General features: G+C 50.6%; 55 protein-coding genes (2 of these 55 cut by a window edge). 31 read left to right on the top strand and 24 right to left on the bottom strand.

Annotation, left to right across the window (positions count from 1 at the left end):
• Window positions 1-494, top strand: partial view of a glycoside hydrolase family protein gene (locus BUB30_RS09850; RefSeq protein ID WP_221408686.1) — the 3' portion only. The gene continues 2092 nt to the left of window position 1, outside the view; the window shows 494 of its 2586 coding nt (coding positions 2093-2586); its start codon lies beyond the left edge, outside the window; it ends in the stop codon at window positions 492-494.
• A gap of 54 nt (window positions 495-548) precedes the next feature.
• Window positions 549-2210: a sodium:solute symporter family protein gene (locus BUB30_RS09845; protein WP_073133198.1), complete on the top strand. Its 1662-nt coding sequence runs from the start codon at window positions 549-551 to the stop codon at window positions 2208-2210.
• A gap of 92 nt (window positions 2211-2302) precedes the next feature.
• Here the strand turns inward: BUB30_RS09845 and BUB30_RS09840 are convergent, their stop codons facing one another.
• Window positions 2303-2902, bottom strand: a complete 600-nt coding sequence (locus BUB30_RS09840; protein WP_073135026.1) for an FMN-dependent NADH-azoreductase — start codon at window positions 2900-2902, stop codon at window positions 2303-2305.
• A gap of 245 nt (window positions 2903-3147) precedes the next feature.
• On the opposite strand from BUB30_RS09840, the gene BUB30_RS09835 reads away from it, so the two are divergent.
• Window positions 3148-3549 (top strand): winged helix-turn-helix transcriptional regulator, encoded by a 402-nt coding sequence (locus BUB30_RS09835; protein ID WP_073133196.1) that lies wholly within the window; start codon window positions 3148-3150, stop codon window positions 3547-3549.
• Between the two features lie 48 nt (window positions 3550-3597).
• On the opposite strand, the gene BUB30_RS09830 is transcribed toward BUB30_RS09835, so the two are convergent.
• Entirely contained in the window at window positions 3598-4206 is a 609-nt protein-coding gene (locus BUB30_RS09830) for a Crp/Fnr family transcriptional regulator (protein WP_073133194.1), read from the bottom strand.
• A gap of 129 nt (window positions 4207-4335) precedes the next feature.
• Here BUB30_RS09830 and BUB30_RS09825 point away from each other — a divergent pair, with 129 nt between their 5' ends.
• Complete coding sequence (locus BUB30_RS09825) at window positions 4336-5076, top strand: SDR family oxidoreductase (RefSeq protein ID WP_245804057.1); 741 nt, start codon at window positions 4336-4338, stop codon at window positions 5074-5076.
• A 208-nt stretch (window positions 5077-5284) separates the two neighbouring features.
• Here BUB30_RS09825 and BUB30_RS09820 read toward each other — a convergent pair whose 3' ends face one another.
• Window positions 5285-7168: a tetratricopeptide repeat-containing sensor histidine kinase gene (locus BUB30_RS09820; protein WP_178377067.1), complete on the bottom strand. Its 1884-nt coding sequence runs from the start codon at window positions 7166-7168 to the stop codon at window positions 5285-5287.
• Between the two features lie 291 nt (window positions 7169-7459).
• On the opposite strand from BUB30_RS09820, the gene BUB30_RS09815 reads away from it, so the two are divergent.
• From BUB30_RS09815 to BUB30_RS09795, 5 genes are all read left to right on the top strand, one after another.
• Window positions 7460-9052 carry a hypothetical protein gene (locus BUB30_RS09815; RefSeq protein WP_143164842.1) on the top strand — a complete coding sequence of 531 codons (1593 nt, stop codon included), beginning with the start codon at window positions 7460-7462 and terminating at the stop codon, window positions 9050-9052.
• A gap of 124 nt (window positions 9053-9176) precedes the next feature.
• Window positions 9177-9980 carry a helix-turn-helix domain-containing protein gene (locus BUB30_RS09810; protein WP_073135025.1) on the top strand — a complete coding sequence of 268 codons (804 nt, stop codon included), beginning with the start codon at window positions 9177-9179 and terminating at the stop codon, window positions 9978-9980.
• Window positions 9981-10048: 68 nt separating this feature from the next.
• Window positions 10049-10918, top strand: a complete 870-nt coding sequence (locus BUB30_RS09805) for an SDR family oxidoreductase (protein WP_073133187.1) — start codon at window positions 10049-10051, stop codon at window positions 10916-10918.
• Between the two features lie 126 nt (window positions 10919-11044).
• Complete coding sequence (locus BUB30_RS09800) at window positions 11045-11590, top strand: hypothetical protein (protein WP_073133185.1); 546 nt, start codon at window positions 11045-11047, stop codon at window positions 11588-11590.
• Window positions 11591-11709: 119 nt separating this feature from the next.
• A complete protein-coding gene (locus BUB30_RS09795) occupies window positions 11710-13908 on the top strand; it encodes a TonB-dependent receptor family protein (RefSeq protein ID WP_073133183.1) in 2199 nt (732 codons plus the stop codon).
• A gap of 619 nt (window positions 13909-14527) precedes the next feature.
• On the opposite strand, the gene BUB30_RS09790 is transcribed toward BUB30_RS09795, so the two are convergent.
• Window positions 14528-15091: a hypothetical protein gene (locus BUB30_RS09790; RefSeq protein ID WP_073133181.1), complete on the bottom strand. Its 564-nt coding sequence runs from the start codon at window positions 15089-15091 to the stop codon at window positions 14528-14530.
• Between the two features lie 116 nt (window positions 15092-15207).
• Window positions 15208-17382, bottom strand: a complete 2175-nt coding sequence (locus tag BUB30_RS09785) for a carbohydrate binding family 9 domain-containing protein (protein ID WP_073133179.1) — start codon at window positions 17380-17382, stop codon at window positions 15208-15210.
• Window positions 17383-17546: 164 nt separating this feature from the next.
• On the opposite strand from BUB30_RS09785, the gene BUB30_RS09780 reads away from it, so the two are divergent.
• The 3 genes from BUB30_RS09780 to BUB30_RS09770 all read left to right on the top strand — a co-directional run bounded on the left by BUB30_RS09780 (window position 17547) and on the right by BUB30_RS09770 (window position 19879).
• Complete coding sequence (locus tag BUB30_RS09780; protein ID WP_073133177.1) at window positions 17547-18119, top strand: Crp/Fnr family transcriptional regulator; 573 nt, start codon at window positions 17547-17549, stop codon at window positions 18117-18119.
• A 71-nt stretch (window positions 18120-18190) separates the two neighbouring features.
• Entirely contained in the window at window positions 18191-18931 is a 741-nt protein-coding gene (locus BUB30_RS09775; RefSeq protein WP_073133175.1) for an SDR family oxidoreductase, read from the top strand.
• Window positions 18932-19120: 189 nt separating this feature from the next.
• A complete protein-coding gene (locus BUB30_RS09770) occupies window positions 19121-19879 on the top strand; it encodes a metallophosphoesterase (protein WP_073133173.1) in 759 nt (252 codons plus the stop codon).
• Between the two features lie 55 nt (window positions 19880-19934).
• Here the strand turns inward: BUB30_RS09770 and BUB30_RS09765 are convergent, their stop codons facing one another.
• Window positions 19935-20882: an MBL fold metallo-hydrolase gene (locus BUB30_RS09765; RefSeq protein ID WP_221408685.1), complete on the bottom strand. Its 948-nt coding sequence runs from the start codon at window positions 20880-20882 to the stop codon at window positions 19935-19937.
• A gap of 130 nt (window positions 20883-21012) precedes the next feature.
• On the opposite strand from BUB30_RS09765, the gene BUB30_RS09760 reads away from it, so the two are divergent.
• Both BUB30_RS09760 and BUB30_RS09755 read left to right on the top strand, forming a co-directional pair.
• Window positions 21013-22158: a hypothetical protein gene (locus BUB30_RS09760; RefSeq protein ID WP_143164841.1), complete on the top strand. Its 1146-nt coding sequence runs from the start codon at window positions 21013-21015 to the stop codon at window positions 22156-22158.
• Window positions 22155-22715, top strand: coding sequence for a hypothetical protein (locus tag BUB30_RS09755; protein ID WP_073133169.1), 561 nt, complete (start codon window positions 22155-22157; stop codon window positions 22713-22715). The genes BUB30_RS09760 and BUB30_RS09755 overlap by 4 nt, the downstream gene beginning before the upstream one ends.
• A 13-nt stretch (window positions 22716-22728) precedes the next feature.
• Here the strand turns inward: BUB30_RS09755 and BUB30_RS35435 are convergent, their stop codons facing one another.
• Window positions 22729-23946: a hypothetical protein gene (locus tag BUB30_RS35435; protein ID WP_221408684.1), complete on the bottom strand. Its 1218-nt coding sequence runs from the start codon at window positions 23944-23946 to the stop codon at window positions 22729-22731.
• Window positions 23947-24171: 225 nt separating this feature from the next.
• Between BUB30_RS35435 and BUB30_RS09745 the strand changes: the two genes are divergently transcribed.
• Together BUB30_RS09745 and BUB30_RS09740 are read left to right on the top strand one after the other, a co-directional pair.
• Complete coding sequence (locus BUB30_RS09745) at window positions 24172-24504, top strand: PadR family transcriptional regulator (protein ID WP_073133167.1); 333 nt, start codon at window positions 24172-24174, stop codon at window positions 24502-24504.
• Window positions 24505-24515: 11 nt separating this feature from the next.
• On the top strand, window positions 24516-27191 hold the full coding sequence (locus tag BUB30_RS09740) for an ABC transporter permease (RefSeq protein ID WP_073133165.1): 2676 nt from the start codon (window positions 24516-24518) through the stop codon (window positions 27189-27191).
• A gap of 296 nt (window positions 27192-27487) precedes the next feature.
• On the opposite strand, the gene BUB30_RS09735 is transcribed toward BUB30_RS09740, so the two are convergent.
• The 3 genes from BUB30_RS09735 to BUB30_RS09725 form a co-directional block, all read right to left on the bottom strand.
• The gene (locus tag BUB30_RS09735; RefSeq protein WP_073133164.1) at window positions 27488-28060 is read right to left on the bottom strand and encodes a dihydrofolate reductase family protein; all 573 of its coding nucleotides are present in this window, start codon (window positions 28058-28060) and stop codon (window positions 27488-27490) included.
• Window positions 28061-28200: 140 nt separating this feature from the next.
• Window positions 28201-28713 carry a hypothetical protein gene (locus tag BUB30_RS09730; protein ID WP_084137995.1) on the bottom strand — a complete coding sequence of 171 codons (513 nt, stop codon included), beginning with the start codon at window positions 28711-28713 and terminating at the stop codon, window positions 28201-28203.
• Window positions 28714-28768: 55 nt separating this feature from the next.
• Window positions 28769-29275, bottom strand: coding sequence for an OsmC family protein (locus BUB30_RS09725; RefSeq protein WP_073135019.1), 507 nt, complete (start codon window positions 29273-29275; stop codon window positions 28769-28771).
• Window positions 29276-29501: 226 nt separating this feature from the next.
• On the opposite strand from BUB30_RS09725, the gene BUB30_RS09720 reads away from it, so the two are divergent.
• The 3 genes from BUB30_RS09720 (at window position 29502) to BUB30_RS09710 (ending at window position 32952) form a co-directional block, all read left to right on the top strand.
• The gene (locus BUB30_RS09720) at window positions 29502-29837 is read left to right on the top strand and encodes a PadR family transcriptional regulator (RefSeq protein WP_073135017.1); all 336 of its coding nucleotides are present in this window, start codon (window positions 29502-29504) and stop codon (window positions 29835-29837) included.
• Window positions 29834-32527, top strand: coding sequence for an ABC transporter permease (locus BUB30_RS09715; RefSeq protein ID WP_245804056.1), 2694 nt, complete (start codon window positions 29834-29836; stop codon window positions 32525-32527). Before BUB30_RS09720 ends, BUB30_RS09715 begins: the two co-directional genes overlap by 4 nt.
• Before the next feature lie 128 nt (window positions 32528-32655).
• A complete protein-coding gene (locus BUB30_RS09710; RefSeq protein ID WP_073133162.1) occupies window positions 32656-32952 on the top strand; it encodes a YciI family protein in 297 nt (98 codons plus the stop codon).
• A 443-nt stretch (window positions 32953-33395) separates the two neighbouring features.
• On the opposite strand, the gene BUB30_RS09705 is transcribed toward BUB30_RS09710, so the two are convergent.
• Entirely contained in the window at window positions 33396-33878 is a 483-nt protein-coding gene (locus tag BUB30_RS09705) for a hypothetical protein (protein WP_073133160.1), read from the bottom strand.
• Window positions 33879-34141: 263 nt separating this feature from the next.
• On the opposite strand from BUB30_RS09705, the gene BUB30_RS09695 reads away from it, so the two are divergent.
• The gene (locus BUB30_RS09695) at window positions 34142-34960 is read left to right on the top strand and encodes an SDR family NAD(P)-dependent oxidoreductase (protein ID WP_073133156.1); all 819 of its coding nucleotides are present in this window, start codon (window positions 34142-34144) and stop codon (window positions 34958-34960) included.
• Window positions 34961-35041: 81 nt separating this feature from the next.
• Window positions 35042-35953: a helix-turn-helix domain-containing protein gene (locus BUB30_RS09690; protein ID WP_073133154.1), complete on the top strand. Its 912-nt coding sequence runs from the start codon at window positions 35042-35044 to the stop codon at window positions 35951-35953.
• A gap of 2 nt (window positions 35954-35955) precedes the next feature.
• On the opposite strand, the gene BUB30_RS09685 is transcribed toward BUB30_RS09690, so the two are convergent.
• Window positions 35956-36378 carry a VOC family protein gene (locus BUB30_RS09685; protein WP_073133152.1) on the bottom strand — a complete coding sequence of 141 codons (423 nt, stop codon included), beginning with the start codon at window positions 36376-36378 and terminating at the stop codon, window positions 35956-35958.
• A gap of 179 nt (window positions 36379-36557) precedes the next feature.
• Window positions 36558-36968 carry a DoxX family protein gene (locus BUB30_RS09680; protein ID WP_073133150.1) on the bottom strand — a complete coding sequence of 137 codons (411 nt, stop codon included), beginning with the start codon at window positions 36966-36968 and terminating at the stop codon, window positions 36558-36560.
• A 308-nt stretch (window positions 36969-37276) separates the two neighbouring features.
• On the opposite strand from BUB30_RS09680, the gene BUB30_RS09675 reads away from it, so the two are divergent.
• Window positions 37277-38377, top strand: coding sequence for a family 20 glycosylhydrolase (locus tag BUB30_RS09675; protein WP_073133148.1), 1101 nt, complete (start codon window positions 37277-37279; stop codon window positions 38375-38377).
• Between the two features lie 168 nt (window positions 38378-38545).
• Entirely contained in the window at window positions 38546-39172 is a 627-nt protein-coding gene (gene pnuC / locus BUB30_RS09670; RefSeq protein ID WP_073133146.1) for a nicotinamide riboside transporter PnuC, read from the top strand.
• A gap of 44 nt (window positions 39173-39216) precedes the next feature.
• On the opposite strand, the gene BUB30_RS09665 is transcribed toward pnuC, so the two are convergent.
• The gene (locus BUB30_RS09665; RefSeq protein WP_073133144.1) at window positions 39217-39903 is read right to left on the bottom strand and encodes a DUF2461 domain-containing protein; all 687 of its coding nucleotides are present in this window, start codon (window positions 39901-39903) and stop codon (window positions 39217-39219) included.
• A gap of 58 nt (window positions 39904-39961) precedes the next feature.
• Window positions 39962-41425, bottom strand: coding sequence for a sulfatase family protein (locus BUB30_RS09660; protein WP_073133143.1), 1464 nt, complete (start codon window positions 41423-41425; stop codon window positions 39962-39964).
• Window positions 41426-41600: 175 nt separating this feature from the next.
• Here BUB30_RS09660 and BUB30_RS09655 point away from each other — a divergent pair, with 175 nt between their 5' ends.
• Window positions 41601-42257 carry a GIN domain-containing protein gene (locus BUB30_RS09655; protein ID WP_073133141.1) on the top strand — a complete coding sequence of 219 codons (657 nt, stop codon included), beginning with the start codon at window positions 41601-41603 and terminating at the stop codon, window positions 42255-42257.
• 11 nt (window positions 42258-42268) lie between these two features.
• On the opposite strand, the gene BUB30_RS09650 is transcribed toward BUB30_RS09655, so the two are convergent.
• Window positions 42269-43177 (bottom strand): sphingomyelin phosphodiesterase, encoded by a 909-nt coding sequence (locus tag BUB30_RS09650; RefSeq protein WP_073133139.1) that lies wholly within the window; start codon window positions 43175-43177, stop codon window positions 42269-42271.
• A 138-nt stretch (window positions 43178-43315) separates the two neighbouring features.
• Between BUB30_RS09650 and BUB30_RS09645 the strand changes: the two genes are divergently transcribed.
• Window positions 43316-43882 (top strand): hypothetical protein, encoded by a 567-nt coding sequence (locus tag BUB30_RS09645; protein ID WP_073133138.1) that lies wholly within the window; start codon window positions 43316-43318, stop codon window positions 43880-43882.
• Between the two features lie 78 nt (window positions 43883-43960).
• On the opposite strand, the gene BUB30_RS09640 is transcribed toward BUB30_RS09645, so the two are convergent.
• Window positions 43961-44596, bottom strand: a complete 636-nt coding sequence (locus BUB30_RS09640; protein WP_143164840.1) for a hypothetical protein — start codon at window positions 44594-44596, stop codon at window positions 43961-43963.
• A 398-nt stretch (window positions 44597-44994) separates the two neighbouring features.
• Here BUB30_RS09640 and BUB30_RS34835 point away from each other — a divergent pair, with 398 nt between their 5' ends.
• The 3 genes from BUB30_RS34835 to BUB30_RS09625 all read left to right on the top strand — a co-directional run bounded on the left by BUB30_RS34835 (window position 44995) and on the right by BUB30_RS09625 (window position 46701).
• Window positions 44995-45936, top strand: a complete 942-nt coding sequence (locus BUB30_RS34835) for a hypothetical protein (protein WP_073133134.1) — start codon at window positions 44995-44997, stop codon at window positions 45934-45936.
• Complete coding sequence (locus BUB30_RS09630) at window positions 45822-46115, top strand: helix-turn-helix domain-containing protein (RefSeq protein WP_084137994.1); 294 nt, start codon at window positions 45822-45824, stop codon at window positions 46113-46115. Before BUB30_RS34835 ends, BUB30_RS09630 begins: the two co-directional genes overlap by 115 nt.
• 130 nt (window positions 46116-46245) lie before the next feature.
• Entirely contained in the window at window positions 46246-46701 is a 456-nt protein-coding gene (locus BUB30_RS09625; protein ID WP_178377066.1) for a GyrI-like domain-containing protein, read from the top strand.
• Between the two features lie 69 nt (window positions 46702-46770).
• On the opposite strand, the gene BUB30_RS09620 is transcribed toward BUB30_RS09625, so the two are convergent.
• The 4 genes from BUB30_RS09620 to BUB30_RS09605 form a co-directional block, all read right to left on the bottom strand.
• Window positions 46771-47577 carry a hypothetical protein gene (locus BUB30_RS09620; protein ID WP_143164838.1) on the bottom strand — a complete coding sequence of 269 codons (807 nt, stop codon included), beginning with the start codon at window positions 47575-47577 and terminating at the stop codon, window positions 46771-46773.
• 2 nt (window positions 47578-47579) lie between these two features.
• Entirely contained in the window at window positions 47580-48920 is a 1341-nt protein-coding gene (locus tag BUB30_RS09615; protein WP_073133128.1) for a vanadium-dependent haloperoxidase, read from the bottom strand.
• A 118-nt stretch (window positions 48921-49038) separates the two neighbouring features.
• Complete coding sequence (locus BUB30_RS09610) at window positions 49039-49575, bottom strand: hypothetical protein (RefSeq protein WP_143164837.1); 537 nt, start codon at window positions 49573-49575, stop codon at window positions 49039-49041.
• 218 nt (window positions 49576-49793) lie between these two features.
• Window positions 49794-50507, bottom strand: a complete 714-nt coding sequence (locus BUB30_RS09605) for a hypothetical protein (protein WP_073133125.1) — start codon at window positions 50505-50507, stop codon at window positions 49794-49796.
• Between the two features lie 152 nt (window positions 50508-50659).
• Between BUB30_RS09605 and BUB30_RS09600 the strand changes: the two genes are divergently transcribed.
• Complete coding sequence (locus BUB30_RS09600; protein ID WP_073133123.1) at window positions 50660-51142, top strand: YdeI/OmpD-associated family protein; 483 nt, start codon at window positions 50660-50662, stop codon at window positions 51140-51142.
• Window positions 51143-51174: 32 nt separating this feature from the next.
• On the opposite strand, the gene BUB30_RS09595 is transcribed toward BUB30_RS09600, so the two are convergent.
• The 3 genes from BUB30_RS09595 to BUB30_RS09585 all read right to left on the bottom strand — a co-directional run bounded on the left by BUB30_RS09595 (window position 51175) and on the right by BUB30_RS09585 (window position 56142).
• Window positions 51175-52122 (bottom strand): DMT family transporter, encoded by a 948-nt coding sequence (locus BUB30_RS09595; RefSeq protein ID WP_073133121.1) that lies wholly within the window; start codon window positions 52120-52122, stop codon window positions 51175-51177.
• A gap of 445 nt (window positions 52123-52567) precedes the next feature.
• Window positions 52568-55321, bottom strand: a complete 2754-nt coding sequence (locus tag BUB30_RS09590; protein WP_073133119.1) for an IPT/TIG domain-containing protein — start codon at window positions 55319-55321, stop codon at window positions 52568-52570.
• Window positions 55322-55854: 533 nt separating this feature from the next.
• Window positions 55855-56142 carry an ArsR/SmtB family transcription factor gene (locus BUB30_RS09585; RefSeq protein ID WP_073133118.1) on the bottom strand — a complete coding sequence of 96 codons (288 nt, stop codon included), beginning with the start codon at window positions 56140-56142 and terminating at the stop codon, window positions 55855-55857.
• Window positions 56143-56338: 196 nt separating this feature from the next.
• On the opposite strand from BUB30_RS09585, the gene BUB30_RS09580 reads away from it, so the two are divergent.
• Window positions 56339-56911: a hypothetical protein gene (locus BUB30_RS09580; RefSeq protein ID WP_073133116.1), complete on the top strand. Its 573-nt coding sequence runs from the start codon at window positions 56339-56341 to the stop codon at window positions 56909-56911.
• A gap of 278 nt (window positions 56912-57189) precedes the next feature.
• Window positions 57190-57367, top strand: the start of a protein-coding gene (locus BUB30_RS09575; RefSeq protein WP_073133114.1) for an ABC transporter permease. 2237 nt of this gene lie beyond the right edge of the window; the window shows 178 of its 2415 coding nt (coding positions 1-178); its start codon is at window positions 57190-57192; its stop codon lies beyond the right edge, outside the window.

The following is a 57367-nucleotide window of genomic DNA, read 5'->3' as shown; positions in this document are numbered from 1 at the left end:
TGGCGTCGTATTACTGGCGCGCGATGAACAAAGGTTCGGGACCGTATCCGCATCACGCCTGGTGGCAGATCGGCTGGATCACCGACTACCTCATGGCCGAAGCGCAGCTGCGCTCCAACGACAACGTGATCTTTCCCCGCGGCTTTGTGACGCCAAAAGTCGGCCCGCACCAGAGCTACGGTTTTGCTCCCGGCAAGATCTATAACGACCCGGTCAACCTCATCCTGCGCGAAGGCCTTTTCCAACTGGACGATCCCAACCTGGAATGCATCATGGCCCAATCGGTTTCGAAGCAACGCGTGTATGCCGTGATCCTCAACGACCGCAACGAGCCCCACCAGCAAACGCTGCGCATTGATCTGTCCAGGATCAAGCCCGGCGCGCGCGCCAAGGCCATCACGGAGCTGACCGAAAACAAAACGTTGAGCCCCGGCGTTGCCGTCGACATCACGGTGCCGCGCTATGGTATAAAAGTATATGCCGTAGACCTTTGAGCCAACGCCCATCCTAACTTAGTTTTACATCCCATAACAACGACGCCCCGCGCCATGGAACAACTCGATTTTGTCGTCATGATAGTGTTTGCCCTGCTGATCTTTGCCATCGGGTTGACGTTCACCCGCATGGGGAGCAAGAGCGGGCAAGCCTTCTTTGAGGCGGGCGGTGAGACGCCGTGGTGGATCAACGGCCTCTCGTTGTTCATCAGTTATTTTTCGGCCGGCACCTTCGTGGTGTGGGGTTCCATTGCTTATAAACATGGTGCCGTGGCCAACGTCATTCAGCTTACCATGGCGGTCAGCGGTTTCCTGGTGGCCATCTTTATCGCGGCCAAATGGAAACGCACCGGCACGCGCACGTCGGCGGAATATATCGGCAAACGATTCGGCACCCGGGCGCAACAATTCTACACGTACCTCATCCTCATCCTGAGCCTGGTCAATACCAGCGCCGTGCTCTATCCCGTGGGAAAGATGGTCTATGTGGCCACGCCCTTCTCGCTCAATGCCTGCATCATCGGGATTGGGTTGGTCATTGTGCTCTACACCGCTGCGGGCGGGCTATGGGCCGTGCTGGTGACGGACGTCGTGCAGTTTGTGATCCTGATGGCCGCCGTGCTGATCGTGATCCCCGCGGCCTTCGGTGAGATCGGCGGCGTGAGCAATCTCTTTGCCAAGGCCCCGGAACATTTCTTCGAACCCTTCACCAGCGACTATACGGCGGGCTTCATGCTGGCTTTCATCGGCTATCAAACCGTTTACATCGGCGGCAACTGGTCGTATGTTCAACGCTACACCAGCGTATCCGACGAGCGGAATGCAAAGAAAGTGGCTTACTTGTTTGCGGGCTTATACCTCGTCAGTCCCCTGATCTGGATGTTGCCTCCGATGATCTACCGGGTGATCCACCCAGACCTGCAGGGACTCGACCCCGAAGGCGCCTACATGATGTTGTGCCAGCGCGTGCTGCCAGCGGGACTGATCGGCTTGGTGTTGTCGGGGATGATCTCGGCCACGTCCAGCAAGGCGAACACGACGATCAACCTGGCGGCTACCGTTTTTGCGCAGGATGTCTATCGCAGTGTCTTCCGTCCCCTGGCGTCAGAGAAAGAACAGATCCTGGTGGCGCGACTCTTTACGCTGTTGTTTGGGGTGGGCACGATCGGCGTGGCCATGCTGGTGCCGCTGGCGGGTGGCATCGTTGAAGTGGTGTTGAGCATTGCAGCCATCGCGGGCGGCGCACTTTTTGCGCCGATCATCTGGTCGTTGTATTCGAAACGGCAGACTGCATTCTCCGTCATCACCACTACCATCGTCGCCTTGCTGATCAATCTTTTCTTTAAAGTGATCGCCCCATCGCTCATCGGCCTGAAATTCAATCGAACGATCGAGACCTTGTTGGGTGTAGGCCTGCCCTTGCTGATGCTGGCGTGCTTTGAATGGTACTATGCTTCAAAGGCCATGGTATCGGAAAGGGCGCTGATCCTGGAGCGTGAACAATCGAATGTCGCGAAGCCATCGGGAGCCCATCATGCCGAGGCGCGTCGCCAGAATGTGTTCGGGGTCACGGTCATTGTGATTGCCTCGGCCGTTGTCGGGCTTGGCATTTTCGCGTTGGGATGGGCGGCTTCGCGAAACGGCATCGTGATGTCGGTAGGCGGCGGGATTTTTGTTTTGTCTTCGATTGGTTTGCTCACCATACCCCGGAAGTAAGCTCAGGCATTCCTGTCCTCAATAAGAAAACACTCGCCCTCGTTGAAATTATTTCAGCAAGGGCGAGTGAATTTTAACGACAAGAAAACACCTCAAACCAACACGCTTTCCAGTCCTTTTTGTACAGCCGTCTCCATCACACCCGGAATACCCGCGCCTTCAATGCGATGGGTGGTGATGTCGGTGAGGCCGATAAAGCCGAGAATGAATTTGAGATAGGGTTCTGCATAATCCATGGATTTCATCGGCCCGTCTGTATAAACACCATTGGATGCAATGGCGAGATAGACCTTCTTTCCTTTCAAGAGCCCCTCCGGTTTTCCGGTGTGGTAGCTGAACGTTTTGCCGGGACGGACGATATGATCGATCCAGCCTTTCAGTGCTGCGGGAATGGCAAAGTTGTAAAGCGGAACACTGACGACGATGATATCCGCGTCAAAAAGATCATTCACCGCGGTGTTGGAATCGCGAAGGGCTTGTTTGTGCTCCGGGGTATGATTGTCTTCCGGAAGCCGGTATGCCGTCACGTGTATGGACTGTAGCGGTTCGTAGTGCTTCTCCACGACGTCGTTGACCGTTACCGTGCTCAGCGGGTATTGCTTTTTTATTTTTTCAATAATGGTATTTCCCAAGTGCGTGCTGTTCGATTCGGCGCCGCGGGGACTGGAGATGATGTGCAATATTTTTTTCATGGTGTATCCATAGATTTTTGTTTCGAAATGCAGGTGAAACAACCATCCCGGATATATCTTGGGCGGAAGGGTCAGTTCATAGTGCTGCTCTTTCGAAGGGTGTACAATCGATTTTCTTTCGACGTCATGACAGTCGGTTTTTTTTAGCGCTTTGTTGATGCAAAACTAGTTACCTTTGCTATTGGTTTGTTACTAGTATACAAAAGGATAGTAGTAACCTTTTGGTAAGCATAAAGAAAGAGCCTATGCCCGAAATAAAAAATTCAAAGCGTCTCTCCCGACCGGATTGTGTCACCAGTTTGAATGCGGTCGGAGATGCATTTTATGTCATTGGAGGGAAGTGGAAGCTGCGTATTATCATTGCGCTGTCGGAGGGACCGAAGCGATTCAACGAGCTACAACGCACGGTAGAGGGAATTTCTGCGCGGGTATTGTCAAGCGAGTTAAAGGATTTGGAAATGAATGGCTTTGTTACCCGGAACGTTCATGCCGAAACATTCCCGGTGGTCGTTGAATATGAGGCTACTGGTTATGCAGACTCGCTGCGGGATGTGCTGAAGGCGCTGACCGCTTGGGGAACGATGCACCGGAAGAGAATAAAAAGGCAGGCGGAGATGGAGCAGCAAAAAACATCGAAGCACGCCTAGTATAACATCTCATCAAGGCAGATCAATTAGCAAATTGTTGGTGAGCGGTCAGGAGTCCGCCAGTTTTTTCTTCTTGACCCGGTTGTTCCGGATCTTGGAAAGGAACTCGGTCGTCATGCCCAGGTAGGAAGCCAGGGCGTATTGCGGTAAGCGCTGTACGACGGAAGGGTACATCTCCAAAAACTCGCGATAACGTTCCTCTGCACTGTAGGTAAGGGAAGAGATGACCCGGCGTTGCTGAAACGCCGCAGCCTTCTCGGCCATCATCCGGAAAAGTGTCTCGAATTTGTGATCTGATTTTTTTAAGGCCTGTTCGCGGTGGTAGTCAATTTGCAGGATCGTGCTGTCCTCCAACGCTTCTACAAACATGGTCGCCGGCTGCTGGTTGACATAGCTGTTGTAGTCGGTGATCCACCAGTCCTCGATAGCGAATTGAATGGTGTGATCGAGGCCTTTGTGATCGATCACATACGCGCGCAGCGCACCTGCTGCGACGAAGTTCCGGTGTTGGGCAATAAACCCGGGTTGAATGATTGCCTGTTTTTTCCGGAGCTTACGAAGTTTGAATTCAGCGTTCAGGGTGTCGCTCTCGGCAGGGGTGAGTGCCAATCGCTTTTCGAAGTTGGCCCGCAGGAAATCGAATGGTTGGGATGTCATTTTTTATGAACCAAGAAAAAGTTGAACTAGTTCAACGCCTTTTTATGAACTGGTTCATTTTTTAACCCTATGCTGATCCGCCAGCTTTGCAGGGTAATTTAAATCAAAGCAAAACGTATGTCACAAAAAATGAAAAACAAGGTTGCCGTCATCACGGGCGGCAGTGCCGGTATTGGATTGGCCACGGCCAAATTATTTGCAGCAGAAGGTGCCCAGGTCGTGATCACGGGACGCGACTTGGCCAACCTCAACAAAGCCGTTGACGAAATCGGAAGGGGCGTTATCGGTGTTCAAAGTGATTCTGCTAACCTGGCCGACCTGGATCGGTTGTATAAGACGGTGCACGAAAAATATGGCAAGATCGATGTGCTGATCGCCAACGCCGCCGTATATGTGTTGGCGCCCCTGACGGATTTTACGGAGGCGATGTTCGACAAGCAAAGCGATGTCAACTTCAAAGGCACGTTCTTTACGGTGCAAAAAGCGTTGCCCCATTTAAATGCGGGCGCCTCCGTGGTGTTGCTTTCTTCGGTGGTCAACGAGAAGGGCATTCCTAACCACGCTTCTTACGCCGCGACGAAAGCTGCCATTCGTTCCCTGGCCAGAAGCTTTGCCGTTGAGTTGATCGGGCGCGGCATTCGGGTCAATGCGCTCACACCAGGCCCCATCGACACCAGGGTGTTTGATACGGTGACTTCCTCCAAAGAAGAAGCCGAGGCCATGAAAAAAGCCATGGGCGAGTTTACGCCGCTAAAAAGAGTAGGCAAAGCCGAAGAGATCGCGGCCGCCGCCCTCTACCTGGCATCCGACGAAGCTGCCTACATGATCGGCGCCGAGTTGTTGTTGGATGGGGGACTGCGTTCGCTTTGAGTTTTGCACGGGTGTATATATGACTTTGCTCTTCAGGGATGAACCTGGAGAGCATTGTTTTTAAAGGGAGTCTGAACAGATGGGTAAGAAAAAGCATTTGTCATCTTGCCGGTCAATGAACTACCAACGAATTCTTCCGACCTCCGTCATTGCGGCCCCCGGCAATAATCATGTAATGGTCGTCGGTGAGAAAGATCTTTATGGCCATCTAAACATTAAATTCGATATAAACCGAAGTTCCCTTATCAGGGGCGGAGTGAATGTCCAGTTTACCCTTTAGAAAATCTACACGATGTTGAATGCTTGTCCAACCCATGCCTTTTGATCGCTCCAAGATTCGGGCATCGAATCCCTTGCCATCATCTTCAACGGTTACAGAAAGGATTCCTTCGGTTTCAGTGACTTGAATAATCGCCGTTTTAGCGCCAGCATGCTTTAATGTATTCGTAATCAATTCCTGGACGATCCGATAGATGGTGATGGCTACGGTTTGAGCGGGATTTCCATTTGCAAGGCCAATGGACTGATAGCTGACGTGTAGCGCACCACTTTGATTAATGTCATGGCAGTAATCTTTTAGTGCGGTATCCAACCCAAACTTCACCAATGCCTCGGGCATCATGTTATGGGCCACCCTTCGCATTTCCAGGATAGAACTGTCGAGCATATCCATACTGCGCTCAAAGGCCTGATGGTTTTCAGGCGTCATGATCAGATTTCCCTTCATGGCACTAAAGGCGTATTTTATTCCGGACAGCATTCCCCCTAATCCATCGTGCAGATCTTTCGCGAGGCGGGTACGCTCTTGTTCTTCGCCTTTTAACACAGCTTCGATGGCGGATAACTGCTTTTCAGTTTCCAGTTCTGTGATGCGTTGTTGCTGGAGCTTCTGTTTTTGTTTGTAGGACCGGTAGGAAAGTGAGGAGATGATCAACAACGTGATGGCACCACCAATTAAAATATAATTAAGGGTATTTTTTTGACGGATCGTTAAGGATTGAATATTCGCTTCCGCCTTTAATCCATTGATCTCTTGTTCTTTTTTCTCGACATTATACCGCACTTCCAGTCCCGCAATCTTCTCTTTGCTTTCCTCCGAAAACAGACTGTCGTTCAGTGCCAGTGTTTTTTGCAGGTAGAGGTTGGCATTTTTATAGTCTCCATTTTGTTCATGCCATTTCACCAGGTTGACATAAGCATTGCGTCTGGCCGCTTTTAAATCATGGCCATTTGACAATAAAAGAAGTGTGTCTAAATACGATTTTGCCTCTTTCATTCTGTTCATCCTGATCAGGCAATCGGACAACGCCTCGAGTATATTGGTTTTCTGATAGACATCTTCATTCAGCGTTGCATACCCCAACGCTTTTTTATAATGCGCTACAGCTTTGTGGTAATCTTTGTTGTTTTCATCCAGGTATGCGCCGGTATAATAGAATTGTTGCAGATAACTTGTGTTTTCCAGCTTCATAATAATAGGTTCTGCTCTCTTTAGCACCGGAGCAGCCTGTGTAAACGCTTTTTGGTTTATTAGTCTCATGGAATAGTTTAACAGCCTTGCGGCCAGCGACCGGTCATTCTGACTTTTTTCAGCAATAGCAATGGCCTTCTTATCGTATTCAATAGCTTTTGATGCGTCATGAATTTTCTCGTAGATCTCTGCAAGGTTGGAATAGACCGTCGCTAAAAAGGGATGATCCATGGGTTCAAAAATCCGCGCGGATAGGGTAAAGTTGTCAATTGCTTTTTCGTAGTCCCCCAACTTAAAATAATCGCCTGCAATGTTATTGTATAAATGACCTGTACTCTGCCTGGCTTTTAGTGATGTGTCATTTTTCAGAGCGGAAAAAGCGGAATCTGCATACAAAAAGGCTTTTTCATAATCCCCCCGGTCACTAAAATAGATTTGACCGATCATAAATCCTTTTTGAAGTCCTCTCTTGTAATTCGTTTTTTTACTGATCGAGATAACCTCGTTCATGTACGGTAAAAAATCGGACGTATTGTTGTTCAGTGCTTCTACTACGTACTCCAAAATTGCCTTTACCCTGAAACTGTCCCGCTGTTGGCGCTTGTCAATTTCGGTTTTCAAACTGTCTAATACATGCTGTTGTGCAGATCCTTCGGATAGAATGAAGACACAAAATGTTATGATTGCTATAAAACGAGAATTCATTCGATCCCTGGTTATAGAGATAAACTTATACAAATAAACTTGTAACCTTCAGGGTTCTTCTCCTCTTTTTCCATGATTTCGTCATTTTTCAAAAAACTCCTGTTTTTACAGGATGGTGGGCGAAATGTGATAACGTGATCTTTGTTTCACCAGCGAGGAGGCAAGTCTGCACTCAAGACCTGGCACTGGTCACTTAACCCCAAAAAAATGAAAACTTCGCTACGCTATGTGATAATGGCATTGCTACTATTGCCTATGGCATTATCCATTATTATTTCCTGTCGAAATGATGAGCCGGTGCCATCATCAGAAAAATCCATTACCTCTTTTTCCTTCCTCGCTGCAGACAATCCGATTCTTTCATCGGATGTACAAGGCGTCATCTCGGGGAAAGAGATCCATTGCGTATTCCCTGCTGGCGTTTCCGTAACGGCCTTGAAGCCAAGCATTGTGCACACCGGCAATACGATCAGTCCTGCATCGGGCATCGCGACGGATTTTACCAACGTGGTAAACTACTCGGTAACGGCAAAAGATCACAGCAGCCAAACGTATGCGATTTCTGTGACCGTTACTCCACCGGTGTTGTCATCCAACAAAACCATTACAGCCTTTTCGTTTCTTACAACGGATAATCCAGTGCTTTCCGCCGATGTACAGGGAATCATCAGTGGACAAAATATACTCTTCACGCTTCCTGCCGGCGTTTCCGTTACAGCATTAAAGCCCACCATTGTGCACACCGGTAGTGCCGTAGATCCTGCTGCAGGGACGGCTCACGATTTCAGCACACCGGCCACCTACACCGTGACGGCAGAAGACGGCAGCACGCAGGCATATGCCATATCCGTGTCCGTATCGGAATCGGGTCCTTCTGTTTATGTTGTCGGGGGACAGATGTTCTTCGGCACAGGCTACGCCAGGGTTTGGAAGAACGGAACGGGAACAAATCTTACCAACGGTGATTACAATGCTTATGCGACATCCGTTTTTGTTTCGGGCAACACGCTTTATGCCGCGGGTAGTCAAAGGATAGGGAACAGTTATGCCATGTATTGGAAAAGGGAGAATGACGTAGAACTATCTACTCCAAAGCTCAATGAAACCAACGATGATGCTTATGCCAATTCTATTTATGTCTCGGATAATAATGACGTTTATGTTGCGGGGCAGGAAAATCACGGTGCCGGTATCGGCTATATTGCAAAAGTCTGGAAAAATGGAGCGGCAACCTCGCTCACCACGGCGTCGGGCGCTGCCCACTCGGTTTTTGTTTCGGGCAATGATGTATACGTGGCCGGATGGGAGGAGGTCGCTACCGGTTGGGTTGCGAAAGTTTGGAAAAATGGTGTGGCTACTAACCTTAGTCCCCTGGATCAAAGAGCGTATGGTCATGCCGTATTTGTTTCGGGGAATGATGTGTATGTAGCCGGTCAATATTATAATGGATCAACCTTCCTTCTTGCCCTTTGGAAAAATGGGAACCTTGAGATCATAGACCCCAATACGCCAGGCACCGACGTCTCGTCGATATTTGTTGCGGACGGTGACGTATACTTAGTGGGAAATGAAATTAGAAATGGCCAATACAATGCCAAGGTATGGAAAAATGGAGTGGGTACTTTCCTCTCCAGCGTGGCCAGGTCTGACGCCAGATCGGTGTATGTGCACAATGGCGATGTATACATAGCGGGCTGGGAGTTCGACAATGACGGCAAACAGGTGGCCATACTTTGGAAGAATGGCGTAGCCACCACGCTCGCCAGCGACGCATTTGCCTATGGAGTGATTGTAAAATAACGGGATGCAACTATAAGAGACGATGTCCTCCAGGGATTGACCTTGGAGGGCATAGTTTTTAAAAACCGTCTAAACAAATGAGACGATGGGCACAGAAAAAAGCATTTTGCTATCTTGCCGACCCATGAACTACCAACGAATTCTACCCATCCCAGCCTTGCAGCAGTACGTCCGGTATTTTGGCGTTTTGGAAAGCGATGATGCCGGTGCGGGCAAGTCGTTTGGGATCGTTGCCGACGGTTGTCCCGGGCTCATCTTTCAAGAAAACCCCGATGCCTTTCTAGATCATTCGGGAAATGTATTGCCTCAACTGTTTTTACACGGCCTCACCACAAAGCATTCCGGCAAGACCACCAAGGGATCGTTTCGAAATATTGGCGTTTATTTTCAGTCGCATGCCATCAAAGCAATTTTCGGAACGGATGCATGCGAGCTCACGAACCGGTATGTCGACCTCCAGACCTTGTTGAACAACGATCTTGCCAGTCAACTCCTGGAAGCAACTTCCACGGGAAAGAAAATCCAGATCCTGTCTTTGTTCTTGTGCGATCGGATCGATCAGAATAAGCACCGCGAAGATCAGCGGACGGCATGGACTTTGGAGCGGATCATCAAACAAGGTGCTGAAACATCTTTGCCCAAAATACAGGCCGAGCTTGATTTGTCGGAGCGTTCGTTGGAAAGAATATTCAAAACAGATATCGGCATCTCGCCAAAATTATTTACCCGGATCACCCGTTTTCAGTCATCCCTCAATCACTTGCGTAGCCAAAAGTTTGATTCGCTTACGGATGTTGCGCTGAGCAATTTGTTCTATGATCAATCGCATTACATCCGGGAGTTTAAAGAATTTGCCGGTGTCACGCCAAAACAGTTTTTGCGACAAGCCCATGAACAAGCCGTGAACTTCCCAGAGTGGCGCGCCTAGCCGGTGTCGGTTTTATACTATTTGCTTTTTTTCCGCGCTGATAGTTTTGAGGAAAAACAATCAGCAAAATGGAAAACAAAAACAACATCACCGTATTCGGCGCTACGGGCAGGATCGGCAAAGAACTTCTGAAATTATTGTCACAAGCCCAAATTTCCGTGACCGCGGTTACCCGCGATAAGAACAAGGCCGTAATCTTCCCGGGCGTTGTGTGGGTGGAAGCTGACATGAGCGATAAGGCCAGTCTCGCCGCTGCCCTGCGTGGAAGTCGTGCCGTGTTCTTGGTGTCGAGCGTTGGAAAGGATTTTGTGACGCAACAAAACAACGTGATCGAAGCGGCGCAAAAACTCGGGGTTGGGCACTTGGTAAAGCTCTCATCGGGCGTTGCCGATAAGGAGTCGCCGTTGTATATCCCGAGGGTTCATGGTGAAGTGGAGGCGTTTCTCCAAACGTCCGGCCTGCCCTATACGATTCTTCGTGCCAATGGCATGATGCAAAATTGGTTGGGTGAATTGGCGGAGTCCGTAAAACTGGAGCGCAAATTTTATGAATCGACTGGCGACGGCAAGCGGGCTTATGTTGACATCCGGGATATTGCCGAGGTCGCTTTTAAAGTGTTGACCGCACCCCAGGCGCACAACAACAAAACCCACTTGCTCACCAGCGACGAAGCGGTGAACTACGATCAAGTGGCCCGGGCGCTGAGCGACGTCGTTGGCGAAGCCGTCACTTACGTTCCCATATCGCTGGACGAAGCCGGTCGCGAAATGAAAGAAAGCGGGATGCCGGGCTGGGCCGTTGAAACTTTTCTTGCCTATGATCAGGCCCAACGCAACGGACAGGCTGAGTTTGTCAGTCGCGCCGTGCAAGATATATTGGCGAAGCCGGCGAGAACAATCGAAGATTTTGTGCTGGACTATGCGGACCGGTTCAGGTGAGCAGGCGTATGAACATGCCCTCCGGAAAGGAGACCGGAGGGTATCGTTTCTTTGCCGGGTTGTCTATGGTCTTGGGCAAATCGCCAAATTTTGCGTAGTATTATGACCTCGTAGCTCAAACCACCCATGAAGCGGCTTTTTAGTTTCTTCTTCCTGCTCCTCATCCTTCTCAATACCATCGGGTATTATGAAGTGTTGTTGTTCATGGAAAAGCAAAACTACGACGAGGCCGTTCAAAAGATCAATGGTAACGAAAACGAAATAAGCGGTAACCTGCTCCTCAAAATTCCCCTGGCCTCGCGCTTTAATGAAGATGATAGCGAATATCGGAAAGCCCAGGGCGAGATCACCGTGGAAGGCCAGTTGTACCACTTCGTGAAACAGAAATTGTATCAGGACACGCTCTATATCATGTGTCTCCGCGATGCCAAAACCTCGGAGGTGAGGGAAGCCCTTTCGGACCTTTCCAAAACCATGGCCGACCAAAACCATAAATCCGGCAACACCCAAAAAGGCGTCGACGTTTCCTTTGCAAAATTTTATACGCTCAGCACGACCGTGAACGAGCGCACGGAAACCGGGTGGACCCGCTTGCTGCGGCACATCCCGGTGACGGATCTCTATCACTTTAGCACGTTAGCTTCTATTTTTCATCCTCCCTGTCTCGGATAATTCCATTCTCCATCAACAAAGTATTTTCGAATCTTAACAGGAGATACGCTTAACGATCTATTGTTTTCAGAAAGGATTCATTCTGAAGGCAACCATTATTTATTATCCAGGAAATTCATATGAACAAGAGTATACGATTACTTATACTTTTTCTATGGCCATGCCTTTGTATCAGGGCAAGTGCGCAGACGATAGAGAAAGACACGATCAAATCAACCCTGCTCGGGCCCGTGACGGTAGAGGGCTACCCGGACCGCCAGCATGCATTGCCCGATGTGGCGGGTATGAACATCTTTGCCGGAAAAAAAACCGATGTGATCAACCTGAGAAATGGCGACGCCAACCTGCCGCAGAATGTAGGACGCACCATTTTTGCCCGCATGCCCGGTGTGAACCTCTGGGATATGGACGGCGCCGGAACGCAAATGAACATCGGAACGCGCGGCACCGATGCGCACCGGTCCATCGAAATGAACATGCGTCAAAATGGATACAACACCAACTCGGACATGTTTGGATACCCGGAAAATCATTACACCGCACCCATGCAGGGTGTGAAGCAGGTTCAACTCGTCAGGGGTTCGGCGGCGCTTCAGTTCGGGAGTCAGTTTGGGGGGATGATGAACTATGTGATGAAAGAGGGAGATACATCAAAAGTGTTTTCGCTGGAGAGCGAACAGACCGTGGGATCTTTCAACTTCTTCAATTCCTTCAATGCCATCGGGGGAACAAAGGGCAAAGTGAACTACTATGCCTACTACGACAATCGCCACGGCGACGGTTGGCGACCGAACTCGGCGTTCAACTACCAGGCGATGTATGCCAGCATACGATACCGGTTTTCGGAGAAAGGAAGCATCGCCTTCCAGTTCTCGCGGATGGACTACCGGCAACAGATCGCCGGTGGGCAGACCGATGCGATGTTTGAGGCCGACGCCCGGCAATCGAACCGGGCGCGAAATTATTTCCGTCCCAAGATCAATGTCCCCGCTATACTTTTCAACTATGCGCTGTCCCCGTCCACGCGTCTGCAGATCACATCGCATGTGGTTTGGGGTGAGCGGAGCAGTGTGCAGTTTATCAATACCGCGAACGTTGCAGACACCTTCAACACGGCGATCGGTTCGTATAATCCCCGACAAGTCGACCGTGATTATTACAGCGGCTTTGCAACCGAAGCCAGGTTGTTGCATCGCTACGAAATGGGGAAGATCAAAGGCGTGTTGGCGGGAGGCATGCGTTATTTTAATGGCCACACCAAGCGGAGACAAAAAGGCAAGGGCACGACCGGAAGCGATTTTGATCTGAGCCTGATCGGTCCCTATGGAATTGATTTGAAATTCAGTACCCTGAACTATGCAGCCTTTGTGGAGAACGTATTTTACCTGGGGAAGAATTTTTCCATCACCCCTGGTTTCCGCTATGAAGTGATAAAGTCTGATCTGGCGGGCGTGATCAACAACGCCACGTTCCCCGTAGCGTATAAAGGCAATCGCACCTTCCCGCTGTTTGGTACAGGGCTGCAATACCAGGTGTCGACGGGAACACAATTGTATGGCAATATCTCTCAGGCATACCGCCCGTTCTTGTATGCCAACATCACACCGGCAGACCAGATCGGCCAGATCGATCCCAACCTGAAAGACAGCCAGGGCTACGACGTAGATGCCGGCTATCGCGGCCACCTGGCCGACTTCATCAACTTCGACGTCAATGCCTTCTATCTTTTCTACGGCGACAAGATCGGCAAGGTGACGGCGCATGCCAGCGACAACTCCACCTACCTGCTCACGACCAATGTTGGAAATTCGGTGGCCAAGGGATTTGAAATGTATGTGAGTCTTTCGCTCCGGGGTCCCGCCAAACAAAATGCGCGCGTTTCGGATCTGCGCTTGTTCAGTTCGCTAGCCTATACGCATGCCCGCTACACCAGCGGCTCGGTCAACAACGGAGCCTCAGACATATCGCTGGCCGGCAAGCGCGTAGAAAATGTGCCGGACTGGATTGAACGGGGAGGTCTTGAATTTTTGTATAAACGATTCTCAACCACAGTTCAAGCGAGCTACGTCAGCAACCAATTCAATGATGCGAACAACACGGCGTTTTCGGCTACCGGTCTGGTAGGTGAGATTCCTGCCTACACGCTCTACGACTGGTCTTTCAACTGGTCGTTCCTGAAACAGTTTCATGTCGCGGGTGGAGTAAACAACATTGCTGACACGCGTTATTTCAGCCGAAGGATCAACATGTATCCCGGCCCTGGAATTTTGCCGGGGGATGGAAGGAGCTTTTATCTCTCGCTGGGATTTAAGATCTGATCTAAAGACTGAGGTTAATGAAATCAATTCCAGGAAGAGGCTTGAGGACGCCCGTACGGGTCAGGGCTAAAGCCCTATGGAGTTTCCGCTTTTAACCCCAGCCTAAAGGCTGGGGTTACTACAGCGCACAGATGAGTCGGGTGATAATAGGCTGTGACACTGTTATGGCCTGACTCAACGGTATTCCATAAAAATTAACCCCAGCCTTTAGGCCTAGTCTGTGCACAACTTCCAATCCCGGAGGGATTGCCTACCATAGACCCGGGTGCTCCGATGTAAATCGGAGTACCCGGGGTTGTGAGGTAATTAAGAAAAGCGTGCCATAGGAAAGATATAGACCGTGCTTTGAGCGATCTGGCACGCAATGGGTACGTTGTATCCAGGCGCATCGGAGCGATGCGCCATGAAGGTTCATCACTTGATTAAAGCGCGCACTTGGCGCACTTTTTTGTATTCTTTAAACCCCGGGTACTCCGATTACATCGGAGCACCCGGGTCTATGGTAGGTAATCCCTTCGGGATTGAAGATCAATTTCAAGAAAATGTGTACTACAGACAGGCCTTTAGGCTGAGGTTAAAGTGCTAACTCAACACGGCCTTTAGCCCTGACAGTTCGGCGTTACTCACGCTCCTTCCTGCCATTGGTTTTTATGATCTTCTTCTCCCATTCCCATCCCGCATCCGTCTTCGCGAAGTAGGTCTCGCGCGTTTGTTTTGTTTTCATTTCCTGATCCAACATCACAACGAAAGGTGTCAGGTTTTCCATTGTGGTGGTGTATTCCACCAGCGCCCGGGTGCCTTCCGCGTTGATGGTGATCTTGTCGATCGCCAGGAGGCGTTCGTCTGCCAGCTTCACTTTTTGCACGTTGATCGACTTGGCGGTGTCGGACGTCGGCAGAAAATAGGGTGTCGATTTTTCTGTGAAGCGCACCAGCGGTTGGCCGATGTCGGCCGAGGTGTGGTCGACTTGGGCGGTGACATAGCCGTCTTTTTCCAGGCCGTTGGTCTGCACTTTTTGAACGGTGACGTCGTCGCCACAAAAGACATTGTAGTCGACTATTTTGGGATAGGCTTTCGCTTCCTGGAGAAGCTGCTCGACTTTTTCAGGATCCAGCGTGTTGGAATGGCATCCGGTGAGCAGGAGGGCGCCGATAAGAGAGAAAGCGGTAAAGATCTTTTTCATACGCATGATTTTGGAGTTCCCCGGACCAGCGGCCGGGTGACTCCAAAATTACAATTTCATTTTCAATTGAGGCAGGCTACACGCACAAAAGGTTGGCCTGGGTTGGGCGCGCGACCCTAGAATTGTTTGAGGAAACTCACCTTGGCAATCTGCGCGACCTCGCGGACGGACGGATCGGTAGTGCTCGCCCTGCTGTTATAGACCAGGTACACATACGACAAGGGCTTGTATTCCCACGACAGTCTCACGTTGTATGCATTCGTATGGGTTTGTGTATTCTTTTGGAAGAGCCCCACCAGCTGCAGCCGTGGATTGAGCGCCAGCCGGAGTTGCGTAGTATACAGCCTCACGTGCTGGGTCGTAAATTGATCGCCGACTTCCTGAAAGTAATTGTCGTTATAGCGCAGCCGCAGGGTGATGTTGGGGAGGGGCGAAAGGTTGAGCTGAATATCCGTCAGGTCCAATCGTCCATTGAAGTAGCTGCCGCTTTCGTACAGGAGTATATAGGAGACTTTTCGTGAGGCATTGCTTCCCATGGAGAGGGCATACCGGGTGTAGGTGAATTGCCCGGCGGGAATATAGACGCCCAACGGTTGGAAGGGGTCGGAGAGGTGTTGGTAGGACGGCGTTACACTAAACCCAATATATCCTCCCGTCTGCAAGGTCAACCATACCGGGGTTATTTTCACAGACCGTTCAATCAGTTCACGGCGAGTGATCGAATGGTAGAACTCGGATGCCACACCCGGCTCGAACGAGCGGATGAGTTTCCGGTACGGCAGCTTTTGTCCCCGGTAATACCAAAAGAAACCTGGCGCCGTGGTGACAACGTCTTGCCTGGATACAAACCCGGCTTCAGGGTTGAAGTCCTTTGTGACAACGGATTCGCTCAGCCAAAATTTGAACCGGTTTGTCGTATAGAAGTAACGTCCATAGGCAGCAAGCCCGTTGGGTTTCTCTGTAGTGCCCGAGTGCATGGCCATGACGCTCAAGGAATGGGCTTGTTTAAATCTGAAAAAACCATCGAGCGCCGTCACCGCATTGACGTGCCCGGGCGATGACTTTGTCGTCACCAGCACGCCGAGCCGGTTCTGCTTGCCGATGTTTTCCGTATAGCGAACGGTGGCAAAATGGCTTACGGGTAGGGTGTCGTATGCGTGCTGCCGCACCACCATGGCGCCGATACTTCGCTTCGAAGAGCGGTATACGGTGCGCGCCCCGGCGTCGATCGGGATCGGATTTCCAAGAGCATCCAATCCAATGCGCCGGCTGAAGAAAGGTTGTATGATCATGTTGCCACCCGACAGATCATCGTTTGGTGAAATTCCCGGTCCGAACAGCGAAGCATTCTCGAGAAAGAATTGTCGTTTCTCCGGGAAGAATACCGAGAAGCGGGTGATGTTGTTCACTTGCAGGTCGGCGTCGGCTTGTGCAAAGTCAGTGTTGAAGGTGAAGTCCGCCACCGTGTTGGGGTTGATAGCCCACTTTGCTTCGCCACCTATTTTATAGTTGAGCGTGCTCGAACCGTCTTTGTCATGGCGTGAGAAGAGCACATAGGGATTGACTTGCAGATTGGTGCCTGGCGGGGGCGGCTGGATCCCTTTCAGGATACCGGCATACTCCATCCGGCTGAACCCATAGGATCTTGGATACTTCGACCACACCGAGATCTCGTTGCTTTCGCGTCGCAGCCGGAGAAAATTGATGCCCATTTCGTGAACGTCTTTTTTTGCATAACGCAACGTCTTCCACGGAATAGCGAACTCCGCCACCCAGCCCGAATCGCTTCGCGAGGTGCGCACCTGCCAAAGTCCATTCCAGTCACTGTCGAAATAGGTGTCGTCAAACGAGAGATAATCCTTTTGTGCGCCGTAGGGATTTGTGACGAATGACATGCCATTCCGGTGATCACAAAATCCGTCGAAGACAATGGCAAACGTATCGTGCGCCCGCCAGTTGAAGTCGCGCATGAGGTCCGGGGCCTTTAGCGATTTGGCGCCGAGTGTGTCGCGGCAAAAAGCAGCGACGTAGATGTAGCGGTCATCATAAAGGATCCTGACTTCGGTGGAGTCGTTGGCCTTGTGTTCCTGGTAGGGCTCTACCTGGGTGAACGAGGAGGCGGGTTTGGCTTTCGTCCAGGAGGTTTCCTGCAATTTTCCGTCGAGGCGGATGTTGTCGGTTGTGGGAATGGCCCATACTTGTGGCTTCACCGAATCCGGTTTGAATGTTTCCTGTCCGTATACATCGAAAATTAAAACAGTGTAAAAAAGAAAGACGGCTTTGCGTTTCATGGTTTGGGTTGACTAATGATGAAGCAAAGAGCGTCATAATACGACAGGACCTCAACCCGAAACTTGCGCTGTTTTATCCGGCTTTTGAAACGAATTATCTTTGATCTTTCGCAATCCCTTGTGGATAACTATATATTTGACGGTCAATCTCAAGACCTGGACGGATGGAAAACAAGCTGATTTCCTTTTTGCAACTCTTTATAAGTATTCCCGAAAGCGATCAAAAGATCATCGCCGACGCCTTTCAGCTCAAAACCTTTGCAGAGGGAGATTACTTATTTCAATCCGGTCATGTTTGCCGGGAAAGGTTTTTTATTTGCAGTGGCATTCTGAAGATCGTGGTCATCAACGATAATGGTGTGAAGGTGACGCATTACTTTTTGAAGCAGAACCAGTTTTGCACCATCCTGGAAAGCTTTATTAAGGAGACCATCGCCGACGAAAACATCGTGGCCGCGTGTCCCACGGAAGTATTGAGCATTACCAAGACAGGCCTGCTCGCGCTCTACAAAAAGCTTCCTTATCTCGAGAAACTGATCGATCAGATCACGCAACAGGCGTTGCTGGACAAGATCAAAATCAGGAACACCTATCTTGGTTATGACTCTTCTACCCGCTACAAATTGTTTTTGATCCAGCAATCCGACATCGCGCTAAAAGTTGCCCTAAGCGATGTTGCCTCCTACCTGGGCATCACCCAACAGTCCCTAAGCCGGATCCGCAAAAATCTGAAATAGACTTTCTCTTTTTACCATTTGGTAAATATTCCCGGAGGTTGTGTTTAGACCTTTGTAAAAAAAAGAAAGTCATGAACACAAAAGACAAAACATTTTCACTGGAAGGAAAAAGGATCATCATCTTAGGGGGAAGCTCGGGCATAGGACTGGCCACCGCCATGGCTGCAGGAGCAGAAGGCGCGGAGGTTGTCATCGCTTCCAGCAACCAAACAAGAATGGAGGCTGCGGTAAAGAAGCTACCCTCTACCGCGAAGGGCTATGTGGTCGATCTGTCGGATGAGAATCAGATCAGGGATTTTTTTAAAACGATCGGCAAATTTGATCACCTCGTGTATACGGCAGGGGAGAACATCAGCATCAGCGCGATCGTGGCATCAGATGCCGCACATGCGCGCAAGTATTTTGACATCCGGTATTGGGGCGCATACTTATCCGTAAAGTATGGCAGCGCCTCCATACGCGAAGGCGGCTCCATCACCCTGACCAGCGGCATTGCCAGCGCGCGCCCCGGAAAAGGATGGTCATTGGGAGCCAGCATCTGCGGCGCCATGGAGGGACTGACCCGCGCCCTGGCGATGGAGTTGTCACCCACCCGCGTCAACATCGTCTCACCCGGCGTAGTGAAGACCGATCTCTGGTCGTCGCTCAGCGCATCAGACCGCGAACAGTTATACAACGCCACCGCCAATGCGCTACCCGTCAGGAAAGTAGGCGAACCCGAAGAAATTGCCCAAACCTACCTCTACCTCATGAAGCAACCCTACAGCACCGGCCAGGTAATAACGGTCGACGGCGGAGGCGTCCTGGTTTAATAAGATCCCCCGCAACAAAGATGATTTAGGTCGAGCCATCATCAGGGTCAGGAATCCAATGCAAGTCTTTTGCATTTCTCCTGACTCCTGACTCCTGGCTTCTGGCTTCTGGCTCCTGGCTTCTAGCTCCTGAATTCCGACTCCCGGCTCCAACCTTGGCAATCGCGCCCCATCCGGTATCTTTGTTCCATGACCCTCCAATACTGCTCCGACCTGCACCTCGAGTTCCCGGTAAATAAAAAATACCTGGAAGCCAACCCCATCAAACCCAAGGGAGAAATTCTTTTGTTGGCGGGCGACATTGTTCCTTTTGCCGTAATGGAAAACGAGAAAGCGTTCTTCGATTTTGTATCCGGAAATTTTGAGCAGGTCTATTGGGTGGCCGGCAATCATGAATACTACCGCTCCGATATCCTTCATCGGACCGGCGTGGTGAATGAAAGGATAAGAAAAAACGTGTCGCTCGTCAATAACGTTTCCGTCCGGTACAAGAATGTTCGTCTGGTCTTTTCAACGTTGTGGTCGAAGATCGATCCGACCCGGGAGTGGGTGATCCAAAAAACGATGGCGGATTTTCATTTGATCCGAAACGGCGATAAAAAAATAGTTGTGCCGGACTACAACAAGCTTCACGATGCCTGTCGTGATTTTCTTTCGCACGAACTTCAAACCGGGATGGAGCAACCGACCATCGTAGTATCGCACCATGTGCCCACGCTCTTTCGTTACCCGGAAAAATACCGGCACAGCGAACTCAACTCAGCCTTTGCGGTCGAGCTCTTTGAGTTCATCGAAAATTCTGCGGTTGACTATTGGATCTATGGTCACAATCATTCCGCGGTCGCCGACTTCAAGATCGGCACGACTACATTAACCACAAATCAGTTGGGGTATGTCGAGTATGGGGAGCATTTCAGTTTTCAGCGGGATAGGGTGATACAGTTATGACCGTGCCCGTGATGAGCTTTCATCATAACATCGGCAAAGCGGAATAGGTATAGATTCAAAATTTCATGAGCTCCCCCTGCACCGGAAACACCAGCCTAACCCCCAGCGTGTTCAATGAATTTAGTTGGGCTTTGATTTTTTCCTCGCGGTCGTCCAACGGCTTCATGTGCGTGATCACCACGGGCAAACCCGCGATGGTGTTGCTGGAGGCTTTGTCAAGGGATGCCAGTTCCTTCATGAGTAACGCCGGTGTCAGGTGGCCGAACAATGATTTTGTGGGTTGTTCATTTGAAAAGGAAACCTCGATGAAGATGGCCTTTAATTTTTTTGTTTTGATCAGCCCGCCGACCTGTTGCCACAGGGCGGCGAGTTTGTTCGACAGCTCCACTTCGTCGGCGCCGGTATCGCCCAGGTATAGAAGGTAATCGCCATTTTGCTCAATCAAAAACGCAGTGCTTTGGCCCGGTGAAGAGTGACTCAGTTCAAAAGCCTGCACCCGCAACGTGGTCTGTTCCAGTGCTACGACTTGCCCGGAGACAAGCGGGGTGTAACGATATTTGTTCAGCATCGGCTTCTCTCCCTCATTCCCAAAGTTTGCCCAGCTTTTCCAGCTGAAATATTTCTCTTTGATCACGTCCAGACAAAACGGTAAACCATAAATGGGTTTTGGTGAATCGTCGGGCGAGTTGATGATGAGGCCCGCCACGTGGTCGAGATGGGGATGAGAGATCAGGTATCCTTTGATATTTTCTTTGAGCAGTGTGGTGACATTGCCTTTCAATGCTCCCGCGGCAACGGCTTTTTCAAGACCGGCATGCACAGTGCCCGCGTCCAGGCAGACATAGGTATTGGCGCCGGCCGCTCCCACCAGGTACGCCGACAAGTTGCTTTCGTCGCTGCCGCCCTTCACACCAAGTGGCACGACCTGGAAAGTAGTCTGCCCGATAGCGAAAACAAAACAAAGACAGAAGGAAAGACTGAGAATATAGGTTTTCAAAATCATGCAACAAGATACAGGGTGGCGGGGCGAAAGTGATTATGGAATTGTTAAAATAAATTTTTGCTCCCGGCACAACGGCAAGGGACTTGCTTTGTTTGTGTATTTCGTGTTTATTCACCTCCCAAACCCTCCTATGAAACACCTCCTAAACCCGATAGCCGTCAGCCTGTGTATGCTCGCTGTGACGGGCTGCACCCCTAAAACAACAACACAAGAATCCGCGGTCGACAGCGTGGCCACGGTTCCGGCAGTAGAAGCGGCAGAACCCGAAGCGATGCCTCGCGTGGAAATCAGATACGGCGGCGCCGTTAGGGATGAAGTGTTGGCGTCCCTTGAGACCCTTCCGATGTTGTCGGATGTGGAAGCCTTATTTGGACAATCCATAAGGGTTAAAGACAGCCTTTACGAAGCCGTTGGCATGAACGGTATTGAAAAAGATCCAAACAATGGTGAGCTCATCAAGTCGGCCGTAGGGAAAGCGTACGAGGGCATACTCGCCTATCAAAATTCATTGAGCGACGGCTTACCAAAACTAGACGGCTGCCCGGACCTGTTTCAGCTGACGCGCGTACCGGAGCCCGACGACTCATCGCTGCTGAGACTTCCCGAAGTAAAAGCTTCACAGGCTTTCGAACACAACGGCTTTTTCTTTCTGGGAGGCGCCCCCTTTGTTTCTAAAAGACCCGCACCCGAAGGCGCGGGGTTTGCCGATCCCAGCGGAAATCCGGAGACCCGTTTTGTTGCCGGCATCACGGAGAACACGAGCTACTTACTAAAGTCGATGTTTTACTATAAGCAAGCCCGCGCTCACGTAACATTTGGTCCGCCACTCAACGCCTATGAAGGATCAGCGCATGAAGTGAACGGGGTTGGCTCGCTCATTCATGAATTCGATGGCCGGATACCCGCATTGTTTTTGACCGAAAAGGGTATCGTGCCCGCATATCTTGTTTCTGTGGAGGTGAAACTTTCCGAAGAATACGGTTGCATTTCCAGTCTGCCCCAAAGCGAGTTTGCGTGTTCCACCGATCTTGCTGAGAGTGACATTTTAGGAATATACATCGCATACAAGAGTACGTCCTTTCCTTCCTGCACCTTGACTCGCCACGGTGGCGTGTGGACTGCCGATCTCAACGGCGATGCCATACCGGACCTGGCTTGTGTCTCCGGTGTCTTCTCGGGTGCAGCCAGCGATACGATGGCGGAAGCGCTGTGGTTCGTCAACGATAAGGGCGAGTGGAAGATCATCGACTGGGGCCGTGAAGTGGATTGCACATGAAAAGCCGCCGGTCTGGCAACAAAGCGGTGGGACTGCTTTGTGTTTTCTTTCTTCTGGTACTGGTCGTTTCACTCGCCTTTAATCACTACTACCCCGTGTTGGTCATTGCCGGAGAATTTTCCGTTGGCACATGGCTCTCGGGTGTGTTGCTGGTGGTTTCGGCAACGACAGCCCTGATCGTCGGCGTGCGCCGGGGAGGGTTCCCCTGGTTTCTGATATCCGCTTTCTTTTTCGTGCTCGCGCTCGACGAGCGATTCATGTTTCATGAGCGAATGAAAGAGCATATTGTCTTCCACTTTACGCACAATTACATGCGCTCGCGCCTGATCAACGAACTTCCTGTGATCGCCGGCGCATTCGTGGGAGCGTTTGTCAGTTTCATGCTGTGGCGTCACCTGCACGGCAGAAACCGGGTATTGCTTCTTTGTGCTGCAGTGCTGGGAACAGCGTCGGTTATCGTAGATGTTCTCGAAGCGGGTGTTCTTTGGGAGGAATGCTTTAAGCTTTTGGGTGAGCTATCCATCGCCTGCGCCTTGTTGGGAGAAGTGGAGGAGTAGCATCAGGCTTTTTTTATTTGATGCGTTCAGAGACATTATACCAATTCCATTCCCAGGTCTTTCCTTTATCGGCGGTGAACGCCTGGCTCCACACCGGGTTGTCTTTGTCGCGCACATCCCAGCGAAAGAGCACAATGACGGCTTTCCCCTTGTAGGTGTCCTTGCAAAAGAAATGTCCGATGTTGTTTTCAAACGAGCCCACGGTCGGCGGATCGAGCGTGCCTACGCTGCTGGCTACCCAATACAAACTCCACAATTTAGTTTTTGTGTCGAAGAGCCGCACGGTCACACCTTCAAAGGGCTTGCCGCTGCCGCGGGTTCCATCAGGGCCGGGCATTTCGGTGGTGTAGTAAGTGTCGGTATTGCCGACATCGCCTAGTATTCTGAAATTTTCATCCGTCGATTCGAACTCGGTCCAGTCCTGGCAGTTCTCCAGGCGTTTGTTCAATCTCCGGTGATACATTTTCCACCGGCCCACCAGGAAATCAAAATCGCGGGGTGATGATGTTGCCGAGGCCGTAAGTTTTAATTCACCGTTGGCGTCGAATGTCAGAGCGGGTATAGGAATGGAGGGGTCAGCATTCAGGAGCTTGCGGCGGGCTGGACCTATATCGCCGGCGAGGCGTTCTTCATACATGTGCCAGTTCCATTCCCAGGTCTTGCCGTTGTCGGCCGAGAATGCCTGACTCCAAACGGCTTTGTCGGGATTCGTGATGTCCCATTGGGCTTTTACAAGAATGGGCTTTCCATTGTATATGTCTTTGGAATAGAACGTCCCCACGGGTCCGTCGAACGACCCTACCACGGGCGCGCCGTCCATCACACCCGACTGGCTATCTGCCCAATAGATGCTCCACAATTTTGTTTTTGCATTGAACAACGTGAGTGACAATCCTTCGAATGGTTTGCCGTCGACCGCGCTTTTGTAGGAATTCATAAAGGCAGTGCCATTCAGAATGCTGTGAACTTCGTCGGTCGCATCAAAGGTTGTCCAGTCGTTGCTGTTGCTCAATCGCGTCTTCAACTTTTTGTTTTGAATTTTCCATTTGCCGGAATACCAGTTGAAGTCCTCGGACGACGATGACTTTGATGGCGTGATCTCCAATTGACCGGAGGAGCTGATCTTTAAATTTTTGTCGACGGAAGTTTGGCCGTGGCTTTGAAAAGGTTGCCACGCAAAACCGGAAACAAGGGCAATACTAAAGAACATTTTGCGAAATGGTTTTTCCATGTTTGGGGAGTTAGGGTTAACAGGGTGTACGTGTAATCCAAGTTACATATCCCACGCCTTGAAAGCTTCCTTTTAACGACGCGTTAGGAATTTTTTAACAATTTTGCTCAGCCTGCGCTGACTTGGGATGCTCAGTATGTCCCAGGTTGGGGGAGGTCACGGAGGGGGCTTTTGGAATTCCATAATATTATATACATTTATAAGTAATATCATCGTTCGAATCATATGAAAGGAACTTACCTGGGCGAATTTGAGGAAATCGTTTTGTTGGCGGTCGGCATCCTGCGCGATGGCGCCTATGGCGTGAGCATCCGGCAGGAGATCGAAGACCAGACCACGCGCAATGTGAACATCGGCGCCGTGCATACGGCTTTGCATCGTTTGGAGGACAAGGGCTATCTCTCCTCCCAGTTCGGCGAGGCCGAAGAAGTGCGGGGTGGCAAGCGCAAGCGACTGTTCACCTTAACGGCCACCGGCGTCAAGGCGCTGCGCGATGCCCAGGCCATCCGCAAACAAATGTGGGCGCAGCTTCCTAAAATATTATTGCAACAAAATTAAACATCACGGCAATGAAACATACACCGCCGGCCCTGGCCAAGCGACTTCTCCGATGGTTTTGTCATGTCGAATTTATCGAGGAGATCGAGGGTGATCTCTATGAGTTGTTTCAACAGCGCATGGAGAAGGAGGGACACTTTAAAGCCCGTCTGCATTACTATCGCGATGTGCTGGATGCCACCAACCTGTACCGCTCACAGCCGCGCAAGAAGAACCCTCACCAGACGTTGCCGCTGCGTGATCGACTGAAACATTTTTTTACCATCGCCATCCGGAACATGATCCGGTCGCGATCGTCTACCGCCATAAACCTTTGCGGACTAGCGGTGAGCCTGGCGAGCTTCCTCTTTATCGCGCTTTACATCGTGGACGAAACAACATACGACACGTTTCATCCGGATGCAGCAAACACGTATCGCATCAGCTATTCGTTCAAGAGTTTTGATGGCAAAGAGGGAAGGGACTCGCGGGCCGCAGGGCTGTGGAGCGTTACGCTAAAAGAGATGATGCCCGAGGTGAAACACGTCACCCGGTTTTCGCGGTTCGGCTGGCCGGGAAATGTGTGGACCGGCAACCCCGACAATGTGTACGTAGAACAACAATTCTTTTGGGTCGACTCCACGTTCACTGACATTTTTTCCCTGCCCCTGGTCGGCAACGGAGACGCCGGGCAAGTTTTGAGAAACCCACAAGAGGTCATCGTCAGCGAGACAACCGCTCGCCGTTATTTTGGCGACAAGGACCCGATCGGACAATCCATTACCTATGCACGTGACGGCATGAACTTTTCGTTCACCGTCGGTGCCGTGATGAAAGATTTTCCTTCCAACACACACTTCAAGCCCGATTTCATCGTGAACAGTGTCGCGTTAAACCCGCTCTGGAAACGCAACGACGAAGACCGTATCAATTCCTGGAGGGATTCGTTTTCGTACTCATTTATAAATGTAGAGCCAGGCACCGACTTAAATAAAGTATCGAAAACGCTTCAGCAAATCTTTGACAAGAATCTTGAATTTGCCAAGACCACACACCCGATATTGATACCGCTACACGATGTACATTTTACCACGGGTTTCTTATTTGAATTGGACACGCCAGGCGACAAGACGCACCTGTATATTTTCGGTTCAATCGGCTTGCTCATCCTGGCGATGGCCTGCATCAACTACATGAACCTGGCCACCGCCCGGAGCATCCGCCGGTCGAAAGAAGTCGGCCTGCGCAAAACATTAGGGGTGAGCAAGGCCATGCTGGTAACACAATTTCTGGGCGAGTCATTTTTGATGACGGGCATCGCCATGGTGCTCGCCATGATTTTATTTGCCGTGTTTCTGTCGACATTCAATATGTTGACGTTGAAAAATTTCGACCTGTTGGTGGTTGGCCAGAACAAGACGCTGTATCTATTGCTGGTATTGTTTGTCACCGTTGGCATACTTGCCGGCAGTTATCCCGCTTTTTATCTGTCGGGTTTCAGACCGGTAGAATCGTTGAAGGGTACGTTGGTCACCGGTCGCGGCCCTGAAAATTTCAGAAAGGTGCTGGTCATCCTGCAAATATGCATCACGCTAGTCCTGCTCACCGGCACCTACGTCATCCAACGCCAGCTCGCTTTTATTGATCATACCCGACTTAGCGAGCACAAAGACGAAGTGGTTACGGTGCGCCTGGGAAAAATCACCGCCGACAAGATGGCCGCCTATAAACAACTCGCCAAACAAGATCCACATGTCAAAGAGATCTCAACCGGCCCGCATTTACCGCGCAGGGAGACGTTTAGCAACCTGCAGCGATCCATGAAATTCGATGCGCTGAGTCAAACCATTTACTCCTGGGACCAACTGGATGGTGACTTTGATTTCAGCAACTTGTTTGGTCTGGAGTTGGTAGCCGGTAGAGGCTTATCGGCCGATAATCCTGCCGATAGTTCGTCCATTTTGCTCAATGAAAAAGCAGTGAAAGAATTGGGCATAACCCCCGAAAAAGCTTTGGGACTGGAAGCGGAGGAAGTGACCTTTTTCGAGAGGCAAGGAGGAATGGGGCGCCTCGTTACGCGACACAAAGTGATCGGTGTGGTAAAAGATTTCAACTATGCATCCGTGCGACTACCCATCGCCCCAGCAGCCATCGGCGCAAAATCCGCCGCGTCCGAAATGATGTATGTGAAACTGGAAGGTGGCAACATCCCCGAACTGATCGAACACCTTATCCAAGCCTGGAAACAAGTTTACCCGGCCACACCGTTTCAATATTGGTTTATGGACGAAGAGTTCGGCCGCCTCTATCAAACCGAACGCCAAATGGGACAGATCATCACCTACTTGTCGGCCGTAGCCATCCTCATTGCCTGTCTCGGCCTGTTTGGCCTGGCCTCCTTCACCGCCGAACAAAAAGTAAAAGAGATCGGCATCCGCAAAGTCATGGGCGCATCCACCGGACAAATCCTCTTCCTGCTCACATCACGCTACATAAAACTGGCCGCCATCGCATTCCTCATTGGCATCCCCATAGCCTTCATCTCCATCCACTTCTGGATGGAAACCTTCGTCTACAAAGCCGCCCTGGGCCTGGGATTTTATGTTGTGATCAGCCTCATCATCATGGCAATCGTAATTGCCACAGTAGCCCTGGAGTCACTCCGCGCCGCCCGCGCCAACCCCTCCGATTCCATGCGCCACGAATGATAGCCGTCATACCATTGATGACATCGCCGTTGTTGGTGTTCTTCACCAACAACAGTCGTGGTATACCACTACGAATACGCCCCTCCGTCATCTCCAAAGCCAGCCCATTCGACTCACCGCGTCCCAAATGATGACAGCCGCTCAATCTTGGTGCCCGCCCTGTTGTTGGTGTCCCACCAACAACCTCTTTCGGTGTAGATAAAAACACTCCGCCGTTGTTGGTGTTCTTCACCAACAACATTCGTGACCAGCCCCTCACCGGTGCCCTGTCACTCGCCGACACACACATTCAACGGCTACCCCTTCCTCCGATACCTCGCAATAACAACCCCCGACTTCAAACTCCTCACCCCAACCAACTCCAACCCATACCGCCAATGCTGATCCCTGAAAATTGATTTCCCACCACCCAGAATCGTCGGATTGATCCTCAACCTGAATTCATCCACCAACCCCGCATCCATCACCGCAGCAGCAAGTTTCGCCCCACCCACCACTTGAATATCTTTTCCTGGCATCGCCTTGATCTTGGCCACCTCATCGGCCACCGAGCCTCCCACAATTTGCGTGTTCGCCCATCCGGGATCTTTCATGATATGGGAGAATACGATATGTTTTGTTTTATCCGCCAGTTTCGCATACGCCAACGGGTTGGCTGTCGATTGCGGATTGGTCAACGCTTGTTTCCAAAACGCCCGATAGTCGGGGAACATACCGCCGCCCAGCAGGAAGAGATCAACGGTCTGTAACATCTCGAAGAGATCTTCCCACTGCTCGTTGTCATCTTTGAAGAGCCAACTCATGTCGCCTCCCGGGCCTTCGGCAAAACCATCGAGGGATATTTGCATGGAGAGGATTACCTTTCTCATCGTTGTATGTGTTTACAACGCAAAGTTACAGGGAACCCTTTGGTTCAATGCTTTGTGAATGCGACAATTAATAAGGTGAATTACGACACAACGTTAGAACTATTTTATTCTGAAGGAAACGTAAATCCGCGAAGGGTTACTCAAGACGTGAAATGTGTAAGAAGTCCGATCAGAAGTCCCAAAGAAATTTGAAAAATTGCGGTGATCAAAATGACGCGTATGACTTCCTTGGCCCATTGTCGTTGTATAAGCATAAAGTCATCAACCGAATTTAAAGTATTTTTCGCATAAGCGAGTTGATTGCCCTTGAATCCGAGATAAAACAAAACGACGAAATTAATTGGCGGGATGAACAAAGCTATGGTCCATATGTCCAATTTGTTCGCACAGGTCCAAACGGGGGCGAGAAAAAATGCACCCCAATTCCACCTTTTAAGTTTTGATTTATCACTTGCTGGCGCGTTGCCTTGGGTCATTATGGGAGCCTCCGGTAACTTGAAGGCGATATTTCTTTTCGTTGCCTCCCCCACAGCCAGGACCATGAGCGCTTCGTTGGCATCGCCTCGTAACTGTAAAAGTGCAAGGAGTTGCCCGTTGGTTAAGCCGCTTATTTTTCTTTGAAAGAATTCTTTGTCAAACTTTTTTGAAGGCATGCTCAAGGGGATAGTCGCAGAATGTTGCTGCAAGGCTGTTGAGAAATTCCATTCGTCACAATTTATTAAAACTACTTTCTATCGGCACGCCTTTCACCAGGGTTTGATACACCACACAATATCGTTCGGTCAATTTCGCCAGCGTTTGAATTTGTTCGGCCGTGGCTTTTGTGTCCAGGTGGAACAAAAGCCTGATCGCTTTAAAGCCAACAGAAGCTTCTTTTGAAACTCCCAACGTTCCGCGAAAATCAAGATCGCCCTCGGCTCGTACGGTCCCGCCATTGATCTCTATATCAACCGCCGTGGAAACCGCTCGCAACGTTACGCCCGCACAAGCCACCAATGCCTCCAACAACATGTCGCCCGAACATGCCAGCATACCATCGCCACCCGTTGCTGGATGGAGACCCGCTTCAACAATAGCTTTCCCGGTCTCCACTTTGCAAGAAATACCTTCACCGATTTTCCCCTCAGCGCGTAGCGTGATCGTGGCGGATTCGGGTTGGTCGCGATATTTATCTTTCAAGGGGGACTGCAGGTTGCGAAGTTCTTCGGCGTTCATTTTCATATGCGTTAGTAAGCCTTCCAAAAATAACGCTATTTGATATAGGATGGACGGATTCTGTTCAGGCGGCGATACATCCCCATCGATCGCCCCCGAACGACAGTGTTTCCATTCCGGACAGCTCCGCGTCCGTTTCAATTCGAAAAGTCGATTTCCGCTAAAATTTCGGCCTTTTTCTATGGCAGACTATTTGATCAGCAAAAATGGATTTAATAGCTATCCCATGAAGAGAGTCTACCTCGGCGAATTTGAAGAGATCGTGCTGCTGATCGTGGCCGTGCTGGAAGGCGCGGCCTATGGCGTGAACATCATGCACGAAATATTGGAGCAAACCGGTCGTTCGGTGCGGCTCAACCAAGTCCATGCGTCGTTGCAGCGCCTGGAGGAAAAGGGCATGATCGTTTCAAAAATGAGCGACCCCACACCCGAACGTGGTGGACGACGCAAACGGATCTTTAGCATCACGGCCTACGGCAGCTCGACCCTGCGGGACATTCAACAAGTGCGTGCCACGCTGTGGAGCGCTGTGCCTTCCAACCTCAAATCCTTTACGGCGTGAACCACTTTCAAATCCCGCCTTCGCCGCCCCGCTGGGCCACGCGGCTGCTGCATTGGTATTGTGCTCCCGAGCTGCTGGAAGAAGTGCAGGGCGATATGCTGGAAGAATTTTACTTCCAATGCCGCCACAACGGTGTGGCCGCCGCCCGCCGCGACTATGTGCGCAACGTGCTGGGGTTCATGAGGCCCTTTGCCATAAAACGAAAATCATCACCATCTTATCCTATACTTCCTATGAACATGATCGGACATTACTTCACCGTGGCCCTGCGCCAGGTGTTGCGTCACAAAGCGTTTTCTGCCATTAATGTCGCGGGCCTTGCCATCGGCATGACCTGCTGCATGGCCATCTTTCTTTGGGTGGCCGACGAGAAAGCAGTCGATAACTTTCACGCCAAAGGCGATCAGCTTTATAATGTCTACATGACCGTTCGGTCCGCATCGGGTGTGGAGACGGTCTATAACACACCGCGACGTTACTACGACAGTGCGGTCCACATTCTCTACGAGGACGCTAAGGAAGCGATCCCAGAGGTAGAAGGAACGGCCTACTACGCCACGGGCTACTCGATGCCATGGGGTAAAGCGGAGACCTTCCAGGTGGGCGACAAGATCTATAAGTTGGAAGGCTCCCGGGCCAGCAACGATTTTCTGACCATGTTCAGCTACCCGGTCATTGCCGGCGATCCCAAAACGGCGTTGCAGGATATGAAGGGTCTGGCGATTTCGCGAAAGATGGCAAACCTGTTTTTTGGAAGCCCCGAAGAAGCGATCGGAAAAAGTATGCGCTATGAGAATAAGCGCGACTTCCAGGTAACGGCCGTCTTTGAAGACCTGACACCACAAAGCTCGCGCAAGTTTGAGTTCCTGGCCAATTGGGACGCGCACATGAAAGGCGGTATGGAGTGGTCGTCGAACAACATGGAGGCCACTGTTCTGTTGGCCGCTGGCGCCAATCCGGAAGACGTCGCCGCCAAGATCAACAAGCTGGTACAACCCCGCCTCGATAAGAATCAACCCTACTCGGTAGAGATCGGCCTTCAGCCATACCGTGATCAATACCTCAAATCAAATTTTGTCAACGGCAAGCAGTCGGGAGGTCGCATCGAATACGTGCGCATTTTCAGTGGCGTAGCCATCTTCATTCTGGTGATTGCCTGTATCAATTTCATGAACCTGGCCACGGCCCGTTCGGTGAAGCGCGCAAAGGAAGTGGGCGTCCGGAAGGTTATCGGCTCGCCTCGGCTCTATCTCATCGGGCAGTTTTTTGGCGAATCGCTTTTGTTATCATTCTTCGCGCTGGCCCTGTCGTTGCTTTTGTTGCAAGTGCTACTGCCGGTGTTTAATGACGTGACGGGAAAGAATCTCGTCGCACCGATCACCAGTTTGCCTACCTGGACCACGCTGATCGTGTTGGCATTGATCACGGGAATATTGGCGGGTAGCTATCCGGCCTTATTCCTTTCGTCTCTGAAACCGGTGCGGGTTTTGAAAGGCGCAGTACAGTTCACGCAAAACGCGATCTGGTTTAGAAAGGGCTTAGCCGTGTTCCAGTTTGGTCTTTCCATTTTGTTGCTCATCGCCACGATCGTGGTGTCGCAGCAAACCAGCTATATGCAAAACATGAATCTCGGCTATAACCGGGAGAACCTGCTGTACTTCACTATCGAAGGTGAGCTCTCCAAATACGACAAGTTCCAGGCCTTCAAACAAAGCGCTTTGCAACTTCCCGGTGTTCGGGTGATCGATCGCAGCAGCGAAGCACCCCATGCCATGAAATTCCTCGTCGACGACAACGACGGCTCCGCCGAGACGGCCGAGGAGGATGAAAGTGCTATCAAGTGGGAAGGCCGGGAGAAAGGACAGATGGTAGGCTTCAAACCTACCTCCGTGGGATTCGATTTTGTGAAACTCATGGACCTGCACGTGGTAGAGGGTCGCAACTTTTCGCGTGACTTTGCCACCGATTCTGCCGACGCATTTCTGGTCAACGAACAAGCCGTAAAAGAAATGGGCATGAAAGATCCTATCGGCAAATGGGTGTCGGCCTGGAAGAAAAAGGGACACATCATCGGGGTGCTGAAAGACTATAACACTAATTCATTGCACGAACGCATCCGCCCGTTGATTGTCGATGTAAAGGAGTATGAATACTTCGGCGTCATTCTCGTGCGTACGGAGGCGGGCAAGACCAAGGAGGTACTGACCGGTCTGGAAAAAGTGTATAAGGAACTCAACCCCAACTATCCTTTTACTTTCCGGTTTGTGGAGGAAGACTACAACGACATGTATCGCAACGAGCAGGTGATGTCCAAACTGTCTAACGCTTTTGCTGTGCTGGCCATCATCGTGTCGTGCCTGGGATTGTTGGGGCTGGTGATGTTCTCCGCCGAACAGCGCACCCGTGAGATCGGCATTCGCAAGGCGTTGGGTGCCACGGTCTCGAGCATTGTCGGCCTGTTGTCGCAAGACTTTGTGAAGATCGTGCTGGTGTCTTTTGTGTTGGCCACGCCCATCGCCGCCTACCTGATGCATCAATGGCTGAATGGGTTTGCCTTCAAGATCAATTTGTCGTGGTGGATATTTGGATTTGCCGGAGTAGCCGCACTATTGGTGGCGTTGCTGACCATCTCCTTCCAGGCCATACAATCGGCGCGCGCAAATCCGGTAGAATCTTTGCGGTCTGAGTGAGCAGTATAGTTTGTTTGGGTTACAAAAGTTGTTTACTTTAAGACCGAATACGAAACATTGGGATAACGGCAAGGGGCCGCGATCCCTTTGTTTTTTATAGTCCATCCCAAACCATCTGGAAAAGTATTATGTTCATCATCGACCTGAAATATATCGTGCCCCTCGAGCAACTGGATCTGCACATGGCCGATCATGTTGCCTTCCTGCGAAAGTATTACAAGCAAAATGTATTCGTGGCTTCAGGCCGCAAGGTTCCCCGCACCGGCGGAATCATCCTGGCCCTGGCGCCGTCGAAGGAACATGTTGAAGCCTTGATCCAGGAAGACCCATTCTATATCCATAAGCTGGCAGAGTTCACCATCACGGAATTTCTCACATCACAATACCACCCGGATTTGAAAAAGTTTTTGACGGGGAAAGGGTAACTTTTGGTTGGGCCATTTGTCTTCGGATTTTTACGATGCACTGTGGAGGCCATTAAGGTTTGGGGCATGCCTTTTTAATAGAATCTAGACATCCTCCGGCGCGTTTTGCGTAATCTACTGGAAGGGTATATTGATTATACCTTGCGTTGAAACAATTATCCATTAGCCAATTAAATGCACCGCTGCAGGAGCGTAGATACGTTGCAACCAGACCCCTTCTGACGTCATGAGGTGCTTGGCGCGGAGACTTTCTATTCAAGTATTGGATGAAGCTGCCAAACTTTGGCGCCTTATCTATTGCAAAAGGAAAAATTTGGTGGTCAACAAAATGAATGGCAGCATAGAATGCAGTGGTTACAACCCAATCATCAAAATTTCCATCTTTCAATAGGAGGTCGCACAATTTTTCATTGTGAGCAGCATGCGCACGTCCTGGCATTGATTTAATTTTTTTCTAATGGCCGATATGAACTAACGTAACCGTCCAGCCGCACAAGGTCAATATCAAATTCGGCTGATCGATTTATAAAAGTGAAGATTATTGAATAGAGATCGGTTCTGCTTTTGTCCTGAGTTTCATTGACCCTATTGTAGCTGTCAATAAAAGACTCCTTTACAAAGTCTTCATTTGAAACGGTTATCAGAACTTTCATCGCATAACGCGATAAAATTTTCAAATGGGCAGAAATGGGGGTGATTCCCAGTTGCTCCAGTGCGGTGGTTACGGCAAGCGTATCCAGTGCTGCCTTCCGCGAGTTGTCCTGGATCTGCTTTTCAAACAGTTTAACATCTTGCTCTTCACCTTCACTGAAACCGGTTCGGTAGGCATGATATAGGTGTTTTTCGCTGAACTTTTCAATGCCCTCGGGCAAGTTCCATTCAACTTGTGGTGGGGTTTGCATGGGTGTTGACTGTGCTTTTTCCATGGTTCCGTCTTTTTAGGTATAAATAATAACCAAAAACTTATTTACCGTTCAAGGGGTCGCAAGGGTCAACGCATTCAAAATATAAATAATAAACAGGCCAAAATTGATACGGTTTGTCGATTTAAAAATGACCAAAACTACGGTCATTAGTAAACCGTCTTGGTTGCGGGGAAGTAAAATCGTATCATTTTTCCCGCTTTCCGTATAAGACCCTCCGCCCGCGCCCGCCATAGCTTTGTCCTATAATTTAATTCCCAAAACAAATGGCAAAGACAATCTTTATTACCGGCGCTTCCAAAGGATTTGGAAGAATTTGGGCCGAAGCATTTCTGAAACGCGGCGACAAAGTGGTGGCCACAGCAAGAAATGTAGAATCCGTAAAAGACCTGGTGCAACGCTATGGCGCATCCGTGCTGACGTTGGCGCTGGACGTAAACAACCGTGCACAATGCTTTGAAGCAATTGCCAAAGCAAAAAAACATTTCGGCTCCATCGACGTGGTGATCAACAACGCCGGCTATGGACTGTTCGGCTCTGTTGAAGAGACCACCGAAAAAGAAGCGCGCGACCAGATCGAGACAAACGTATTTGGATTGCTTTGGGTAACGCAAGCCGCATTGCCGGTGATGCGTGAACAAGGTCACGGTCACATCATCCAAGTATCGAGTGTGCTGGGCATCGCCGCATTGCCGGTGCTGGGTCTCTACAATGCTTCAAAGTGGGCGGTCGAAGGCCTCAGCGAAACGCTGGCCGCAGAAGTGAAGGGCTTTGGCATCAACGTTTCCCTTATCGAACCCAACGGGTTTTCAACGGATTGGGGCGGAGCATCCGCTTTCCACACGCAATCCCTGCCGGCATACGACGGCGTGAAAGCCGCTTTCCAGGCTGGCATCACCGAAGATAGTTTCGGTATCCCCGAAGCTACCACCGACGCCGTTTTGAAGCTGGTGGATGCCTCCAACCCGCCGCTGCGCCTTTTCCTGGGCAAAGTGGCCTATCCCTGGGTGCAGCAGGTCTATGCCGACCGCCTGGCCACCTGGGACGAATGGAAAGAAGTTGCCGAAAAAGCGCACGGAAAGTAAATTAAAATGCCCGGCGCTTTGTTACCGTAAAATACTTCACGGCAGCTGCGGTTTTGCCGCAGCTGCCTTATCTATTCCCTCATGAAACACTACAGCAGCATTAGCGAACTCCATCGCACCAACGGCTATCCGCTTCCCGAAAATCCGTTGATGAGCATGGTGACTTGCGATCACAATGCGTCGTGCACGTTGCGACAAGATGCATTCACGACCGACTTCTATATGATCGGCTTCAAGAAACTAAAATCGGGGACCTTCCGCTATGGCCGTACAAAATACGATCACGACAACGGGTGTCTTTCGTTTGTCAAACCCAGGCAGGTCATTGAATTGAGGGATATTGCCCTGGAAGACAATGGTTTCCTTTTGTTCTTTCACGAAGACATGTTGAACGGCCACGCATTGCATGCCGCGATAAAGAAGTACGGCTTCTTCGACTACGAAGCCAACGAGGCGCTTTACCTGTCACCAAAAGAAGAGCAGGTGATCTGGGAGCTCTACCGGAAAATCGAAACGGAATACCACAACAACCAGGATGAGTACAGCAGGGACATTATCCTCACGCACATCGATTCTATTCTGAAATATTCTCAGCGTTTCTACAAACGCCAGTTCATCAACCGCGCCACCCTCACCGGCAGGATTGTTTCCCGTTTCAACGACATCTTGGCGGCCTATTTCGAGAAAGGCGACTTGCAACAAAAGGGATTGCCCACGGTAAAATTCATGGCGTCGGAATTGAATCTTTCTTCGCGCTACCTGAGTGATTTATTAAAACAGGAAACCGGCAAGACGGCCCTGGAACTGATCCATATCTTTTTAATCTCCGAAGCAAAGAACTTGCTGATGGGTGCCGACACCACCGTGGCGGAAATTGCCTACGCGCTGGGCTTCGACAACCCTCCTTATTTTTCAAGACTCTTCAAAAAAGAGGTCGGCGTCACCCCAAACCAATTCAAAAGACAAAACGTGTACGAACCCTCGGACGTTTGATGCTACAGGTTCACGCTTTGACCACCCCAATCTTCGGGTATCATATCGTGGACGGATTGTGAAAAGGTCCAGACGTAGCCGTTGAGGTCAACGACGGTGTATTGTCTTTCGCCATAGGGGAAATCGATCGGCGCGTGCAATATTTTTGCGCCCTGTTGCTGCGCGCGTTCATAATGCTGGGTCACATCGCTAACGCGGACCATGATCGAAATGGTGGACAAGCTTCCGTCCGGTGGCGGTCCGGGTTGTCGCGTCACGGCAATGGCTCCGCCCTCTAAACTCATTTGTGCCCGGTGATCGCCGGCAATCCATCGCACCGAAAAACCAAACACCCGCGAAAGCCATTCAATGGCAACATGAAGATCGTCGTAGGCCAACACGGGGATCATGGTGCCAGGGGGCATGGTTCGGTTAGTATTGGGCATGGCGGCGTATTTGGATTTTGACTGTCTTAGCGTTTACGGGTCAGGTTGGAGTATGACAAGTTAAGGTTTGAAGTCCGATCGATCAACAGGGACATCCCGGTTTCTGTTGGGTCAAATGGCGTCACAAGCAAAAAGCCCGGTAATGTTTTACCAGGCTTCCGCATAGGACATTAGATCGATCAGCGGTTCATTATTTTCTGTTGCAAGAGGGCTTTCAGTCCAGGTTGCTGACAAAGCAGACCAACCCAAGCCAGCGTGCAAAACGCGATGGGGAACACGAACGCTTGCCCTTGCTGGATCATGATCGCCACGGCACCGCCAAAGTAGGCCGTGAGAAACACCGCGCCGATCACCGCCGTGCGGGGAATGATATACAGGATAGTGATGAGCAGCAATACGAGGCCAAGGGGTTGAACCAGGCTGACGGAAAATCCAAGTTGTTTGGTGCCATCCACATAGTGCGACTCGCGGATCAATTTCATGATGGAGTCGGCCAGCAAGAAAAGGATGATCAGACCACTGATGATACGACCTGTCCAGAGCACGGCCTTCGAAGGGGATTTTGTGTTTTGAATCGATAAGGTTTCCATACGTTTTTGTTTTTTTTAGGTGACTGTTTTTGTTTTGTTTGATAAATCAAAATTACATCCGATCGCGAAACGCGACGCTGTGTGAACCCGACAGAATAGCGGGCACTTTGCGACATCGTAATTTTTCCAAAGCCGCATAGTGTATAGATCACACTTCCTGAAAGCGGCGATCTTCATCTCTTTATTTTACCATTCGTACGACAATATTGAAGGTATACATAGTGTGTTTGTGTGTGTCTACCAAAGCCTGCGGGCATTGACACATTATTGGTATCTTCGTTTTAGTCAACGATTAAACCTAACTCCCTATGCATCGTTCTCAACGCCTCTTCTATCTTTTAGGCTGGTTGCTGCTCGGCAGTCTGCCGCTCATAGCCCAACCTAAACTCATCACCACATTTCCCACGCGCGGATTTTGTATTGCCGCCCCCAGGCCTGCCGGGGTGGATGCCTTTGTAAAATTCATACACGAAGAACTCGCCCCGCGCCAGGTCAACGTGCTCATCTTGCGCGTAGATTGGAACTACCAATTTGAAAAGCACCCCGAATTGCGCGACTCCATCGCCTTGTCGAAAGCAGACGTGAAGAAATTGGTGAAGGCCTGCAAGGATCATAACATACGACTCATTCCCCAGATCAACCTGCTGGGCCATCAATCGTGGGCCGGTACGGTGTATGCGCTCCTCCGCGTCTACCCGCAGTTTGATGAAACACCCCATGTGAAAATGCCCGAGAAATATGAATGGCCCAATGCCGACGGCCTCTATTGCAAAAGCTACTGCCCGCTCCATCCCGAGGTTCACGGCGTGGTCTTTTCTTTGATCGACGAGATCTGCGATGCCTTCGAGACCAACGCCTTCCACGCTGGCATGGATGAAGTGTTTTATCTTGGCGACGACAAATGCCCACGCTGTGGCGGCCGCGATAAGGCCGAACTGTTTGCGGGCGAAGTGCGCACGCTCCGCGATCACCTGGCCCAAAAAAATCGCGAACTCTGGATCTGGGGCGATCGACTGCTCGATGGCAAGACCAGCGGCATGGGCATGTGGGAAGCGAGCTACAACAACACCTACCGCGCTATCGACATGATCCCCAAAGACGTCATGATCTGCGACTGGCACTATGAACGCCCCGACAAAACGGCTGTGCTCTTTGCCATGAAAGGATTGCGTGTAGCCACCGCTCCGTGGCGCAATCCACAAGTCGGTGTTGCCCAGGTGGCCGACATGGCTACCTTCCGCAAAGACGCCACGCCAGAGACACGCGAGAACTACCAGGGTATTGTTCAGACCGTTTGGTCGGATGCCGAGAGTTTTCTGAAAGGCTACTACGCCAAAAAGGACGATCCGAAATATAACAAGGATGAGAACACGCCCTGGAATTGTTTCAAGACCGTGTTTGCAAAATAGCATAACGATGTAATAGAAAGATTCACGAGTATTTCACTCAGCCCATCGCATAGTCTCTCCGTTTTTTGGGGAGCTATGCGTTTTTTTTGCTCGGTTATTTTTTCCCTGCACTATAGAAAGCCAGCCCGATAAAACCGTACTTTTGCCCGCATCAATTCATAATCTCTCATGGATCTTTTTGCCTGGTTTGACCTTTTTAAGCAACAATTGAAGGAAGCAGACGCAGCGCAGTGGGCGGTGTTGATCTTGGGTGTCGCCGAGGTGTTGCTCGCAAAAGCAAACAAGATCTGGTTGTACCCCGCAGGCATTGGGGCTACGATATTGTCGGTGTACGGCCTTTTCCAGGCACAACTGTATGCCGAGTCATTTTTAAATGTGTACTACCTCGTCATGAGCATCTACGGCTGGTGGTATTGGGTCGCCAAAAAGAATGAGCCACCCGTGCGGATCACGCATGCGTCGGCCGCGGATTGGAAGATCACGATTGCCATCGTTGCCGGGGCAGGAGTGTTACTTTATTTTGTCCTGAAGCTGTACACGCCTTCAAATGTGCCGGCCTGGGATGCTTGGGTAAGTGCTACGGCCTGGGCGGGGATGTGGCTGCTGGCCAAGCGCAAAGTGGAGAACTGGATCCTGCTGAATATTTCCAATGCGTTTGCCATTCCGTTGCTGTTTTACAAGTCGCTGCCCTTGTACGGAGTGCTGACCATCGTTCTTTTTGTCGTGGCCTGCTTTGGCTATTTTGATTGGAGAAAAATAGAAAGATCGACGGTCGCGAGTGATACGAAGGCCTGAAGATAATCCATACACGCGTTTGTGACGAAGAAAGGAGGGGATTCTTAGCGTATCGGTTCGCCATTTAAATCCGTCCCCAACACATCGCTCATATAATCAAAAAACGGCCGGATACTTTTAAACGTTTTGTTCACCTGCAACAAGAAATCGGGCGACAATGCTTCGCGATCAGTGAAGCGCCGTTCGAACCAATATTGTTTAAAACGCAACAGATCGACGGCCGGATCGTCGGCAGAGAAACCACGCGGTGTTGTTTTCACTTGCTCTCCCATCATTTCACCAAAATTGGAAGTGATGGCTTTTGAGCGCAACATCTTTCTCCAGTCACCGGGATTGGCCGAAATGTCGAGACGAATGCGTCTCAAGTCATCGGGGTTGGGGTAAGCAAATCCGCAGCCCACCCGGGTAACACCGGGGGCGATCCAGATGTAATACCCACCCCGCAGCTGAGGCTTGGACCGTCTTAAATAACCAGCGAACCGTGGATTGTAAGGTGTCTTGTCCTTGGCAAACCTGACATCATTGTGGATCCGGTAAAGACTCTTCTTCACCGACAGCGTTTCCAGCCGGTCGTGCGTATTCATCTTAGCAATGAGCGCGTCCATGAATTGCTCTACATTTGTTTTAACCCGGTCATACTGCGGCTTGTTCGCGTTGAACCAATCGCGGTCGTTGTTGGCGGAAAGTTTTTTTAAGAAATCGAAGGTTGCTTTTTCCAGGATAGCGTTCATTCCGTATGAGTCTGTGAACGCTAAAATTAGTGCAAACCTTGCACAACGAAATGCTTTTTTAGTATTGCTTTGAATTTTTATTATCAAACTTCGGCACATCATTCCGTTTCAACGGTATCTGCATGCCCCCGGTAGTCTCCAGCCAGTCGAACAATTGCGTGGATAACTGTTTTGAGAGCTCGCGGTATTCCGGATCGGCAATCAGATTGTTCATTTCATTGGGATCTTTTTTCAAATCGTACAACTCGTTTTGCGTCCACAGTCCATAGTAGTGGATGTATTTGTATTGTTCGGTGCGGACGGAAAACATCGTGGGCGTTTGGGGGAAGGCATACTCCCAATAGTATTCATAGAAAATTTGGTCCTTGTGCTGCGTAGCATTCCCTTTCAAAACTTCGAGAAAGGATTTGCCTTGCATGGCTTTGGGGACCGGAATACCGGCGAGCTCTAACAGGGTCGGAGCGATGTCTACATTCTGGACCATGGCATCGGTGGAGGAGCCGGCCGCAACAAAGGCAGGATATTTTATCAGCAGCGGCACGCGCATCGATTCCTCGTAGGCATGCCGTTTGTCGATGAGGCCGTGTTCGCCAAACGAAAATCCGTTGTCACCCATGTAGATCACCATGGTGTTTTCTTCCAGGCCGTTGGCTTTCAGATAGTCCATCACCTTGCCCACGCTTTCGTCGACGCTGAGCAACGTTTCGAAATACTTCCGGTAGAACGTGTCAAAATCGATTTGACCGTGATACATATAGTCCACCCCATGCCAACTGTGTCGCTGCTCTTTTACCCATTCCGGGATGTTGTGTTTTTTATATTCATCCGTTGCCGTGAGCGAGTAGGATGGGGGTAGGGGCACGGGCTTGTTTTTATACCGGTCGTTGTGCCGCTTGGCCGGCTGGAAGGGAGCATGCACGCCCTTGTGCGACAAGTAAACAAAGAAGGGTTTGTCCTTGCTTCGCTTGTTCAACCAGTCGATGGCGTGATCGGTCAATAGGTCGGCTACATAGGTGGAATCTTTAAATTGGATCCGCTGTCCGTCGATGTTCAGGCTGGGATTGTAGTATTCACCCTGGCCCTTTAGCCCTTCCCAGTGATGAAAGCCTTTGCGCGGATGGTCGTCGTCGTTGCCCATGTGCCACTTTCCAAAGAAGGCCGTTTGATAGTTTGCTTTTTGAAGCAGTTGTGGAAAGTATTCAATGATGGTGGGCTCGGGGGCGGTATTGTCTACGACGGTGTGCTTGTGAGCATATTGCCCTGTCAGTATGGAGGCCCGGCTCGGCGAGCAAAGCGCGGTCGATACAAATGCGTTTTTGAGATGCTTGCCCTCTCTCGCCAGCCGGTCGAGGTTGGGCGTTTCGGCCCAGTCGTTTTTTTTCATGAAGCCCATGGCATCGTAGCGATGATCGTCGGCAAGAATGAAGATAATGTTCTTCTGCTTGGGCGGCGCGGACTTTTGGGCGCTCACCATCGTGGTTAGGAAGGGCAACAGCAGGAGGAGGACGTGTCTTTTGTTCATGCGGTCTTGAATTAGGGTCGGACCTTGGATTCCGGGTAGTTTCAGGCCCTCAAGGCAATATAGTGCTCCGTGGGGAAACGCATGTAAGAATTTGTTATATTCTCAAGTGAAAAGGCCGGTTTAGGATGGATTCAAGCGGGTTACATGCCGGCGGCATAACCGATTCACAAGCCATATGAACCGTATTGTCTTTTTTGTTTTTGCGGCCCTCAGTGGCGTGGTCATCATGGGCTGTGGCGATCCCCAGGAATTTGCACCGAAAGGGCTGGGCCCCTTCAACGCCATTCAGTCCAACGGTGGGGTCAAATTCAAATTGGTTTCGGGCGCAACAAACCAGGTGATCTCCACTTCGCTCAGCGAATCGATGTACAATGTTTCAGGCGGTGTGCTGAGCATCAACGCGGCGGGTGGCGTGGTGACGGTGGCCATCCGAAACCTGAACCTGCTCTCTTGCAATGCCTGTACCGTAGAAAACCCATCGCCCCTGGTAGCCGACACGCTCGTGATGTACATTCATGCCGGCAGCGCCAACCTCCAAAATATCCAGATCAACCACTACCTTGGCCTCAGCGCCCTCAACACGGGCAAGTATAAATTTTCGGGCACGGCGGCGTTCTTCAACGTGGCCAACGTGAACGCCACCAGCGTGGAGGCCTTCGACCTGGTGACCGATAGCACCTACGTGAACTCCACCAACATATTTGAAACCGATGTGAACGCCACGCAAGTGATCAATGTGTTCATCAATTCCATCGGTGATGTAAACTACAAGGGCAATCCCCCTATCGTGCGCCTGACGGCCACGGGTTCCGGAAAGTTAAAAAAGATGTGATCGCCTGATCATTACTTCCGCACCAGGTTCCCGTCCTCCAGCAAAAGTTCGGCCTCCAGGGCAAAATGGTCCGAAAGGTCGGCGTGTTTCGGGCACCATTGCTTACGGATGGTTTTGATCTCCCGCTTCAGAAAGGTGACCGTGCCTTGTTCATTGTTGCGCAGCAACACATAGTCGATCAGGTGGGGCGGGTCGCCTTCGTTGTTCTTCAAATCATTTTCCAAAGGATCGAATGAATAAAAATTGCTGCCCGACAATTCGCCATCCGAAGCTTTCAGTATTTGCAACATCTGGCCATAGCCGTCCTCGTTCTTCTTGTTGATGTTGAAATCGCCACAAATAATTTGAGGAACATAGGGCCGGCCGTATTCTTTCAGCAGTTTATGATAAAACTCAACACACTGGCTATGCCGGATCCAATCGCGCCCCGAGCTTTGCAGGTGTGTGCCTACAATTTGAATCGGATGATGGTCGACGGTGATCTCCGCGAGTAGCCCGCCCTTCCGCGAAAATGCATCGATGCCTGAACGGTTCTTGAAAATGATCGCATGCGAACCGGTAATGGGATATTTACTAAAGATCCACAGTCCGCTATTGGTCCTGCACGAAAGTAGTTTCCGGTTGGCCGGCCCGGCCTGGTAAGGATAAACGGCGTCGAGGTAGCGATGGATCTGATGACGTGCCTGCTGGTGGAACGCCTCCTGGAACACAATAATATCATAGTCGCTCTGACTGAGAATTTTCCCGATCGCCGCCGCGCGGGCTTCGCGCCCCTTCACTTTCACAATGCCGGGAAGCATGTAGATGTTCCACGAAAGGATCTTGATTTTTTTTGATGTCGATGGCGCGGTATCCGCAGATTGGCAAAACGCGCTGGCGGAGGCAAGGAGAAAGATGACAAATACAAGTCCAGGTTTCATCCTTAATGAGTTGAACAAAGGTGGATATAATGTATTGTTGGAAAATAAAACCAGGATTACCAATTGATCATCTATGGCGCGCGATATTATGCCAATTTTACTTTTCCTATCTTTGGCATATAAAATCTGTTGGTAAGAATGACTATACGGTCTGCTGGCGTGTTCTTTTGGATAGCTGCGGTATTCCTTGTTGCAAATTGTTTCGGGCAGGACAAGATGAAGCGAGCTGAACGCAAGGATGATCCGGATAATTACCGATGTTACTACAGACCGAAATTCTCCGCGAAGGAACGTATGAAAAATTATCCCTTTAACGTGGCGGCGCAGGTGGTCCTAACATCATATGAACTGGATTTTATGGCAAAAAAAGAGGGTACCCCCGATCTTGAGCGCATCGTTTTAAGTAAAATTCAGATTGATTCTCTGACGGATCTGTTGTTTAATAATTTTTATAAGGGAGAGATTTGGAGGATCGAGGGCGTAGGTTGCTTTCAGCCTAGAAATGCTATTGTTTTCGTAGATGCGGCAGGCAAAGAATTCGAACGTGCCGATGTTTGTTTTGAATGCTTGAATTATCACACAGGGCCGACCGAATTTAAGTTTGGAGATGACTGTAAGTATAAAATGAGTCTCCTGGATCCATTTTTTGCTTCTTGTGGAATAAAAATCGGTCCCCGGTCAAATAAACCCAGGGAGCAGCACTAAAGACCAATTTCAAACGCCTCAGAAAAGTAAGGCCCCGCTTTTTAACGGGGCCTTTCATTAATTTGACATTCGTTGCTCTTAGCCTTTCTGCATATGGCCATGCTCATGTCCATGTTTCTTCCGCATATCGGCCCGCATGGTGGTCCACTTCTGAAACTGCTCCGGCGTGAGAATGCCCTTGATAGCAGCCTCATGATCGGTTTTCAATTTCTCAAAAGCGGCTTTGTCTTTCGTGTCGCTCTTGCGCAGGGCGCCGAATTTTTCCATGAACTGCTGATTGACCGCCTTCATTTTTTGCGACTGGTCGTCAGACAACCCGAGCGTGGTTTTCAACTTGGCTTCGCGTTGTTCGGAGATCTTTTGGAAATGTTCCTTCCGTTTTTCGCCGTGTTCGGTCTTAAGCTTGTCCCATTTTGTTTTTTGGTCGGGAGTGAGCAACGCCGCGATCTCGTTTTCTTCATCGGTGCGCATCGTTTTGAAAGCGGCGCCTTTGGCTTCGCGCGTTTGTGCAGAATCGTTCTTCAGGGCGTCGCGCTTGTTGTTGTACTTGGTGTCGATGCTTTTGATCGAGGCATACTGCGCGTCGGTCAACGCCAGATCGGTTTTCATTTTTTCGAACCGGTCGGTATGTCCTTTGTGTGAACTTTTGGCGTGTTGTGCAAAAATGATCGTACTCGTCATCATCACAATTGCCAGCATTAGGCTCTTTTTCATAATCATTTGTTGTTTTGTTTATACCCTCTTTGACTCAACAAACGGACCAGGGCTTAATAAGGCTACACGGTATTAGACATACCCGGTCATTCCATCTATAAATAGGTCAAAAAACACGACCATCATTTTTTCGCGATAGGCGCGCTCCATCCTAAACCCGCAGCAAAAAAATCTTCCTTGAAAAGACGGCCCCGGGACGATTCCTTTCATGTCAGTTGGGACGCACGGGGAGGCGTTAAAAATCGGTGTGACCAGCGGAAAAAAGATGGGTGAATACGGTCAATCGGTTAGGAACTTTGAGCCATGCCATTGATGTGCAGGGTAGGCTGTCCTTGAAAAACTCTAAATAGTTTGCAATTTGCAAAGGGTCCTGCGCTGAAAACTGTCGGCAATATCTTATGGTCTGGTCGTACTTATTTGGAATCACCATTGCCCATGGCATCTTTTTGATGGTGCTGATGGTTTTGAAACGCGCAAAGAGAACGCTGGGCACCTGGCTGATCGCAGGTGTCATCCTGGTCGCCGTCATTACGAATGCCGATTTTTTTCTGCTGGCGTCCGGGTTGTATCAATCCGTTCCAAAAGTTTTTGGAATGTCGTTCGGTATGCTGCTCCTGTTGGGGCCGCTCTATTTTTTGTATGCGAAGACCATGACCGATCCCGGATTTACCTGGCGCTGGGTTTATGCACTTCACTTTGTTCCATACCTGTTTCACCTGGTCCTGAACGTCCCGCTGTACGTCATGGATACCCAGGCCAAGATTGCCTTTGTAGACACCCTGCTCAGCGGCCGCCTCGCGTTTCGACCGGCCGATGTGCTCTTCAATATCGTGCAGATCGTGATCACCGTTGTCTATTTCGCCGTTGCCATGATCGAGATCAGCAAAGCGAAAACGCTGTTGGAGGACGTTCCGTATGTGGTGCCGGTTGACGAAAGGATTCATTGGCTGAATACGCTTTTGGTTTTCTTTATGTCTTATGTAGCCTGCATCATCATCTTGCTGGTTTACCTGGTCGTGAAGGGGAGATTTATACCGGGGGCCAACTACATCTACACCCTGGCATCCTCGGCCATTCTCTACATGCTTGGTTTCCGCCTGATCCTGAACCCGGAACTGGTTAACCCCGATTTTCTAAAGAAGTATCAAAACGCAAAGCACGTTTCCGACGAAGACCAGGCCCGCTACCTCGCAAAATTGTATGACCTGACCGACAATGAGAAACTATTTCTCGACCCGGCATTGAAGCTGACCGACGTGGCCGCAGGATTGGCATCCCTCCACACCAGCTCTCTAAACTCATCAATGAGCGGTGCGGCAAATCCTTCGCGGAGTTTATAAATGAAAAACGCGTACAGGAATTTATTAGACGGATGAACGACGGCCAATACCGCAATTTGTCCCTGCTCGGCATTGCCCTGGATGTGGGCTTCAATAGCAAATCGTCCTTCAACCTGATCTTTAAAAAGGTCACGGGTCACACGCCCACCGAGTTCAAAGAAAGTAAACGCCAGCCATAGATCCATCCTCGCGTCTGCCCGCGTAAATTTTTGCGTCCATAAGACGTCCAATCTTATGAGACCGGTCGATTCCGGACCAATTCGCCGGCTTCTTGCTCAAAATATTTCAAATCGCAAACCCATGATCACGATGAGCAACATTTCCGTACGGCAAATTTCAATTGTCAATCCCATAAAGGCCGTGGGCAAAACCTTTACGGGCGACTACAGCCAATCTTTTGCATACATAAAAGAAGTGCAAGCCCTGTTGGACGCCCTATCGGTGAAATGGATACCCAATAAGGTGCTGGGCATCTACTACGACCATCCGGCTGAAAAAAAGCCTGAGGATCTCCGGAGTTTCCAGGGCGTTTTTACGGAGCACGATCAAGCCATTCTAACCGGGACGTTGTCTATACTGGAACTGAAGGGCTCATTTTTATATACCAAAGTTTCCGGCGACCCAACCCAAGCCATTAGCGACGGCTATGCGGCGTTGTTTGAGTATATCGGCCAGCATAGTCTGCAGCTTAAATCTAACGCAGGGATTCAAATTGTTACGTTCGAGGAGGGGATCATTCAAACGGAAATCTATCTGGAACTCTAAAAACATTTCCGGCCGCGCGTGCCGGGTTAGGAAGGCGAATCTCCAGCCTAACCCGGCGTTGCGAGCCGTTCATTTCGCGCTGGCCAGCGGGGTGGAGGTAAAGTAGTGGAAGATCGTGTAGTTTCGCTCACGCAAGACCAGCCACAATCCGAGCAGCACACCATAACTTCCCCCGCGTTCCACCCATTCCCATATTTCATAGGATGGATAAAACAATTCGCTCGCCATCTTCCAGAGGAAAAGCAACAACACGATCTGCCGGAAGGGCTTCACTAGCAGGAGCACTGCGCCACCCACTTCGATCAACCCGATGCGGTGTGCCACCTGGAGCGGGTCGCTAAAACCCAATGCCTCGTATTGCTTTAACAGGCCGGCTTTACCGATCAGGTTCAACCACCCATGTCCGGCCAACAACGCAAAGGCAATGAGTTGCAGACCCATCGTAATGGTTCTCCATTGTTGTTCGTCATCGATTTTGCGGGGCTCAAGTTTTTGGAACCAGCCTTTCAGTGGCAGCCCGCTCGCGCTACTGACCAGGAGAAGGATGAGTGGCGCACCGTAGTTTCCGGCGCGCTCAAAAAATTCACCAAAGGATTCCCCCGACAGCGGGCGCAACAGGGCCGTGAACAACCCCCAGAACACAAGCCACCCTGCGGCTATACGCAGCGGATAGACCAACAGGATCGTCCCGAAAGTAATATCCATGACGCCCACTACGGGCATGAGTTGATAGGCCATATCCTGACCGATCCCAAACACACCAAAATAATTGCACCACACCGCCTTCGTGATAATGCCGAATGCGCCATGACCGATAAAACACATGGCGCAGGCCAGGCGGAGAATGTAATGCAAGGAATGCGACGTTGTTTTCATGATCATTGATTTGATGCCACGGCCGTGTTGCGGGTTCTCAACCGGCGGTTGATAAACTCCCCGAGCGACGTTCCCATCACCACACCTTTTTCATTGGCCGGCCGGTAGTGGATGCCACCGTACAGCCGGCTGCTCGCCGCTTCGAGGGCGGCTTCACGGAACGATTTGAAGCTGCGCGTGGTCAAGCCAAATTCGGTTTCCGTCGAGTCGGTAAAAGCAAAGTTGTCGCCGAAGACGCCGGTCAGGGCGGTGGCCGCGGCGCTGGAGATCACGCTGTGGCCGCTCAGGTATTCCGGGAACGGCGGCGTTTGCAACAACGGCACCCAGCTCTCTTCAATATACAAATTGATATAGGTCTCGGGCCGGATCAGCAAGTGACGATACTTTTCGTCCCAGCAAGCAATAAATCCATCGGCCAACGACAGCGCTACTTTGGCGTAGGCTTCTGCGGCATGAGGAACGTCGGTATGTTCTTTCAGACAGGCCAGGTGCGTGATGTTCATCCAATGGCCACCGGGTGATATTTTTTTTGTAGCAAACATCACGTGGCCCTTCACATTCATCACAAACGGATTGCAGTCCCAGAAACGTGCAATCTCTTTTTGTTCGTCTGTCAGGTGCTTGCCGGTCTCGTATACTTCGATGGCCAATTTATAGAACTCGCTGTTCTTGTCTTTCGAGAAGGCCGGCGGCGGCACCCCTTTGAATTGGGAAGCCGAATCGATCACAAACGTGCGGATCTTTTTCCAATGCGGCTCAACGGCATCCATGTAGGCCGGCGGCGTGGGCTTCCAGGTAGACTCGCTGTCCTGGATCGAGTATTTCGGGAACGAACGCGTCTGTTTGTAGTTGTCCTTCGACGCCCACTTCAGGATATGCTCCGACACCTTGGCGCCATAGTCGATCGAACGCTGGTAAACATCTTCGGGCATTCCCGACTGGTGGTATTCTTCGAGAAGGGCTTTATGATATTCGTCGAGCTTGTCTTCCGAAAAAATAAGCGCTCTTCCCGTCAGCAAGAGGGCCTGTACGGAGGCCAGGGGATAGCAGTAGGTTTGACCGGCTTGCGGTTGAGGCACGGGCTCCAGTCCATGCAATTGGCCGGCCATCGACACCAGGGTTGAATCCTGGTGGCGGGCTGCTTCATAGGCGGCCACGCTGGTGTAGGCGTAAATGCGGCTGGCTACCGGCGGCGAGAAGATGTCGTGAACAATAATATCCGTGATCTTTTTAACCGAACGATGCAAACGGTCAGGGTTTTGCACGTTGGCTTGATAGTCGTTATGCGATGTACAGGAAAGCAGGCATGCCATCGTGCACACCAGGAGTAGTAATTTTTTCATTGCGAAAATAATAATGAAGAAAAGGAAAGTGTGTCACACGTTCACAGTCAGCGTGGCGTGATGTCTTATAAAAAACAAGACAACGGTCAGGCTTTACGAAATGGACGCGGAGAAAAAATCAGGCGACTGATTTTGGTGGGTGAAAAATGGGTGGGTTGGAGTCGTAGTGATAGCGATTGGCCACCTCTGCGAAAGTACAATCGATGGCCCATCCCGTGTTGGACGGCTCGATGGAATTTGCTTTTGCGAAACAGTATTTCGCCGAAGAGATCACCAGCTTGATGCCGGAGCTCTGCGGTTGTTTGCTCTCACTGGCAAACGACTTTGAAAAATCTTTGATCTGGTTGCTGGCCTCCGTGGTTTTGTAGTCGCGTATGCATACCACATAGAGGGTGTCTTTGTACAATCGCTGTTTAACAAGTTGGTAAACCGTGCCCTCAAAGGAGATCGCCCCGTGGATGGGTTCATACTCGTGCGAGTCGGCTCCATAGGGAATGGAGAGCGGCATCTTGATGATCATCTGGGCCCCCGGTTCGTTATAACCCGACTGCAGTTTTTCGGTGACGCGGCTGGTGAGTTGGTTGCGCACCATCACCAAAAAAGAATAATACCCCACGGTATTCAATCCCATCAGGAACAGGAAGAGGATACTCAAATATTTTCTTGCCGGGGCCATGGACGTAAAGAGCTGCGAGGCTTTGGGTTAAGGGATTTCGGAGGATAATATTAAGCAATTACAGGTATAACCACAACCCCCCGGTTTGTGCCCGCTTTGTGGCGGGCGGCGACCAACCTAAATCAAGTCCGCAAGGCCATCCGGCAGGGGAAAGGCGCGGAAAGAAAGGATTTTTTGCGGCACCTGCCGGGTATCCATCAGGAAAAAAGTCGTTGCGCGACGGAAAGCCCAACCTGGATCAGCGGCAGTAGCACAAACCAACCCAACCGCTTTGTCCGGATGTCTATGTTTTTATTCAGTTGCATAAATACAAGAGACACCGCCAGGATAAGGAAAAGCAGGACGTCGCTGGTCAAAAGCGCGGTTTCATTTGTTGTTACATAGTGAACGCTATAGAGGAATACACCGGAAAGCGAAATGGGTATCGCCAGCAGTTGAAGCGTGGTCTTTGAGGTCTTTACCTCGACACGTTGTATTTCATTTAATATTTTTTCCAGTTGATCCGGGTGCTCTATTTGCGCGGGAACGGCAATGGGATTCAATTTACTTTGTCCCTGTATGGTGAAACTTCCGTTATAGTTTTTTGTGATCCGCGTAATATCCGTGAAGGGAATAATCAAGTCCGGAGTGTGAAGGCGCTCGCGTACGATTTTCTCATGATCGATTTTTAACCGGAAGCTTTCTATAACGGGCTTAAGCCGCTTCATCGACAGTGATATACTGAATACCATCACGCCGAGTAAAAGGGGTATCAGAATCGGGAGCGTGTCAAAGCGGTTCGGCGCGTCCGACATCACGGCAGGCAAGATGGCAACGATGGCGATGATAACGAGGAACAGGGAACCTGTGCGGATAATACCCTGCTTTCGGATCGCTTTGAATCCGTCCGGACGCATGCCGAATTCGTGCATACAATAATAGATTTAGCGGGGCAATATAGCGCTTTGTCCGAACCTGGAAAGAGTCGGGAGAGGCATCTCGTGAATTCCAGAAGAAAAGCGCTGAGCCTGCATGTGTTGAAATACCTTATTTTTGTTTTACTGCCCTGTGATGGGCAACCGGCATGAAACCCCTCGTAAATAAAAAATACCTGCTCGAAAAATTCAACGGCAAAGGCGGATGGACCTACGCGCGACTTCCCGAAATACGAAGAGACAAAAAAAATCCATTCGGCTGGGTGAAAGTGCGGGGCACCATCGACGGTTATGAAATACGCAAATACCACCTGATGCCCATGGGCAACGGCAATTTGTTTTTGCCAGTGAAGGCCGAGATCCGTAAGCAGATCGGCAAGAAAGCAGGAGACAAGGTTCACGTGATCTTGTATCCGGACAACGAGCCGCTGGAAGTTCCGGAAGAAATGTTGCTTTGCCTGAAAGATGAGCCGGCCGCGCTGAAATTCTTTAACGCGCTCTCGGAAAGCGAACGCAAGTTCTACATTTCCTGGGTGTATTCGGCCAAGCGGGAAGAGACCAGGATCAGCCGCATGGCAAAAACGATTGACCGGCTGGTGCGCGGTTTGAAACTCTATGAAAAAGAAGCATAGGCCGATGGTCGATAGCGGCGTCCGCTATTTTTTTAGTTTTTCTCTTCGACCGTAGAGAGCTTTACTGCAGCTTGATCCGGCACAGCCGCAGCTTCTTTCTTTTTATTGAGGATATATACCGCCGCGATACCCAGCAAGCCACCCACGATCGAATGGATCTGAGGAACTTCGTCCAGGAAGATCCAGGAGCCGAGGGCCGCCGAAAAAGGAACGAGGAAGATGAAGCTGCTGGCCTTGCTTGCACCGATTTTGGATGTGGCCACAAAGTAGAAGGTCGTGGCGATGGAGGTGGTAATGGTCGCGCTAAAAAACAGGTTGCCCCAGAAGACGCCGTCTCCTTTGCTAAGCAATGCAGCGGAAGCCGCAGGGCCCGAAAAAAAGAACATCATCACTGTGCTCACCGCATACATCCAGCAACTGAAGGTGGCGGGCGAGCCATAACGCGAGGCCCGGGCGGTGACCAAACTCAGCAAGGCCCATGAAAGCGAAGCCAGCAAAAAGTAAATGTTGCCGGCACTAAAAAGTGCGGAACCGTCCGTAAAGATCTTCAACAGGATGGCGCCGGCCGAGATGCCCAGGGCGAGCCCCCAGAATTCCTGGCGCGTGGGTTTGCGCCGGGCGATCACCAGCATCATACAATATGAAATGATCGGGTTGAGCACCGTCACCAGGATGCCACCGGCACCCGCTTTGCCTACGGTGAGTCCTTTAAAGAAAAGAAAAGTATATAATGAGATAAGCAACGACGCCAGCAACATATCGGGTAGCCCTTTCTTGCTGATGCGCAGCGATGTTTTGGAGATCCACAAAATGAGGATCAACGACACGAACGTTAGGGCAAACCGGTAGAAGGAAATGGTCAGCGGGGAAGCATACATGGAAAGGATCTTCCCCGAAGTCCAACTGAAACCCCAGCAAGTCATGCTCAGGATCATGCCCAGCAGGAAGAGCTTTTGGTTGGAGGCTGTCTTTTCAGTCATGCGCGTATGGATTTTGAAGGGCGAAAGATAGGAACAGAAAGTGTTCCCGGTGTTGATTTAGGAGTGGTTATTTAAAGCGGGTAAACGTTAAGGCACGGGGAAAGATTCCGGTGAAGAGGAATAAATGAGTTTTGTGGTGATTTTGGGGCTGCGTTTCGATGGAGACGAGCACAGGTTCGTTTGGATGACTGGCCCACTCCATGTCAAAAGGATGCCATTTGGCTACTTATTTTATACCGCCTTGGATGGGCGTTGATGTAAGCCTCAATCATTCGCTCATGTCTTGTACGGTGATCAATCAAACCACGTTCACGGCCTCGATGGCATTGAACTGTATTGGCAAATAAATCCAACGCTTTTCGCGTCAGAAATTTTGACCCCTTTATTCTTCAGCCGGTCTGAATTTCTGCTATCGCTCCATGTCGGATCGCATCAAAAAAATCGATCAGCGACCGACGTAAAGTGACAGCGTGGAATATCCTACCGAGAAATACGCGACGATGCTTTTTCTACCCAAACCCGTTCCTTGAGGAACAACAACTTCCATCTTGCTGGGGAGCTGGCTGACGATCAGTGCGTTCTTTCCTCCGATCTCCACGTTGGTTACTTGCGTCAGGTTACTGCCGAAAAGGAAAATATGCGAGCCGACTTGTGCGGTAGAAGGCGTGACGGACGTTAGGGCGGGCGCTGGGGAAACGGTGAAATAAATATTGGAGCTACCCGCGCTATTGGAGACGGCGAGGTAGCCCGAGGTCGCCGTTTGAGGTACGGTGGTAGCGATCTGTGTATCGTTGGTGATGGAGAAATTAGCCCTGACGTTATTAAAGGTGACGTCGCTCACGCCCGTAAAATCAGAGCCATCAATGGTCACAGGCGTGCCCACCATGCCGGATGCGGGACGAACGGCGGTGACAAGAGGCGTAATCGTAAATGCGTGACCGGAAGAACCCGAGCCAATCGCGCTCACTACGGTGATGAGCCCGGCACCCGCACTGGCGGGAACGGTGGCTTCAAGAGACGTAGTCGACTTCATCGTGAACGTCTTTGCCTTGATGCCGTTGAAAAAGACGTCGGTGATGTTTTCAAAGTTGTTCCCGCTAACGGCGACCACGGTGCCAGCAGGTCCTGAAGGCGGTGAAAAAGAATTCACCACGGGTGCCACGGTGAAGTTATTGGAGCTCGTGCACGATCCCGCCGGCGTCGTGACCGTGATGACACCGGTGGTTGCACCCACAGGGACTTTTGCAGCGATAGCGTAGGGAGAGATCACCTGAAAATTCAGATTGCCAACTTCCGTTCCATTGAACTGCACAGACGACGCGTTGTCAAAATTGGAACCGGAGATGGTGACCGTCGATCCGACGGCCCCCGATAGCGGGTTGAAGGAAGTGATTTGAGGGGGTGGAACAACGGTGAAATTTCCTGTGAAAACAACGCCTGCCACAGTCTCTATTGCGATTGGTCCTGTGCTTGCACCAGAGGGCACATGAAATGAAATCGTATTAGTATTAGAAGTTATATCGGCACGGTCGATCGTCACGCCGTTCAACCTGACCGTTGCGTTGTCGAAATTAGAACCGCTCACGACGACTTGAGTGCCTACCGGGCCGGAGGCTGGCCTGAAATTATTTATGACGGGTGCCTGGATGACCGTAAAATCTTGCGTGCTCTTCAAAGTGAGGCCTGCTGTAGTCACGGAAATCTTCCCCGTGGTCGAACTGGCAGGCACCTGCACCGTGATGGATGTTTCCGAATTCAAATCAAACCCACCCGGGCTCACCTGTACCCCATTAAAGCGAACGACGGACGTATTGTCAAAACCAAAACCGGTAACGGTGATCGATGCCCCGACCGCACCTTTGTCGGGCGAAAACGTCAGGGCGGAAGATGGATCGACAACGGTGAAGATCGAGGCAGAGACGCCGGTACCCGAAGGGTTGGTCACCGTCACGGTTCCCGTCGTGGCCAGTTCGGGAACTCTCACATCCAGGGAGGTCAGGGAGTTTACGGTGATGTTGGCCTGGCCGGCTTCTGCGCCATTGAACTTCACCGAGGAGATGTCTTTGAAATTGGCACCGCTGATGGTTAGTTTCGTTTTTCCGGCCACGCCCATGATGGGCGAGAAGCGATCGACCGAGGGAGCCGCGATAACCAAAAAAGTGTCATCGCTCCGGCCCGCACCGGCAGCCGTTTCCACAACCACCGGCCCGGAACTGGCACCTGCCGGTACCGTTGCTTTCAACCGCTTTTCGCTGACGAAGGTTGTCCTGGCATAGATGGTGCCGAATTTCACCTTGGCATCCGGCAGAAAATTATCACCGTCGATGATCACTTCCGTGGTAAAGGTTCCGCTCGCCGGCGTGAAGGAAGCGATCGACGGCGCGCCTTCCACTACAAAATCGGTGGCGCTGAGGGCTTCCCCTCCTTCGCCAACCACTTTCAATTTTCCGGTGGCGGCAGTCGCGGGCACTATAGCGTCGATCAACGCGGCGCTCTTCACTTCAAATGCGGCGGCCGCATCCTGAAAATAGACTGCCGTGATCCCGCTCAGATTTGCGCCTGAAATGAGGATGTGTTTCCCGGTGAGGCCGGCCGGCGGGGAAAAGGACGTGATGAATGGGGGAGATACTACCGTGAAGGTTGCAGGTTTTGATACACCACCCGGAGTGGTCACGGTGAGGTCCTTTTCTCCCAGCGTACTGTTGCCCGGAATTTTGATCACCAGTTGTGTATCGGAGGAAACCTCGAACGCCGTGATCTTTTGATCACCGAGGGAAACTTCTTTTGTGTCTGAAAAATATAGCCCCGTCAACATCACACGCATGCCGGGCGATCCTTTAAGGGGCGCGATCGTCGTGATCTCGGGAACAGAAGGCATGACGGTGAACTCCAGTGGGTTTGAGAGACCACCGTTGGTTTCGACGGTCACACTCACTTTTCCTGCCGGCAAACCGGCGGGCACTTGCGTGAAAATGGCTTTGCTTTCGGCTGCGATCACCACGCCCTCCGCTGTGCCGAAGACAACGCGCGTGGCTTGCCCGAGCAACAACCCCGAGATCACAACGGCGTCGCCTACCCGGCCGCTGTCGGGCGACACCAGCACGATAAGGGGTTTGTCTTCATCTTTCTGACATGTGGAAAACACGAGCATGCCAGCCAACAGCAGGGACAGGAAACGGTAGCAGATTAGTTTTTTCATACGATGATATAGTTAAGGGCTCCAGGGATCACTTTATCGAATGCATAGGGAGCCGACCGTTCTGCCACGGCAGTTGAAAATGAACGGAGGAGGGATTCAAAAAAATGGTCTGGCCATTCTCAAGACAATGTCAAAACAGATCGGATGTGATAAGGGATGGTATCGCCAAAGAGGGTGTTAGAGAAATGCGCGAAAAGGCCATTCAAAACGATGACGATAACATGGCCAAACAAAAAACGCGGTTCAATGTACTATAAAATCGTTTCAGTGGTAGGGGAGAGATGAAATTTTTACTGCTAATGTCGCGAGCCTTATTTTCTTGTTGTTCCGCCGTTGCCGGGAATAAGCCCCTCAAGCGGGAGATCACAATTGGAAGTCGCGATAAATAAAAGAACCCGGAGATCCGGGTTCGACGGTAATACAATTCCACTCCATTGGTAATCGACGGTATCATGCCTGATGCAGGCTCCATCCATTGCCGTCGGGATCCTTCACGGCGGCAAATCTTCCCCACGGCGTTTTTTCAATTTCTTCTACCGCGATCCCCCGGGCTTCCAGGTGCGCTTTCTCTTTTCCCACTCTTTCACGCCGTTGAAGCCGTCGGGATTGAGCCCGCAGAAACGCTCGCGGCCCACGTCTTCATAATGGAGAAAGCCGGCCTCGTGTAACACTTTGATGTGCTTGGAAACGGCGGGGCGGCTCACCTCAAAATGGGTGGCCAGGGTGTTGATACTTCGCTTCTCTTTGCGCATGAGCATCAGAATGACGCGCCGGTTGGGATCGGCCAACGCGTAGAAGGGGTCGGTGCTATAGGTGGGCATGGGTGCGTTCGGTTAAAATTTCTGTAAACCTGCGGATCACATGGTGAGCCCAGCATGGATGTCGCGTTTCATATCGTGTAACTTTTGAGTTACACGATAGTTGATCCGTTTTTTTTCAAGAGAGATTTCACCCAAATCGATTATCTTGGAACGCTATTAATACAAATCATCAACCCATTTGGACCAGGACTAGACGATGAGAACTGAACTTACTTATGTTGAATTAAAGTCAGGCTACAACGATAACGGTCCTGCCTGGATCGGACAGGGCCAGTATAACCGGACAGGCCTTACGCTTTATTTCAATGGCCGGGTATTTAAAAAGGGACCGGCCGGGAGCGAAGGAAACTATTTTGATTTGGAGACCGGGGAACAATACTGGATTTCGGGCGTGAAAAAAAGAGGTGGAGACAGACACTGGGCGGGTTCCGGGGCCATCGCGATCGATGAAGCTGTGGTCGAAGCCTACTTGGAGCTGAGGGGATTGATTTCGTTGCCAAAAGGATACAAGGTCGTAACACTCGACAACCTCCCGGCCAGGGAGACATCCGTCGAATATGAAAACCAAAATCGTGAAGAATTTTTTGATGAAAGCCTGCGATTCAAGGACGTTGACACGCTGACCGATGTTCAATTGGATGAACTGATCGACTATTATCAGGGCGAAGATTTGCCGTCGATACATAAAAAAGCGAGAAAGGGATATATCGACAAACTCGACATGCTGCTACAGGTCAGAGCATCCCGTCAAGCAAAGAATCCGGCATAGCGAGAGGCAGACGAGTCATCAAGCCCCCGGGGCGCTTTACAATATCGGCATTCGCCTAATACAATAGTATTGCTATAAGATCTCTTTTGGGGAAACAGCCGTAGATTGCTAAATCCAAAGAAATTTTTGGGTCTCTGATGATCGTTAGCTAATTTAGTTACAAGACGTCACAACCAGGGAAGCTGCCATATAGAAGGTTTTTGCCTGTTTCATTTCCTCTGGCTACAAGTTTCTTTTTTTTCGCGACAATCGTATCTCAACGCTAATTGACTTTGCCTATGATCGCTAGTTACATCCGCGTCGCCTTCCGGAATTTTCGTTCCCAAAAGGCATTTACAAGCTTGAATGTAGCTGGCCTCTCGTTAGGCCTGACGGCCAGTTTGCTCATCTTTCAATATGTTAAGTACGAACGGAGTTTTGATGCCTTCCATTCGCGGGCAAAGGATATCTACCGGA

It is taken from the genome of Chryseolinea serpens (assembly GCF_900129725.1).
Classification (GTDB): Bacteria; Bacteroidota; Bacteroidia; order Cytophagales; family Cyclobacteriaceae; genus Chryseolinea; species Chryseolinea serpens.
Note: the sequence above shows the minus strand (reverse complement) of the source record. Positions and strands in the feature narration are given on the sequence as shown.

Coding starts and splice junctions, on each gene's coding strand:
- BUB30_RS09645 (WP_073133138.1), top strand. CDS start 43,316: ATGACTATACGGTCTGCTGGCGTGTTCTTTTGGATAGCTGCGGTATTC.
- BUB30_RS09725 (WP_073135019.1), bottom strand. CDS start 29,275: ATGAACGCCGAAGAACTTCGCAACCTGCAGTCCCCCTTGAAAGATAAA.
- BUB30_RS09615 (WP_073133128.1), bottom strand. CDS start 48,920: ATGAAAAAATTACTACTCCTGGTGTGCACGATGGCATGCCTGCTTTCC.
- BUB30_RS09665 (WP_073133144.1), bottom strand. CDS start 39,903: ATGAACGCTATCCTGGAAAAAGCAACCTTCGATTTCTTAAAAAAACTT.
- BUB30_RS09760 (WP_143164841.1), top strand. CDS start 21,013: ATGAAACACCTCCTAAACCCGATAGCCGTCAGCCTGTGTATGCTCGCT.
- BUB30_RS09650 (WP_073133139.1), bottom strand. CDS start 43,177: ATGAAACCTGGACTTGTATTTGTCATCTTTCTCCTTGCCTCCGCCAGC.
- BUB30_RS09785 (WP_073133179.1), bottom strand. CDS start 17,382: ATGAAACGCAAAGCCGTCTTTCTTTTTTACACTGTTTTAATTTTCGAT.
- BUB30_RS09720 (WP_073135017.1), top strand. CDS start 29,502: ATGAAGAGAGTCTACCTCGGCGAATTTGAAGAGATCGTGCTGCTGATC.
- BUB30_RS09800 (WP_073133185.1), top strand. CDS start 11,045: ATGAAGCGGCTTTTTAGTTTCTTCTTCCTGCTCCTCATCCTTCTCAAT.
- BUB30_RS09675 (WP_073133148.1), top strand. CDS start 37,277: ATGCATCGTTCTCAACGCCTCTTCTATCTTTTAGGCTGGTTGCTGCTC.
- BUB30_RS09765 (WP_221408685.1), bottom strand. CDS start 20,882: ATGATTTTGAAAACCTATATTCTCAGTCTTTCCTTCTGTCTTTGTTTT.
- BUB30_RS09730 (WP_084137995.1), bottom strand. CDS start 28,713: ATGCCTTCAAAAAAGTTTGACAAAGAATTCTTTCAAAGAAAAATAAGC.
- BUB30_RS09655 (WP_073133141.1), top strand. CDS start 41,601: ATGAACCGTATTGTCTTTTTTGTTTTTGCGGCCCTCAGTGGCGTGGTC.
- BUB30_RS35435 (WP_221408684.1), bottom strand. CDS start 23,946: ATGGAAAAACCATTTCGCAAAATGTTCTTTAGTATTGCCCTTGTTTCC.
- BUB30_RS09740 (WP_073133165.1), top strand. CDS start 24,516: ATGAAACATACACCGCCGGCCCTGGCCAAGCGACTTCTCCGATGGTTT.
- BUB30_RS09710 (WP_073133162.1), top strand. CDS start 32,656: ATGTTCATCATCGACCTGAAATATATCGTGCCCCTCGAGCAACTGGAT.
- BUB30_RS09770 (WP_073133173.1), top strand. CDS start 19,121: ATGACCCTCCAATACTGCTCCGACCTGCACCTCGAGTTCCCGGTAAAT.
- BUB30_RS09780 (WP_073133177.1), top strand. CDS start 17,547: ATGGAAAACAAGCTGATTTCCTTTTTGCAACTCTTTATAAGTATTCCC.
- BUB30_RS09825 (WP_245804057.1), top strand. CDS start 4,336: ATGAAAAACAAGGTTGCCGTCATCACGGGCGGCAGTGCCGGTATTGGA.
- BUB30_RS09830 (WP_073133194.1), bottom strand. CDS start 4,206: ATGACATCCCAACCATTCGATTTCCTGCGGGCCAACTTCGAAAAGCGA.
- BUB30_RS09660 (WP_073133143.1), bottom strand. CDS start 41,425: ATGAACAAAAGACACGTCCTCCTCCTGCTGTTGCCCTTCCTAACCACG.
- BUB30_RS34835 (WP_073133134.1), top strand. CDS start 44,995: ATGGTCTGGTCGTACTTATTTGGAATCACCATTGCCCATGGCATCTTT.
- BUB30_RS09745 (WP_073133167.1), top strand. CDS start 24,172: ATGAAAGGAACTTACCTGGGCGAATTTGAGGAAATCGTTTTGTTGGCG.
- BUB30_RS09790 (WP_073133181.1), bottom strand. CDS start 15,091: ATGAAAAAGATCTTTACCGCTTTCTCTCTTATCGGCGCCCTCCTGCTC.
- BUB30_RS09845 (WP_073133198.1), top strand. CDS start 549: ATGGAACAACTCGATTTTGTCGTCATGATAGTGTTTGCCCTGCTGATC.
- BUB30_RS09680 (WP_073133150.1), bottom strand. CDS start 36,968: ATGGAAACCTTATCGATTCAAAACACAAAATCCCCTTCGAAGGCCGTG.
- BUB30_RS09580 (WP_073133116.1), top strand. CDS start 56,339: ATGAGAACTGAACTTACTTATGTTGAATTAAAGTCAGGCTACAACGAT.
- BUB30_RS09695 (WP_073133156.1), top strand. CDS start 34,142: ATGGCAAAGACAATCTTTATTACCGGCGCTTCCAAAGGATTTGGAAGA.
- pnuC (WP_073133146.1), top strand. CDS start 38,546: ATGGATCTTTTTGCCTGGTTTGACCTTTTTAAGCAACAATTGAAGGAA.
- BUB30_RS09595 (WP_073133121.1), bottom strand. CDS start 52,122: ATGACTGAAAAGACAGCCTCCAACCAAAAGCTCTTCCTGCTGGGCATG.
- BUB30_RS09795 (WP_073133183.1), top strand. CDS start 11,710: ATGAACAAGAGTATACGATTACTTATACTTTTTCTATGGCCATGCCTT.
- BUB30_RS09605 (WP_073133125.1), bottom strand. CDS start 50,507: ATGCACGAATTCGGCATGCGTCCGGACGGATTCAAAGCGATCCGAAAG.
- BUB30_RS09585 (WP_073133118.1), bottom strand. CDS start 56,142: ATGCCCACCTATAGCACCGACCCCTTCTACGCGTTGGCCGATCCCAAC.
- BUB30_RS09685 (WP_073133152.1), bottom strand. CDS start 36,378: ATGCCCAATACTAACCGAACCATGCCCCCTGGCACCATGATCCCCGTG.
- BUB30_RS09835 (WP_073133196.1), top strand. CDS start 3,148: ATGCCCGAAATAAAAAATTCAAAGCGTCTCTCCCGACCGGATTGTGTC.
- BUB30_RS09735 (WP_073133164.1), bottom strand. CDS start 28,060: ATGAGAAAGGTAATCCTCTCCATGCAAATATCCCTCGATGGTTTTGCC.
- BUB30_RS09640 (WP_143164840.1), bottom strand. CDS start 44,596: ATGAAAAAGAGCCTAATGCTGGCAATTGTGATGATGACGAGTACGATC.
- BUB30_RS09810 (WP_073135025.1), top strand. CDS start 9,177: ATGAACTACCAACGAATTCTACCCATCCCAGCCTTGCAGCAGTACGTC.
- BUB30_RS09620 (WP_143164838.1), bottom strand. CDS start 47,577: ATGAAAACAACGTCGCATTCCTTGCATTACATTCTCCGCCTGGCCTGC.
- BUB30_RS09805 (WP_073133187.1), top strand. CDS start 10,049: ATGGAAAACAAAAACAACATCACCGTATTCGGCGCTACGGGCAGGATC.
- BUB30_RS09600 (WP_073133123.1), top strand. CDS start 50,660: ATGAAACCCCTCGTAAATAAAAAATACCTGCTCGAAAAATTCAACGGC.
- BUB30_RS09775 (WP_073133175.1), top strand. CDS start 18,191: ATGAACACAAAAGACAAAACATTTTCACTGGAAGGAAAAAGGATCATC.
- BUB30_RS09590 (WP_073133119.1), bottom strand. CDS start 55,321: ATGAAAAAACTAATCTGCTACCGTTTCCTGTCCCTGCTGTTGGCTGGC.
- BUB30_RS09840 (WP_073135026.1), bottom strand. CDS start 2,902: ATGAAAAAAATATTGCACATCATCTCCAGTCCCCGCGGCGCCGAATCG.
- BUB30_RS09625 (WP_178377066.1), top strand. CDS start 46,246: ATGAGCAACATTTCCGTACGGCAAATTTCAATTGTCAATCCCATAAAG.
- BUB30_RS09705 (WP_073133160.1), bottom strand. CDS start 33,878: ATGGAAAAAGCACAGTCAACACCCATGCAAACCCCACCACAAGTTGAA.
- BUB30_RS09755 (WP_073133169.1), top strand. CDS start 22,155: ATGAAAAGCCGCCGGTCTGGCAACAAAGCGGTGGGACTGCTTTGTGTT.
- BUB30_RS09690 (WP_073133154.1), top strand. CDS start 35,042: ATGAAACACTACAGCAGCATTAGCGAACTCCATCGCACCAACGGCTAT.
- BUB30_RS09815 (WP_143164842.1), top strand. CDS start 7,460: ATGAAAACTTCGCTACGCTATGTGATAATGGCATTGCTACTATTGCCT.